The sequence below is a fragment of the Brucella lupini genome, from assembly GCF_002252535.1.
GTDB classification, from domain to species: domain Bacteria; phylum Pseudomonadota; class Alphaproteobacteria; order Rhizobiales; family Rhizobiaceae; genus Brucella; species Brucella anthropi.
Genome location: NZ_NNRN01000059.1, coordinates 57,099 through 99,941, shown reverse-complemented (window position 1 = coordinate 99,941; position 42,843 = coordinate 57,099). Strand labels below are relative to the sequence as shown.

Sequence of the window (42,843 nt, the reverse complement as noted above, 5' to 3'; positions counted from 1 at the left end):
CATATTACTGAAAAAGGTGTCCGTGAATTAGTGAAACCCGCACCGTCCACATCGGGCTGCCGACATCCAGTGTCCACCTGAAGGGCAGCATTGGCAAAGATCGCTCCTGGTTACTCCAACGTGCTGCTGAAATCATCAAATACTGCAAGGATCGCGATGTTTTCGTCTCGATCAGCGCAGAAGATATCGGCAGGACCGAAATCTCGTTCCTGCAGGAATATGCTGGCGCTGTGGCGGAATCCGGGGCAGATCGGCTTCGTCTTTCCGATACCATTGGCATCTTGTCGCCGGAGGAATATGGAAGGCGTGTGGAAGCCGTCGGCCGCGTTTCCTCGATCGACACGCAATGCCACTGCCACAATGACTTCGGCTTGGCTGTAGCCAATACCCTGGCTGGACTGAACGCCGGCGCACGCTATTTCCATGTTTGCGTGAATGCAATGGGCGAGCGTGCCGGCATGCCCGATTTGGCGCAAATGGCTTTGGCGCTCAAGCACCTGTACGGCCGCGACCTGGGAATCCGGACCAAGCACCTCAAGGAACTGGCCGAGATCGTCGCCGAAGCAAGCCATCAGCCTCTGCCCGCTTGGCAGCCAGTGGTCGGCGACAACGTGTTCGCTCATGAATCTGGAATTCACGTTAATGGCATGTTGAAAGATACCAGCACGTTTGAACCTTTTACTCCGGAAGAGGTCGGCAATGTGCGGCGGTACGTAATCGGCAAGCACTCGGGCCGGGCCACGCTTCGCAGTGTGCTCGAGAACCATGGGATCGCCGTCGACGAGGACAAGTTGGCGGAGTGCCTCACCCAGGTGCGCGCCGTCGCGATCCGTCAAGGCGCGGCACTTACTCCGGACCAGTTCTGCGATCTCTATAAGGAGCATAGCTATTCCGTGGAGGCGGCCCAATGAACAGCCCCACGCTCGTCGAGCAAATCATTGCCGGTCACGCCAAGCGCGACTTCGTCAGCCCCGGGGAGCTAGTGACGGCGAGCGTGGACCGGGTTTACCTTCAGGACGGCAATTCCCCGACCATCGCCGGGCTCTTTGCAGAGCACGGCTTTTCGGAAGTCTTCGATCGCGAGCGCATCGGGATCTTCTTTGATCATTCGGTTATCGCCCCTGACAAACATATCGCGGCACGTTTGCGCGAAGCCGAACGTCTGGCCGAGCGCTTGGGCGTTCGGGTGTTCCGCGCTGGTGAAGGCATCAGTCATGTCGTCGCGCTAGAAGAGGGCTGGTACGAGCCTGGCACCATCGTCGTCGGTTCGGATTCTCACACCTGTACAGGTGGCGCAACGCAGTGCTTAGCATTGGGGATGGGGGCATCAGACTGCACAGCGGCGATGGTGACCGGAGAGACTTGGCTACGTGTCCCGGAAACCGTCTGGATAAACGTCCTCGGTCGTCCGGGCTCGGCTGCCCGCGCGCGTGACGTTGCACTTTTTGCCTTGGCGGAAAACACCCAGCTTCCATTTCTGTACAAGGCGGTTGAATGGACCGGGGAGTGGTTCAGCGAGCTAGGTCTCGACTCATGCGCCAGCGTTGCGAACCTCGGTGTGGAAATGGGCGCCAAATGCACGTTCCTTCCGCCGGGTGTTGGACGCCCGAGCAACATGCAGCCCATCAACCTGCCGGCCGCCGATGATCCCCGTGTCATCAGTTTGAACATCGACGGTTTGCCCCCGATGATATCGAAGCCGCATTCACCAGGTAACGCTGTGCCGATCAGCGAATGCGAGGGCCTGCAAATCAACTATGTCTTTATAGGCACCTGTACGAACGGGAGACTTGAAGACATTGCAGAAGCGGCTGAGGTGCTTGGTGGCGCCAAGGTTCGGGCGGGCGTTCAATGTCTTGTCACTCCAGGCTCACAGCGCGTTTATCTCGAAGCGATGGAGCTCGGATATATCACCAAACTCGTGCGAGCAGGCGCAATCATTTCGCCTCCGGGATGCAGTGCGTGTCTCGGGACCCAAGGCAGCATCCCCGCGTCTGGCGACCGCGTCCTTTCCACCATGAACCGGAATTTCCTAGGGCGGATGGGGAATCCGGAGGCGGAAATCTATCTGGCCTCCCCTCTCGTCGCGGCTCACACCGCTATCCGCGGCGAGCTGCCCAAGCTTTCGGAGTTGACCTCATGACTGTACTTACCCTTTTGCGCGTCCGGAAGATCGACCGCGTCATTTCGACGGACGACATCATTCCCGGCCGATACAAACATATGTTCACCGACACAAACGAGCTTGCCAAGCATGTGTTCGAGAACATTTTTCCTGGGCTGGCCGCAACTTTCCGGCCAAGGGATGTCATTTGCAGCAGCACAACCTTTGGGATCGGTAGCTCTCGAGAGCAGGCGGTCAGTTCCCTTTTCGCCGCCGGCATCAACGCGGTGATTGCACCCAGCTTTGGCCGCATCTTCTTTCGGAACGCCTGGAATCTCGGACTGATAGCGATCGAAGTTGCTGACCTGCAGGTTTCGGAGGGCGACGTTATCTCTGTCGACCTCCATTCCGGCCAGGTCGCGGGCGCCGTCCGTCCCGCAAACTTCTCACCGCCGCCAGCCCGCATGCTTGAAATGATCAACGCTGGCGGCCTCTTGCCATTGATTGCAACGCGTTTTGCTGCGCAAGGAAGAATTCAGCTCGGAGGTTAACAGAAATGACGATAGGAAATCGAATCCTGCCAGAGAAGCGGCGGGCCAAGCTTCAACAGCTCCTGTCTGCGGGCGCATTGGTGCGGGCAATCGAGGCGCACAGTGGAATCTCCGCCCTCATATCTAGCGAAACGTCGGGGGTCGGAAATGGCCACGAAGGCCGCCGCTTCGACGCGCTCTGGCTCTCCAGTCTGACCAGTTCTGCGGCCCGCGCGCTGCCGGACATGGAGCTCTATGCGCTGGAGCGCCGGCTGGAGCTGGTGGACGAAATTTTGAGTGCGACCTCCAAGCCGTTGATTGTCGACGGCGATACAGGCGGGGATCCCACTGCGTTCGAGTATCTCTGCGCTCGCCTTGAATCCGCGGGTGTCAGTGCCGTCGTCATTGAAGACAAGCAGCACCCCAAACGCAACAGCCTCTCTTTGAGTTCAACCCACGTTCTCGAGGATCCCGTCACGTTCGGCCAAAAGATCTATCGCGGGCGCGAGGTGTTGGTTTTCACGCGGAACTGAGCCGGTTTTTCCACCGAGAAGTGAGCCACCTCTGAGTATGGTTTTCTGATCAGGGTTTGGTCAAGGGCTTGGGCTTTTCTCCTCTTTTTTGTGCTGCTGCGGCCGAGCTTGCTTTGAATCGGAAGCTGTCGTTACCGGTTTCCAGGATGTGGCAACGGTGGGTCAGGCGGTCGAGAAGAGCCGTGGTCATCTTGGCATCGCCAAAGACGGTGGCCCATTCGCTGAAGCTGAGATTGGTGGTGATGATGACACTGGTGCGTTCATAAAGCTTGCTGAGTAGATGGAATAGCAGCGCTCCGCCGGAAGCACTGAATGGAAGATATCCGAGCTCATCAAGGATCAGCAGATCGAGACGAACTAGCGTCTCGGCGATCTGGCCTGCTTTTCCTTTGGCCTTCTCCTGCTCGAGCGCATTGACCAATTCGATGGTCGAGAAGAAGCGGACCTTTCGGCGATGATGCTCGATCGCCTGGACACCGAGGGCGGTCGCGACATGTGTTTTGCCTGTACCAGGTCCGCCGACAAGCACGATATTCTGCGCTCCGTCGATGAACTCGCATCGGTTTAGTTGGCGCACCGTCGCTTCGTTGATCTCGCTGGCGGCGAAGTCGTATCCGGAGATGTCTTTGTAGGCCGGGAAGCGCGCAGCCTTCATGTGATAGGCGATGGACCGGACCTCACGCTCGGCCATCTCGGCTTTCAGCAATTGGGACAGGATCGGCACGGCCGCATCGAACGCTGGGGCTCCTTGCTCGATCAGGTCCGTGACCGCTTGAGACATGCCATACATCTTCAGGCTACGCAGCATGATGACGACGGCGGCGCTGGCAGGATCATGACGCATGACGACCTCCTGCGATCCGGACCCGCAAGCCATCGTAGCGTTCTACATTGGCTTTGGGTTCGTGCAGCAGGGTCAGCGCATGTGGCGTGTCGATATCGGGACCGTCGGTCGTCTTGCCGTCGATCAACCGATGCAGCAGGTTCAGCACATGCGTCTTGGTCGCCACGCCTTGATCCAGAGCCAGTTCCACAGCCCTGACGACAACCTGTTCGTCGTGATGAAGCACCAGAGCGAGGATGTCGGCCATCTCGCGATCACCGCCGGGGCGGCGGAGCATCTGGTCCTGCAGTTGCCGAAAGGCCAGCGGCAATTCCAGGAAGGGTGCGCCATTGCGCAGTGCTCCAGGCTTGCGCTGGATGACCGCAAGGTAATGCCGCCAGTCGTAAATCGTCCTCGGCGGCTTGTCGTGGCTGCGTTCTATGATGCGCGGATGTTCGCAAAGGATATTGCCCTCGGCCGCAACGACCAGTCGCTCGGGATAAATCCTCAGGCTGACGGGCCGGTTCGCAAAAGACGCAGGCACGCTGTAACGATTGCGCTCGAAGGTAATCAGGCATGTCGGCGAGACGCGCTTGCTCTGCTCGACAAAGCCGTCAAATGCGGTAGGCAATGCCATCAATGCTGCCCGCTCATCAGCCCAGACATCTGCGATCGTGCCGAACAAGGTGCCATGCGCCGTCTCTCGCCACAGGTCCTGGCAATGCTGTTCCAGCCAGTCATTCAACGCCGCCAGATCTGGAAAGTCCGGCATCTGTTGCCACAAACGTGGTCGGGCATCCTGAACGTTCTTCTCGACCTGTCCCTTCTCCCAGCCTGCGGCAGGATTGCAGAACTCTGGCGCAAAAACGTAGTGGTTCGTCATCGCCTGGAAGCGGACGTTAACCTGCCGCTCCTTGCCGCGACCGACGCGGTCGACCGCCGTCTTCATGTTGTCGTAGATGCCGCGACCAGGTACACCGCCGAACACCCGGAACCCGTGCCAGTGGGCATCGAACAGCATCTCGTGCGTCTGCAGCAGGTAAGCTCTGACCAGAAACGCCCGACTGTGCGATAGCTTGATGTGTGCGACCTGAAGCTTGGTGCGCTCACCGCCGATCACGGCATAATCTTCACTCCAATCGAATTGGAATGCTTCGCCTGCACGGAAAGACAGCGGAACGAATATGCCGCGGCCAGTCGTCTGCTGCTCAACCCGCCACTCACGGGCAAAGGCGGCGACCCGACCATAAGAGCCGGTAAAGCCGAGAACCACCAGATCGGCATGAAGCTGCTTCAGCGTTCGGCGCTGCTTGCGCGACCTCCCGCCCTCGGTCTTCAGCCAGGCCGCCAGTTTGTCGGCAAAAGGATCAAGCTTGCTCGGTCGCTCCGGTACCGTGAACGTCGGCTTGATCGTGCCAGCCTTCAAATACTTCGCGATCGTGTTACGCGACAAACCGGTATGCCGACTGATCTCGCGGATCGACTGCTTCTCGCGCAGCTTCATCCGACGGATGATGTTTAAAAGTCCCATGTGGATCACTCCGTTGCCCCCGTCGCTCACCGCGTTGGGGGGAAGGTTCACATGGCTCAATTCTCAATGGAAATTATGCGTCTAACCGGCTCAGTTCTGCATGGAAACCAACAGCGAGGCTCTTCTGTCCGAAGATTTCCGGATATTTGCCCGTTTGGAGAGCTTGATCGCCGGCGAAACGGTCGAGGACGCTCTGCGGCGCGCACGAGTCTACCTGGAACACGGCGCCCACGGTGTCATGATTCATTCGAAGGAACGCGGGCCTACCAGCGTCTTTGAGTTCCTGGATCGCTTCCGCGGTGAGGGTTTTACCCAGCCGGTGATCTGCGTACCCACGACCTACAACAATGTGCGGGCGCAGGATCTTCATGCACGAGGCGCGAGTATCGTTATTCACGCAAACCATCTTTTGCGCGCCTCCCACTTCGCCATGCGTCAGATCTGCATGTCTTTGCTCGAAAACGACAGATCAATGGAAGCCGACAATATCATCACCCCCGTCGCGGAAATCTTCCGAGAAGTTGGTTACGACGCCGCGCTGGCCAGAGACGCCGCCAGGGACAGCGCAAGCTGACGAACGCGCATGGATATCTTGATCCTGGACGGGGACGGTATAGGCCCTGAGATAGCCGCCTCTTGCGCTGACATCCTCGTTTATTTGAACAAGGAACGCGACCTTGGGCTCACACTGGAGCGCCGCGCGCTGGGACTGGCGACGCTTGCTAAAGAGGGCTCAACTCTTCCCTCGTCCGTCCGCAGTGCGGCAGAAGCCGCGGACGGAATTGTGCTCGCGCCCCTTTCAACCTTCAGCTACCCCACTGCTGAACTCGGTGGGGTCAACGCATCTGCTGAATTCCGCACGGGGCTTGATCTCTTCGCCAATTTTCGACCTTGTCGGAGCCGTAAAAAATTCGACCGATCGGTTGACGTCGACCTAGTTGTCGTCCGTGAGAACACGGAAGGATTCTATGCCTGTCGCACGATGCACGCCGGATCGGGAGAATTCATGCCCGATCCAGACACCGCGTTTGCATTGCGTAAGATTACATCCGCCGCCAGCGCCGCCATCGCGCATGAGGCCCTGCAACTCGCATCGGCGCGCCGCAAGAAGTTGGCGGTAATTCACAAGGCCAATGTTCTGAAACTCTCGGACGCATTGTTTCTGCAGGCGGTGCGCTCGGCGGCGATGGACTTTGAGGACGTCATTATTGAGGAATTACTGGTCGATACAGCGGCCGCGCTTTTAGTCCGCGATCCCGGGCAATTCGATGTTCTGCTCACGACCAACATGTTCGGCGATATCCTTTCCAATGAAGCAGCCGAGATCGCTGGAGGGTTGGGCATGGCACCCTCACTCAATGCCGGTAACGAACGTGCCATGGCGCAAGCCGCACACGGATCGGCCCCTGACATCGCGGGACAAAACAGGGCCAACCCGACAGGACTTATCCTCTCGAGTGCAATGCTGCTCGATTGGCTCGGCCGGCGGGCAAAACGAGACGATCTTATCGATGCGGCGAAAGCGATCGAGATAGCGATCGATTTGACGCTGGCAGAGACAGGCATGTGTACCCCTGACCAGGGCGGAAGCGCCACAACCTCTCAATTCACCCATTCCGTCATTCAGAAATTGTAAGCGAGGCGCGTCATGAACAAAAAGGCCATCCGTCAAATGTTCATGGCCTTTGCGGTCTTTGCTGGAGCTCCAGGACCCACAATGAGCCAAGAACAAACGGATGCGCTCGACCGCGCCTCAAAGCAGCTAGTGGAACCATTCCTACAGGCCACACGAAAGATGGTGGAGATTGAATCTCCTTCGCTGGACGCAACTGGCATCCATGCAATGGAGGTTGAATTGGAGTCCCAGGCACGTGAGATCGGTGCGGAGATTGAGCTCATCCCTGCCAGCACCGGGCCGGGAAATAACGTGGTTGCAAGATGGCGAGGTCAGGGCAAGACGAACATTCTGTTGGTTTCCCATATGGACACGGTATATCCGGCAGGAATTCTGCAAACCTTTCCATGGCGAGAGGAGGTAAGTCGGATCTACGGGCCTGGCGTCCTCGATGACAAAGGTGGCATTGCAATGGCGCTGATGGCCGTCCGCCTGCTTCGGGAGGCGGGACGGGATGCGTACGGGACAGTGACCCTGTTAAGCACAACGGACGAGGAGAAGCAGTCGGCGGGATCAAAGGAGCTCATCAGGTCGCTTGCGCAAGAACATGATGTCGCCTTCGTCCTTGAATTCGGCACTCCGGATGATCGCATCGTGCTCTCACGCAAGGGCATCGGCTACTTCCGGTTGGACGTCCTTGGCAAAGCTGCGCATGCAGGCGCGGAGCCGGAAAAGGGATGCAATGCCGTGACTGAGATTGCCTTCCAGATTCTGCAGATGAGGCAATTGGAGCGGCCGGAGCTGAGCACATCATTCAATTTCACGATTCTGAACGGCGGCGAGCGGAGCAATATCATTCCCGCTCAGGCGAAGGCCCAGGCAGACGTGCGTGTTCTGGATCCCAGCGAATTCGACCGTCTCGAAAGCGACGCGGCTCAACTGGCCGCTACGAAACAGCTCTTTGCCTGCTCACAGGTGCGGACATCGCTGGAACGCGGGCGCCCTCCATTCCCTTCGACCGATAAAACCGCGAGATTGGTGGAAATGGCGCAGGGCATCTATCGTGAAATCGACATGGACCTAAGAACGGAGGCCAGCGGGGCTGGGACAGACGGAAATTACACCGCTGCAGCCGGAACAACGACACTCGACGGACTTGGACCTGTAGGTGGCGGCGCTCACACAGCTGGCGAGGAGTATATTGAACGGGCGCTTATCGCACCACGCATCTACCTGCTGGCGCGATTGATCGAAGAAGTTTCCCGCGAAAGTTTTTCAAAGTGATCGCCTTTCTGGTTCGATGATTGAGCGAATTCGTGAGCCGCGTCCGTTAGCCAAGTGCAAAATGTGACGGACTTCTTGTTGCGCTGTCTACGCCGCAAGGCGACATACGTTTGGCCGCTGTCTGTAAAGCCAAATGGAGCGACCAGCCTGCCAGCCGCAATATCGTCAGCGACAAGCGGCCACGGCGCGATACAGATGCCCAAACCCGCCACAGCAGCTTCGAGCATGAAGTAGAAATGTTCGAATTCCGTTCCGTGCTCGGCATCAACCTTCACGCTTGATCGAGCGATCCAATTTTCCCAAGCTGATTGGCGGGTTTGCGTACGCAGAAGAGGCAATGTGAAAATGTTCTCCCGCTGCAAATTCAGGTTTGCCGCGTGAACGGGTCCAAACTTCTCTGCGAATAAGGGAAACACCTCGCAGTCCTCGGGCCACGGCTCCTGGCCCACACGAATTGCGACGTCAAAACGTTCGCGCGAGAAATCAACCGGTGAGTCCGCCGTGCTTAAACGGACGTCGATCGATCCGTGATCGGCCCGGAAGCGATGAAGTCGTGGGATTAACCATTTCATCAAGAAAGTACCAAGGCAGGAGACGTCTAACGATCCGGATTCGGCATCTGTCACGAGGCGAACCGTCGAATCAATTTGATCAAAGGCGGCACTCAGGCCCGGAATTAAAGTCTTGCCTGCGTCAGTGAGTTTAGGGGCATGCTTCGGTCCCTCGAACAATGGCGTGCCTAGAAGCTCTTCCAAATGTTGGATTTGGCGGCTGACTGCACTGTGGGTCACATTTAGTTCTTCCGCCGCAAGCTTCATCAGACCCAAGCGACCTGCCGCCTCGAAAGCACGAAGGGCATTAAGTGAAGGCAATCGGCGCATATGTTCGTATTCCTCACATAGTTATTTCGAAGAAATCGATTATCTGCAGGGGTTTAGGGCGCTACAGACATACATGTATTGGAGAAAATTGCGAGTCCTGGATATGAATGGTCTCCTCACTTGGTCGATAAAAGTTCTCGCGCGGTGGGCCGATCGGTCTCGTCAGCGCAGATATCTAGCGGACCTTGAGCATTACCAACTCACCGACATAGGGATCTCGTCCGAACAACGACGCTGCGAATGCGCGAAATGGTTTTGGCGATAGTTCCGTGAAATTAAGCACCTTACGGATTACGCGATAAACGGCTCAAACTATCAAATGAAAAAATAGTAACAATGACTTTTGCAGCCATTTTCCTTGTTGTTCTAGCAGCTCTTGTTCACGCAACGTGGAACTTGCTGTCTAAACGTGCGTCATCTGTCGGCCCGACCTTTGTGTTCGCTTATAATTTCGTTGCGTGCGTTGCGTATGCACCTTGGGTCATTTACTTGATCGCGCGACAAACTATTCAATGGGACTGGTCAGTGGTTGGTTTTATTGTATGCAGCGGTTTGATCCATCTCGCCTATAGTTTGTCTCTTCAGCGTGGATATCAAAAGGCGGACTTCTCAGTCGTCTATCCCGTTGCTCGGGGAACTGGGCCAATGCTGTCAACTTTCGGTGCCATACTACTTCTTGGCGAGCGCCCTCCTATCCAGGTCATTGCCGGTCTCATGGCTGTTGTTGGCGGGATTGCGTTGATTGCAACGCAGGGCAGGCTCGAAGCTTTTCGTAAACCTGGAGGTCTGACCGGTATAAAGTGGGGAACGACAACTGGCGGACTAATTGCATCTTATACTGTGGTTGATGCCTATGCGGTGAAAGCCCTTGGAATAGCTCCCGTAGTATTGGACTGGTTTTCCAATCTTCTGCGTTTTTTTCTCCTCGCTCCACTGGTGATTGCTGATCCTGGCCGGGCTAGAGCCGCGATGCGCGGATACTGGCTGCTGGCAGTTGGCGTAGGACTGCTATCTCCGCTCTCCTATATTCTGATCCTAACCGCGCTAAATATGGGTGCCCCGCTCAGCATAGTGGCACCGATGCGCGAAATGTCCATGATGATCGGAGCTGTAATGGGGATGGTCATCCTACGCGAATCCGTTGGGCTGTGGCGTATTGTTGGATGTGCGGTTCTTGTCCTAGGTGTTGTTTTGCTGACGTCGTGAACCACAGTCGCCACGCAAGCTCTAGAGTGCTAACTCCACCGACATCCCTCGTTGTCGGGCCCCACTCTTTACAAGTACGTCATTCGTGCAAAAGCAGCGGAGTACGAACTTTCAAGAATCGGCTCCTCGCAGAGATCGCGAGTAGGGCTAGCTTGTAGCACGATGCTCGCGGTTGGTTTGGCCGACGCGGCTTGCCCGAGCTACCCCGTGTTCGACCAGGCAATCGATTATTTCGGCATAGTCAGCCGTTGCCTTCGCGTACATGCTGATGTTGGTGAAGCCCGGAATGGTGTTCACCTCGTTGACGACGAATGTCATATCCGGCGTCAGGTTGACACGCGCATGCTATCGCAGCCGAGAGCCCTGAACGCCAGGGCGGCCATGTCGCGCGTTCGCGCTTCCACCTGTGGCGGCGGCGCCGTCGGCACTTTGAGCGCAGCCCCGTCCTCATCGAGGTATTTTGCGTAATAGCTGTTGAACCCATGGGTTTCTGCCGAAGCGATCTCGCCGGGGATTTCAGCATTTGCTGAACATAACTCGTGGAGTGAAATAAGTTGACAAATTTCACCGGTTTGGCCATTTTCAGCAGATGCTGAAAACTATTAACGAAGTGAACGAGCTAGAGGACCAGGCGACTGAAGCGATCACCGCACTGTTGCACGCTGTCCCTTTCGTTCAGATGATGAAAGTCGAACAGGCGCCATCAAATTCTGGTTTCGACATTCTTGTTGAACTCAGTTGGGAAGGGCATAGCCGCTTTCTCGCCTGCGAAGTCAAAGCTCAAGGGCAGCCGCGGCATGTGCGCGCGGCGCTCCTTCAACTTCGCAAGACTGCGAAAATGTTTGATCCGCGGGCGATGCCGATCTTCATCGCACCATATATATCTCCCGAAGCGCAAGCGCTCTGCAATGAGTTTGAAGTAGGATATCTCGACCTGGTCGGAAATGCGCGGATCGTCTTCGATACCGTCTTTATCGAGCGTCGGGTCGACACGAAGCCGCCTGCCATTCAGCGAAGCCTGAAATCCATCTTCAAGCCAAAATCCGCGCAGGTTTTGAGAGTGCTCCTCCGCGATCCGGATCGCGCATGGCGCGTGGCGGATCTCGCCCACACCGCAGAGGTAAGTCTCGGACATGTCAGCAACGTTCGCAGCGAGCTGGTGGATCGGGAATGGGCAGAGGTCGCAGATGACGGCCTGCGGTTGTCGCGCCCCGACGCGCTGCTGGATGCCTGGCGCGACGCTTATGAACCACCGCCCGGCGAACGCATGGGCTTCTATACAACACTCCATGGCCAATCTCTGGAGGACGCGGCGCGGGGTGTTCTCAGCGTAAGGAGTGATGGGCGGAACGCGATTTTCGCATCCTTTTCGGCGGCGCATTGGCTGGCGCCTTACGGGCGGGTAGCGACCCAATATTTTTACGCGGATCCCGCCGGACTGACGGCCTTGCGCACTGCTCTCAAACTGTCACCCGCGACATCGGGGGCAAATATCGTGGTCACTGTTCTGAAGGACCATGGCCTATTCAATGACGCCACCGAGCCTGCTCCGGGAGTTGTCTGTACAAGCCCAGTACAAACTTATCTCGATCTTGCCGTATCAGGAGAGCGCGGCGCCGAGGCGGCTGAACACCTCAGACAGGACCTTCTTACATGGCAAAGATAGTCACGCCCGACCCGCAGTCCGCCGCAGACTACGAGGACCGCACGACAAAAGCTGTCAAAGGTGTCCTGGTTGAGATCGGGCAGATACTCGGCAGCTTCAAAGGAAAGTTCGCCGTGATCGGCGGTGCCGTTCCCTGGCTGCTTCTCGACAATGAGGACATGCCTCACGTTGGTACTCTTGATGTCGATCTTGGCCTGGATGCGGAAGCTCTCGGAGACGGCGAGTACGTGTCTCTGGTCGAGGCCTTGATGGGCCAGGGCTATAAGCAGCGTGAGGAGCTGCGGCGCTTCCAGCTCGTTCGCGAAGTACCGGTTGATGATGGTGGCGCGCCGATCGATATCGTCGTCGATTTCCTCATGCCCCGTGATGCGGAGATCGTCAAAAACCGTCCGCCGATCCTGAGCGATTTCGCTGTCCAGCGTGCCGACGGCGCGGATCTTGCCCTGCGTTTTTATCAGCTGGTCGCAATCACCGGCGATATGCCTGGCGGCGGCACCAATCGTGTCGAGGTCGCCGTCTGCTCTATTCCCGCATTGCTCGCCATGAAAGGCTACGCCCTCAACGGCCGCCACAAGCAGAAAGATGCCTACGATATCTATTACAGCATCAGAAACTATCCCGATGGGATCGAGGCCCTGGCTGAAGCCTGCAAACCTTTGCTCGAAGAAAAGAGCGGCGCACAAGGCTATCAATATATCGCCGACAAGTTCGACGCGCTGGATGGTTACGGCGCAACGAGTGTTCGAAAATTCGTCGCGGAGACGGATATCCTTGACGGCCGCACGCCTGAGCAATGGCAGCAGGACGCGTTCGGTCAAATCGACGCGTGGCTGCGCGCCCTTGGTTTGCGAGAATGACGTCGTTGAGGCGTTTGTGGGGCGAAATATAAAAAGACGATTGGGGGCAATGTGGGAAATTCAGGATCGCGGTGGCTTCGATGGGAGCCACATATTCATGCACCGGGGACTGTGCTCAATGATCAGTTCAATGGCTCCGACAGCTGGGAGCAATACCTCGCCAAGATAGAGGCGGCGACGCCTGCAATTCGCGCGCTTGGCGTGACCGACTACTATCTGCTCGACACATATGAACGCGTCCGTGAGGCGAAAGCTGGCGGCCGGCTCCCCGGTGTCGACCTGGTGTTCCCAAATGTGGAGCTGCGTCTCGCTTTCGGAACCGTCAAGGGCAATTGGGTCAACTGTCATCTTCTCGTCAACCCGAAGGATCCGGATCACGTAGGAGCGACACAGCGTTTTCTCGCGCAGCTGACGTTCGAATATTCTGGCGATCGATTCACATGCACGCCCGACGAACTCATGCGCCTGGGATCGAAAATCGATCCCACTCTTTCGGGACGGGCCGCGCTCGCGCGCGGTGCGACCCAGTTCAAAGTCAGCTTCGAACAGTTAAGCGAGCTCTACCGCGCCATCGACTGGGCCAGGAACAACATCCTCATCGCGGTCGCGGGCAGCGAACATGACGGTACCTCCGGCATGCGAGGCGAATCCGAAGGCGCGCAGCGGCAGGAAGTGGAAAGGTTCGCTCACATCATCTTCGCGAGCAGCGCCAGCCAACGCGATTTCTGGCTCGGTCGCAAAAGCAGCGCAACTCCCGATGAAATTCGCGCCCGCTATGGTGCGCTCAAACCGTGTCTTCACGGCAGCGACGCCCATGAAACAGCAAAGATCGGCGCGCCTGACGGCGACCGCTATTCCTGGGTGAAAGGGGGGGCGCATTTCGACTCGCTCCGTCAGGCGGTCATCGATCCGGCCGGGCGGGCGTTCGTCGGAGCAGCACCCCCGATCCGCGCCACGCCCTCGCAGGTCATCTCCCGCGTTTCGATCCTTAACGCCCCCTGGGCTGCAACACCCATCATCGAGCTTAATCCCGGGCTTGTGGCAATCATCGGCGCGCGTGGATCCGGAAAGACGGCGCTTGCCGACGCAATCGCCGCCGGCTGCGACGCAGCCTCCGAACATCTCAGTCCGGCCTCGTTTCTCGTGCGCGCGGGCAATTTGCTGGAGGGAGCCAGTGTCCGGCTGGATTGGGGCAGCGGCGATCCATCCGAGCGCAAACTGCTCGATTACGAATACGATGCCGATCTGGATGGCCGGTTCCCGCGAGCACGCTATCTTTCACAGAAGTTTGTCGAGGAACTTTGCTCGGCCGACGGTATGACAGACGCCCTGCTCGGTGAAATCGAACGGGTCATTTTCGAGGCTCACCCTGAAAAGGACGGAACTTTCCGTTTCGATCAGTTACTGGAACTCCGTGCCACCCGCTTTCGTCTTGCGCGCCAGCGCGAAGAGGAGGCGATTGCCACACTTTCAAACCAGATTGGACTGGAACGGGAAAAGCGGCGCCAAATTCCGGGCCTCACCCAGCAGATCGCCCAGAAGGAGCAGATCGTCAAAGGGCTGGAGACGGATCGAGACAAGCTGATTGTCAAAGGGAGCGAAGTTCGGGCCGAGCGGCTCACTGTCATTGCCAACGCGGCTGAGAAGGTGCGTTCTTTCGTGCGGTTCTTTACGAACCAGGAAACTACGCTTCTCGCGTTGCAAGACGAGGTGAAGGCCTTTCGCCAGAACAAGGCGCCGGAGGCTCTGCGTCAAACCAAGTCAAGCTTCGTCGCTGCGCGGCTCGAAGATTCCGACTGGCAGGACTTCCTGCTGGAATATCACGGTAATGTCGATGCCGCTCTTGCGGCAAAGCTCAAAACCGCACGCGCGAATGCAGCAGGCTGGCGGGGTTCGGCTCCTGCGCCTCTCTCTGACCCCAACCTGTCCTACCTCGCGGACGATGCCGATCCGGAAAAGACCACACTTGCTGTGCTCGAGGCAGAATCGGCGCGTCTGCAAGGATTGATCAATATTGATACCGAGACCGCGAACAAGTTTGGCGCTTTGGTCAGGCGCATCGCAGAAGAGAACACCCAGATCGAGACCACACGCACGACGCTTGCCGATTGCCAAGGGGCATCCGAGCGGATGGCAAGCCTCAGCAAGCAACGGCGCGAAACCTATCTTCGTGTGTTCGAGTCGATTATCGCCGAGGAACAGGTTCTGCGCGATCTCTACAGACCTTTGGTGGATAGATTGCAGGCAGCCAAGGGCACGTTGCAGAAGCTGTCATTCTCAGCTTCCCGGCACGCCGATGTGAAACAATGGGCTTTACTTGGCGAGAAACTTTTCGATCTGCGGCGCGCGGGCGACTTCAAGGGCAAGGGCTCGCTAGAGCAATGGGCCAACACTCACCTGCGAAAGGCTTGGGAAACAGGCGATGTCCCTGCCATAGACACGGCCATTCAGCATTTCACCGACGCCTGGCAGGAAGAGCTCCTCGCTGTCGCCAATGTGGCGAGCAATGATCAGGCGGCTTATCGAAGCTGGTTGGTGCGCTTTGCCAAATGGCTGTTTGGTACCGAGCATATCCAGATCGAGTACAGCATCGACTACGAGGGTACGGACATTACCAAACTCTCGCCCGGTACCCGTGGGATCGTCCTGCTCTTGCTCTACCTTGCGCTCGATGAGAGCGATCACCGGCCCTTGATCATTGATCAGCCGGAGGAGAACCTCGATCCGAAATCGATTTTTGACGAGCTTGTCAGCCTGTTTGTGACTGCCAAGGCCAAACGGCAGGTCATAATGGTGACCCACAACGCTAATCTTGTGATCAACACCGACGCAGATCAGATCATCGTTGCGAACGCTGGACCGCACGGGCCTGGCGAGTTGCCCCCGATCACTTATTTTTCCGGCGGCATGGAGGACGCCGATATGCGCCAGCAGGTGTGCGACATCCTTGAGGGAGGGGAGGAGGCGTTCAAGGAACGAGCTCGACGCCTGAGGGTGAGGCTGGAGCGTTAGTTTATTCATCCGTCTGCACGGGTGGTGGCATCCTGAGCCATGCTCAGTCTCTCCGAGCGGCAATGACGCACTCCGAGGCGCGGGAGTTCGGCCCGGGAAATCGAGGATTAGATCCCATCAAACCTGCGCCAAGCCTCTAATCCGGACCGGCATTTTGATAGGGATAGACCGGCTCCGCCGACTAACTCGACAACAAGAAGCCAGCGAGTACCTCGTTGAAACGGTCTGGCGCCTCGATAAAGGAAAAGTGCGCCCCACCTTCATTCTCGTCGAAGATGATCAGCTTTGATCCCGCGATCTGACTGTGAATCCACTTCTGCGAGCGAGCGTCGACATGACTGACACGGCCTCCCACGATGAGCGTTGGCCGGTCGATCCGGGTAAGAATATCACTCCAGTCGATTGAGCAGTGATTGACGAAAAGGCTAGCGGCAAGCCGGGGATCCACCCTGAGGTTCTCCGCCAGCAGCCAATCCTTTAGCTCTGTCGGGATTTGTTTGGTCACCATTGAGTCGAGAAAGGCGCTTCGTGTTGCATGGCCATCGGCGCCCATGATTTGCTCAGCAATTGAAAGCATGGTGGCGCTGTCAAAAAGGGCACCCGCATTGACCACATCCTCTTCGCTCATTCCGGGCTGGCGCATCACAGACGCCGGTTCATCAACGAAGACCAGGCGGTCAATCTGCCTGGTGCCGCACAGGTCGATCATTGCCCAGGCCACAGAGGCTCCCATCGACCACCCGACAATGTCAGCGCGTTCGATTTGCTCATGCTGCATCAGTTCCTGTACGTCGCGGGCGAACCGATAGATCCGATAACCATGCGTCGCATCGGGGGATTGACCATGCCCACGAAAGTCGAGTGCGATGACGCGCCGACTTTTTGATAGATGGACGATCTGATGCCGGAACATTGCCGCCGACTGCGACCAGCCGGGCAACAGGATCAGTGCTTTGCCTGATCCCTCATCGGTATAGGCGAGTGTTGCCCCGTCCGAGGTCTCGAATGTCTTCTTCATATGGTGTTCTCCTCCTTACATTCTTCATCAATTCGCCATTGCTTTTCTGCCGCCTCCCGCGGTTCAGACAATGACGCATCAGTATCGCATGAAGCCTCCGTCGACATTGAGCGTCACGCCCGTGATGAAGCCGGCGGCCGGCGAGACAAGGAAAGCAGTCGCTTCGGCTATGTCGTCAGGTCGCCCTGTCCGGCCAACAGGAATTGCGGCAACGATGTCTTCTCGCTGCTTGTCCGTTAGTGACGAAGTCAGATCTGTGTCGGTGAGGCCGGGGCAGATTGTGTTGCACGTCACATTAAAAGGACCGGCTTCTCGAGCGATACCCTTGCTGAATGCGATCACGGCACCCTTCGCTGCGGCATAGCAGCTGTTGCCCAGCAGACCTCCCCCTTGCTGGCCGGCCACGGAGGCGATGTTAACGATGCGGCCCCAATGCGAGGCGGCCATATGAGGAAGGAAGGACTTCGTCAGGAGAAAGACCGCGGTCAGATCAATAGCGATCAACCGCTGGAATTCAGCAAGTTCTATATCTTCAACTGGACCCGTCGAGACGATACCGGCATTGTTTACCAGTATATCTATCCCCGAAAACCGAGTCACCGTTTCACATGCCATTTGAAGGACGTGCGTGGGATCGGCAAGATCAACATTCATGAAGGTGGCGGCATCATCGCGCTTGGCAAGATCGCGGACCGTACGTTCGCCGGCGTCACGGTCGATGTCCCAGATGACGACGTGAGCACCGCGCCCCGCTAGTCGGTCAGCAATTGCAAGACCTATGCCGTGTGCAGCCCCCGTGACCAAGGCCACACGGCCTGTCATGTCCCGTTGCATAGTCCCCCCGTTGCCGATAGCATTTCGGCAGTGTCTCCCTGATGAGGAGACTAGATTTCCTATCGGGAAGGTGCAAACGACTTGTCCTTGCCCTTTCGTTAAGCGGAGCTTCACCGATGTCGCGGCTGGGCGTACCCTTGAGCAGCCTGGAGATTTTCGCCGAAGCTGGACAGGCATGTTCATTCAAGCGTGCGGCGGAGCGGCTTGCGCTATCGACAAGCGCTGTCAGTCAGGCCGTCAGAAAGCTGGAGGAGCGCCTGGATCGCCGTCTGTTCGATCGTGTTGGCAATCAGTTGAAACTGACGCCAGAGGGGGTAAAACTGCTCAAACATGTGGCGGCGGGGTTCGATGAAATGCGTGCGGGGCTCAGTACCATTGCCAACAGCCGAGACGATCCGATTTCGATCTGCAGCCCGCCGGGAATTGCAAGTCAGCTCCTACCCGTCGTCGTCCAATCGCTTCTGGCTTCCCATGAGCGTGACATTCGCCTGCTTGCGGATGAGGCGCCTAACTTTCGCTCCTATCGTGACTTTGATGTCGCGGTCCTCTACGGCGAGGCGGCAGCAAGTCTACACGATCTGGAATCGCTTGGACCAGACGTGTTCGCGCCGGTGTGTGCCCCGCAGGTGAAGCACGGTCTTAAGACCGCGGGAGACCTTGCAAACTTGCCCCTGATCGTCAATGAGACCAACGCGGTCACCTGGGTCGAATGGCTTGATCTGAACAATGTCTCCCTACCGCAGGCGAACTGGTTGCGCTTCAATCGCGCCTCACAGATCATACCGGCTGTACTTTCCGGACTCGGAGTGGCGCTTGAGTCACTTCGGGTATTCGCGCCTCAGCTTGAGCGTGGCGAACTTGTGCTTTGCGATCTTCCCGGCAGCAAGGCAATCTCCCGCGAACTCACCTTCCTGCATGTCACGACCAAACCCGCTCGAGTTGAACGGGCAACAAGGGTCGCGGATCTCGTGCGTTGTGAGTGCAAGACGGCCCCTGACGGGCGTCGGATCGCTTGGGATAAGCTTTAACTAAGCGGCCATCCGCGCAATTGCTCTGGAGTCATTAACTGCGCGTCAGATCGTCATGACCGAATAAGAGGTCGCCGATTTGAATCTTCTCAAGGCGACAGGGGGATCGTCCTGCTCTCGCTCTACCTTGCGCTCGATGAAAGCTATCACCGGCCCTTAATCATCGATCAAGGCCGACGCGCAAATGTCGCTCATAGGGGACGACTACAGCAAGACGCGGGTGGGAGTAGGTGAGTGCGCCAACAGTCCGAATGGTCTCGGGGGCATTTGCATGGCTGGCGTCAAAGTCACACCAGAGGCGATACCTGCATACTATGTGAAGTTAGGTCTCTCCAAATCAGATCCCAGAAGAGTTGGCCATTAGATGATATAAACAATGCCATCTCCGGCGTTACCAGCGGAGATGGTGGTTTCACCAGCTATCTTGTAGAAATTTGATTCTAGAGAGCCGGGTTAACGCGTTAGGTTCACCCGCTCTCGGCCGTCAAACGGCAGCGAGCGGGTACAGCGCTCCTGACAACGGTGCTTTCCGCCTCCGTTAGTCAACGTGTGGGAACATCAAAACCAGATCAACACCAAATCAACACAGGCCAACTTTCAGAGCTGAATCCATTTGGCTTTCAAGTTTTCGTATTTGTCGAATGCGTGCAGGGAGCGGTCCGAGCCGTTGCCAGATTGCCGGACACCGCCCAGCGGAGCGGTGATATCTGCGCCGGAGTAACAGTTGATTTGAACAACGCCGGACTTGATTCTGCTTGACACCAGGTGTGCCCTCGACAGATCACGGGTCCAGAGTACCGAAGAGAGACCGAAGACAGTCTCATTCGCAATGGCTATCGCGTCATCTTCCGTATCGAACGAACGCGCAGCAAGCACGGGCCCGAAAATCTCTTCCTGCACGACATCCATGTTGGCGGTGACGTCGGTCAGGATCGTGGGTTCGTGATAGAAGCCGCCGCTTTCGGCATGAAGTTGGTGGCCTCCATGGTAGACGACGGCACCCTGTTGCGTGGCCTGGGCAATCGCAGTCTTCGTTTTTGCAAGCTGGGCAGCATTGGCCAGCGCGCCCGTTGTGAAGGCCAACGAAAGTGGGTCGCCGATACGCATCGCCTCAGCTTCGGCCCGTACGGCGTTCATGAAGTCCTTGTAGATGGATCGTTCGATCGCAAGACGCGACGCAGCCACGCAGACCTGACCATTGTTGCGAAAGATGGAAGCTGCCGTCTCTTTAGCCGCGCGTGCGAGGTCCGGCGCATCGGCGAAGACGAGATTGGGAGATTTACCACCTAGCTCGAGATAGACCCGTTTCAGGTTGGAGCGCGCCGAATACTCAAGAAGGAGACGTCCGACAGCACCGGAGCCTGTGAATGCGAGCACATCTACATCCATGTGCAGTCCGAGAGCCTGGCCAACGACGGCGCCGCGTCCGTTGATTGCGTTTAAAACGCCAGGCGGCATGCCCGCCTCAGTCGCAAGTTGGATGACCCGCAAGATGGATAGGCTCGCCTCCTCGGAAGGCTTGACGACGACACTGTTACCGGCGGCCAGGGCCGGGGCCAGTTTCCAGCTACCGATCATCAAGGGGAAGTTCCAAGGGATGATCACGCCAACCACCCCAACCGGCTCTCGACTGATCAGCGACAACACGTCGTCACGCGTTGGCGTTATCTCCCCATTCCGCTTGTCGATCGCTTCCGCGTAGAACCGGATCGTGTCCGCGGCCGACTGTGGATCTCCCTTCAAGGCCATACGAATTTCGGTGCCGTTGTCTCGAGCCCCGAGGACCGCTATTTCGAGCGCATGCCGGTCGATCAGATCCGCCCACCTGAGCAGGATCTTCTTGCGGTCCTTCGGCGCCATGCGCGACCAATGGCCCGCCTCGAAGCTGCGCCGGGCGGCAGCCACCGCCCGGTTTACGTCTTCGCTCCCCGACGCCGCGAGAACTGTCAATTGTTTCCCATCGATCGGGCTGATTATTGGCATTTCCTCACCGTTTGCAGCGGCGACTGCCTGGTTGTCGATGAAGTTCAGGCCCATGGGTGCTGGCAAGTACCGCAACGCATCAATGGTTGACTGGTTAAGGCTCATCAGCGCCACTCCTCACCGACGGGCTGAAGGACGCCCGGTCCGCTAAAGGCACTCGCAATACCCAACTCTTTCAGGGCGGCATTAAAGGCATCTCTTGGACGCATGACATCGAGATGCAATGCCCGCAAGCCGACATCGAGCCCTCCGCGGACATTACGCATCTGGTCATCGATAAAAACACACTCGTCCGCCCGCAATTCCAGATCGTCAAGACACGACTGATACGCTTTCGGGTCGGGCTTGAGAACGTGGGTGTAGGTTGCGTCGCTGATGATATCGAAATGCTCCAGAAACTTGAGCGACTTGCGCAACTCAACGCCGAAGAAAAGATCAAGCTCGTTGGACAGGATCGCGAGCTTTTTCCCAGCAGCCTTCAGAACGCCGATCAGCGGCTCAATTTCCGGACGAATGATTTCATGGATGTCTCTGCCTCGCGCGCGCATGACAAACTGAGCCATCTGCGTCCAGTTTTCTCCCAGGAGCGCGCCGGTCTCGCGCGTCCGGGCCAGCCAGTAGTCGCGCTCCGTGATTTCGTCGCGCTGCATGGATTGCCAGAGCGGATCGCCGTCCGGATCGAAAGGCCCCATCCAAGTGAGGCTACCTTCGGCCAGGCCCAAATTGCGCTCGGAAGAACGGTGTGTCTCGAACATCGTCAGCGTTACAACGCTGCCAAAATCCAGGATAAGAGCTTTTGCGTCCTCCGGCATTTCAATACTCCGCCCATGAATCGATTGCCTGTTCCTTGGCCAGACCGGGATACAATCTTTCCAGCATGTCATAGGAAGCCTTCACCTCATCTGCACCTGCGATCAACTCTGTGACTTCGACCGGGCGATCATAAGCTGAGCCCTTGCTTTGGAACTTTCGGTCGACACTGAGGATTTCGCAGTTGCGGAAGCGTAGGAGCCGGTCGAAGACCGTTCTGTAGATCTCAGGATCGTATTCCCGGTCGCGCTCGATCAGATCCGGCACGCCCTGCCACCGGTTATGCAACTGTCGCGCGGCAAGCCATTCACCCTCGACAATATGGATGGGCGCATCCTTCGTCTCCTGTTCGTTGCGCGGATTGGCAAAGGTTATCGCGCGCTGGCTCGTGATCACATTACGCATTTCGCGCGTGGGAACTGGTACGAAAAAAAGTGCGGTTTGCGAGGTCAGTATCTGTTCCGCCTGGTCATCGTTTTTTTGCAGCAACTCGACAAATCGGCCTCCGACGACTGGCAATTCCCCTATCAAAATGTCGCGCTGCTCCGGATGATCCTTCACCCATCGCTCGATTCCCCGTCGGACCCAGATGCCGACGGCCTTGCGGACTCCGGGGTGGGTGATGTGGTCTTTTTCGGGATACTTGTCGAGCCAGGCGCCCGTTTCAAATGCACGACGAGCGGCATCCCACTGCATCGAGTGAACCTTGCGTCCGGCTTCATGGGCAAGGATCGTAAGCTGCTGGAACAACAGGCTCTTACCAGAGCTCGGCAGACCAGCCATGAATATGATCTTGCGGGAAGAGACAGCCTTGCGGAAACGCGCGCCGATCGGATCGTCGGCTGGAATAACACATGTTTCGCTCACGAAACCCACCTCAACGGAACTGATCGACACTGGGCATGTCGCCGACAGTGACTTCTATGACGGTCGGCACGTCCGTCGTTGCAATGGCGCGGCGCAGTGCAAGTCGAACCCCTTCTGGCGATTCAGTTCGGATCGCTTGCGCGCCAAAGCTTTCAGACATTCGGCAGAAATCCGGGTTGTGGAGATCAGTGGCTATGACCCGTCCACCGTAGTCGTTAATCTGCATCTGCTGAACATTGCCAAAACGGTTGTTGTTGAAAAGCAGAATGATTAGCGGAATCTTGTGCTGGACGGCGGTGGCCAGTTCCTGCACGGCAAACATGAACCCTCCGTCACCAGTGACCGAAACGACGGGAACGTCTGGTTTTGCCACCTTGACACCGAGCGCGGTCGGGAAGCCGTAGCCAAGTGTTCCCTGATAGCCGGTCGAAATATAGCTACGGGGTTTATAGACTGGATAAACGATCCGGCTGGCGAAGCCGACCTGGGTCAATTCGTCGACGAAAATGCCATCCTCGCCAATCTCCTCGCGGACGATTTTCAGATAGCTGAGCTGCGGTTCCAGGACCGCGGAACGCTTCACCCAGGCGCCCTTAACCTCCAGCAATTCAGCCTCGCGCGAGGCGCGCACCGTGTTGTGGCGTTCGAGCTTCTCCAGAAGATGCGGCAATGCCACTTCCGCGCGCGCTGTGATCTCGCATTTTGGTGTGAAGAACTTCCGATGACTCGTCGGGTCGACGTCGATACGGATAATGTCAGGCTTGTGTGTCTTGAGCCATTTGCGCGCGGGGACACGCATGTTGCTGCCGATCGCCAAGACCACGTCCGCTTTTTTCCAGAGCTCCCTGGCAGCCGGCTGGTGTAGCGAGAGATAGCTGCGTGCATCCACCACACCCATGCCCGTACGATAACCGACGACAGGCGCCTGCAAAGCCTCAGCCAGTTGACGGACCAGGTCACTCGCCCCTTGCGCGGCACCCCCAACGAAGATCAACGGGGATGCAGAGCCTCCAAGCAGCTTGGCCGCCTCTTCGACAGCATCTTCATCGAGTGGGGGATCATAGGACGGCAGCACATCGAATTGCGGGTTTGCAGGGCCCTTGCCCGCCAGCACATCCATCGGAATTTCAAGGCCAACGGGCCTCGGCCTTCCCGACAGCATCTGCCGGAACGCCTCGCCGATCAGGGCGGGAACCTCCGATGGGCTGTTCGCCCGATCTGCCCATTTGGTCAGCGAACGCAGGATCATGAGCTGATCGTTGATCTCGTGCAGCTCGCCCCAGTCCTTGCCGATGGAGTGCGAGTTGATTTGTCCAGTCAGGCACATCAATTTCGCATTCAGCGCGTAAGCAGTCGACATCGCCGCTGTCGCATTGAGGAGGCCTGGGCCCGGCACGACGTTGAAGACTGTCGGACTGTCGCTGGCCAGCGCGTGGCCGAGCCCCATATACGCCGCTCCCTGCTCGTGCCGTGTATGGATAATGCGGAACTTCTCTCGGTGGTCATAAAACGCATTATAGAGCCAGTCGTTCTGCACTCCGGGCAAACCAAAGACAGTTTTCACTCCGAGATTGTGCAGCGAGAGAACAGCTGCTTCACCGCCCGTCATGGTTTTCATCATCTCTCAGCTCTCCAGGATCGCGGTGATTGCGGCCAACAGGCGTGTATTGTCGTCCGGTGTTCCGATTGTGATGCGGATGTGATGCGGCAGGTAGAAGGCGGGACGCACCATGACGCCATGTTTGACCAGGGCTGCCGTCAGTTCTTCAGCGTCATAGCCTTGCGGACAGCGGACCATCACAAAGTTCGCCTGGCTCGGAGTTATCTCCAGTCCCATTTTTGCAAGTTTTTCGAGAAGACGCCCGCGTTCCGCATGGTTGTTGTCGACGGTACGCTGCAGATGGTCGACATCGTTCAGCGCGGCCTTGGCCGCCTCCGTGCCGGCAGTACCAAGATGAAAACTGCGCTTCAACTTCTGTACCTTTTCCGCAATCCGCGCCGGCGCTATGCCATAGCCAAGGCGCATGCCCGCCAGGCCATAGGCCTTTGAGAAGCTGTGGACGATCACGATATTCCGATCCTCCAGAACATGCCGGATGGCATCGGGAAGCCCCGCTTCTGTCGCGAACTGATAGTAGACCTCGTCGTAGATCAAGGTGACATGGGATGGCAGCCGATCGAGAACTGCCGTCAGCACATCTTCGCCAAACCATGTTCCGGTAGGATTGTTCGGATTGCACAGATAGACCAACCGGGTCTCTTGCGTGACCGCTGCAATGATCCCATCGACATCCGGACTGAAATCAGGTGTGATGAGCGGTACCTTGTCGATCGCACACTGCTTGTTGGAAAGTGATTGCGAATAGGCGCCGAAGCACGGCGGACAAATGATCGCGCGTTCTCCGGCACGAATGAGGGCATCTTCGACAAACGAAAGGACTTCGACACCGCTGTTGGCCGAGAAAAACCGGTTCTTCCCGAGACCCCGGCCATGAAAGGCTGCAAGGGCTTCGCATAGCTTGCCATCCGTGCGTTCAGGGTAGTGGTTCGCCGATGCCATGGCCGCTTGTGCTGCGGACACAGCTTTGGGCGAAGGGCCGAAAGGATTTTCGTTTGACGAAAGCTTGGTAATCGCAAGTCCTTCTGCGAGTCCCTTTACTTCGTTAATTGACAAACCAGCCTTGTATTCCATGGGGACCTCTCAGCGCTCAGATCGTTTCCGGCATTGGGTGGCAAAGTGACGCCTTGCAAACCACCGCACTGGAAATCGTGTTAGCACTTTTCTGAGTGGCCTACTGTCACCCGTTTCGGACGACAATGGCGCCGAGCGCCTGTACGCCGCGCGGGTTAACCGCGGCTGTGGCAACCGGATTGGCCCTCCCATTGATAACCCACGGAGGCCGTGCGAGGATCGAAACATGTCACTGGAAGAATGTTTCTCGGGCAGAGACGCCCCCCGTTTTCTGCAACTGCTGTCGGACTGCTTGCAATCGCTGGGTACCGAGGAGTTCAATGCGGGTTTTCTTGACCTGATCGAGAGTGTCGTCAAGGCAGACCAGTGCATGATATTTTCATACCGGGGAGACAGACCTGAATGCTACCTGTCGTTCAACCGCCGCCAGAGCGATACAGCGGCCAATCTCGCGCAAAAATATCTACGATCGTCCTATCGGGAAGATCCGGTCATAAAATATCTGGGCAGACTACAACCGCGCGAAATGCTGCTTCTTAGCCTCTCTGACCTGCGGGCGGAGATGCCAGAGGAATACTTTCATAGCTTTTTTGCAACGAGCCAAATCGTAGACAAAATTGTTGTTATCGTGAGAACTGAACAGGAATCCCTGGCGCTCAACTTCTATCGATTTAAGGAGAGCGGCCCGTTCAACCGAAGCGAGGACACACTCCGAATACCCTTCTGGCGCGTCATCTCCCAGCTTGCGCTGATGCACTATACTGGCGGAAATGCTGCCCGGCTCCGCAGTCCTCTGAATTCGCTATCCAAGCGTGAGAAGGACATTTGCGAGGCGATGCTTATGGGACTGGCGTCGGATGCAATTGCCTGGAAGCTCAATATTTCCGTCAATTCAGTAAAGACCTATCGGCAACGCGCTTACGAAAAATTGGGGATCAATTCGAAAGCTGCACTCTTCTCCCTCTGCAACCAGCAGAGCGCCTATAGCGACTGAAGCCGTCGTTTTCGCTTCATTCCCCAGACGTACCAGTCTTGGGCCTTGGGTTCGCTCAAGACATCGGGAGCGCTGAAAGGGGAACCTCCACGGGTTTCGTCACCTACTCCAGGGGACAGACCTGGCGCGCATCATCAGCCTATCATCTGATAATTCGAGCGGCGCCAAGGAGGAGGTAATTGTGAGACCCGCAGGACGCAGCGAGACCGAGTCTCTCTATTTTCACTATCCATATTTCGATGCACCGGGGAAAGAAGCCCGTGACGCAAAGCGTGTTATCAAAGTGGCGATCGTCGGCGCCGGACCGGTTGGTATGACCGCTGCGCTCACCTTGGCAAGCCAGGGCGTCTCCTCTGTCGTCTTCGACAACAAATCCACGTTCAATGACGGCAGCCGTGCGATTTGCGTTGCCCGCCCGAGCTATTACATTCTCGGCAGGCTCGGTATCGCCGCACCGTTCGTCGAAAAGGCACTCCCCTGGACGACTGGGCGATCATTCTATCGAGGAACACAAATCCTCGAATTCAAGATGCCGGACAGCGAAAATGAAAAGTTCCGGCCGATGTACAATATCCAGCAACAGTATATCGAACAATTCCTATGGGAGGCTATCAAGGCTAACCCACTGATCGAAACCCGCTGGCAAAGTTCTGTGGATGAGATCGAGAATGCCGAGGATGGCCTTCGTCTCACGATCAAGGATCCAGATGGCATATATTCAGTCGATGCGGAATGGGTGCTTGCTTGCGACGGGGCGCGAAGTAGTATCCGCGCAAAGCGAGGGCTCCGGCTCCGAGGCCAGAACTTTGAGGGACGCTATGTCATCGCCGATGTTCAGATGGACCACGACTTTCCCACAATAAGAAGAGCGCTTTTCGATCCACGCTGCCGACCCGGGGGAACGGTGCTTATCCACCGGCAACCAGAGAATATCTGGCGGATTGACTATCAGCTTGAGGGACATGAGGAGACAGAAGAGGCGATCAAAGAAGAAGCCATCCGGGCAGGCGTTCAGGCCGTCCTTGATGAAATCGGCCATTCCGGACCATGGGAGCTCGAGTGGTGGAGCATCTATTCGGCCAACACGCTTGCGCTCGATGACTACCGCGACGGACGGGTATTTTTTGTCGGCGACAGCGCTCACATTGTGCCGATTTTTGGCGTTCGCGGCCTGAACAACGGCCTTGCAGACGCTGCCAATATTGGCTGGAAACTCGGCTGGGTTATCAATCAAAAAGCCGGCGCAGCACTGCTTGACACCTACTCGCCAGAACGCCGTGGCGCGACGCTTGACGTCTTTGCCAACGCTTCCAAGACCGCTCGATTCATGACTCCCGGCACCTATGGTTGGCGCCTCATGCGTGATGCCGCGCTTTCACTCGCTCTCACCCATTCGTTTGCGGGCGCCTTGGCCAATCCCCGCCAGATGACTGCCTACACCTACAATGGAAGCAAGGTAATCATCTCAGATGACGGGGACTTCACTGCGGGACCGGTGGCCGGATCCGCGTTCCAGGACGTCCGTCTCGATGACGGATATCTGTCCGAAAGACTGGGGAACGGTTTCACCGTGCTATGTTTTGACGAGAAGCTTGCTGCGCAGCTCGATGCCGCAATCGCTCCTGATGCAGACATCACAATCCTTTCGTTCTCCTGCTGCTCTCCGGTTTTAGATTACAAAGTACAAAAATCCGCCAGACCGCAGCTGGACATACGAAACCCCACGCTAGCACAGGCAAATCGTCTTTGCACTTGTTTAGGATACTCTGGTGCCGCACAGACTTTGCTCATGTGTGTTTTTCTGCTTTCGGGTCACTGCCGGTTGACTTGAAATCAACCTGGCTAACGTATTTGAAATTAGCCGATCCGTTATCGATTGACTTCCGGAGATGCCTCCTGGAATGCCGCCAGATCCGTCGTCGCCTTGGAGACGGCAGTGATCCGGGAAAGATGCGTGTAACCTACGCCCCACCGGGTGGCGTTATATAGCTGTGGTATCAGAACGCAGTCCGCGACTCCTGGAGTAGAGCCGTAGCAGAAGCGGCCGAGAAAGTTCGGGTGATTGAGAAGTTCCTCGAATGCTTCGAGACCGGCGGAAATATTTTCGCGGTTCCAGGTCGCTCGAGCTTCAGCGCCAGCGATATTTTCGACGCGTTGGAGCACCTTCAGGTTGGAGGTTGGATGCGTCTCGCAAGCGATCGCAAGGGCAAGAGCACGAACATGGGCTCGTCCGCGAGGACAATCGGGCAGCAACGGCGGGTTAGGGTGCATCTCGTCAAGATACTCGATTATCGCCAGTGATTGACTGAGTACGACGCCGTCGATGCTCAAGACAGGAACCAGACCCTGGGGATTGAGCTCTTTGAAGCTTCCGCTGTTCTGTTCACCTTTCACGAGGTCCACGGAAACACGGGTATAGGAGATTCCTTTGAGTGCGAGCGCTATTCGAACTCGATAGGAAGCTGAAGAGCGCCAATAGTCATATAGGACGGTTGTCATGGTTGCGCCGGCAGGATGCGGCCCGCGCAGGGGCCAAAGCCAATCCGATAGCCATCGGCTTGTCCATACGCGTACAGATCGATCACATCGCCATCCAGGATGAAGGTCCGAGCCTCACCGTTTACAATGACCGGCTCATTTCCGCCCCTTGTCATCTCAAGGAGCGCCCCCGTTTGATCCTGTGCCGGACCTGAGATCGTACCAGAGCCCAGGAGATCACCGATACGCATGGGGCAGCCTGAAGCAGTGTGATGTGCAAGCTGTTGAGCGCTTGAATAATACATTTGATTGTAGTTGGTCTGTCCCATTCGCTGACCATTCATCATCCAGCCAATCGTGAGATCATACAATCCAGGTCGCTCTTCCTGAAGGTAAGGAAGCAGCGCATTGGTGCGTTCAGCCCCCATGCTTCGAAATGGCTCGAGCGCTGCCTGTGTCACGATCCACGCTCCGATAGTCGTACCAAGTGCTTTGGATTGGAAGGGCCCGAGCGGTTGATACTCCCAGGCTTGAATATCTCGTGCAGACCAGTCATTCAGCAGAACGTAGCCGAAGATCATGTCATCGGCCTGATCAACGCTGACACGGTCACCCAGGGCGGAAGTGGCTCCGACGATGGCGCCGAGCTCCAGCTCAAGATCGAGGCGGCGACATGCGACCCATTCGGGGCCGTCCTCCCCCTTGACCTGTCCCATAGGACGTCGAATTGGCGTGCCGGACACGACAACTGATGAGGCACGCCCATTGTAGCCGATTGGCATATGCGTCCATTGGGGAGGCAGGGCATTTTCCGGTCCACGGAATAGGACGCCGACATTGAACGCATGGTTTTTTGAGGCATAGAAATCGGTGAATTCAGTGACTCTGATGGGCAGATGCAAAGTTGCGTCGTTCATCGATATCAGGGGAAGCTCCTCCGTTGCTTCTTCTCGAAGCAAGTCAGTCAGTCTTGAGCGAACTTCCCGCCATTTTGCTCGACCCAGCTCGATAAAGTCGTTGAGGTATGGCTTGATGAACGTCCCGTTGGCATTCAACAATCCCCGTTCTTCGCATGCCGCCAGGTCCAGAATTGCATTCCCGATAGCCACACCGCATCGTGGCTTTTGCGCGCCGACGGAAAACACACCGTAGGGGAGGTTTTGTATCGGAAACTCGCAATCCGCTTCATTGGCCGATGCGATCCTGCTTCTCAGCAGCTTTGTCATGCTCTGTGTCCCATCGAAGTCACTGGATATGTCTGTCTGGCAGCAAGGCCCCGCCGATCTGAGAGATCATTTCAGCCCAGGCGTACCATCAAATTTTTTCTCGAGCTTGTTCCACACCTCAATGTACTCCTCCTGCATCGGAGCCTCCTTGGCGGCGAACTCGGTCAGATGTTGAGGGAAACGGGTCTCGAACATGAAGGACATGGTATTTTCGAGCTTTTCCGGCTTGAGTTCCATGTTTGAGGCACCTTCGAAAGCGTTCTTGTCCGGTCCATGCGGAAGCATGCAGTTATGCAGACTGATGCCGCCAGGAGCAAAGCCGTCGGGTTTGGCATCGTAGACGCCATAAATATTTCCCATCAGCTCAGACATTATGTTCTTGTGGTACCATGGGGGCCGGAAGCTATGCTCGGCTACCATCCATCGTTCGCGGAAAAGTACGAAATCGATGTTGGCTGTTCCTTCTTGCCCAGACGGCGCGGTTAGAACGGTAAAAATGGACGGGTCAGGATGATCGAACAAGATCGCTCCTACGGGTGAATAGGTGCGCAGATCATACTTGTATGCGCAGTAGTTACCATGCCATGCCACAACATCCAGAGGGGAGTGTCCGATCCAGGTTTCATGGAATTGGCCGCACCATTTCACGACAACGCGACTTTGCACTTCCCGGTCTTCAAAAGCGGCGACCGGGCATTTGAAATCGCGCGGATTGGCCAGGCAGTTCGCCCCGATCGGCCCCCGGTTCGGTAGGTCAAATTTCTGGCCGTAGTTCTCGCAGACAAACCCTCGGCATGGGCCATCAACAACTTCAACACGATAAACGAGACCTCGCGGAATGATCGCGATTTCCTTCGGCTCTAACTCGATCACACCAAGCTCCGTGCAGAAACGAAGCCGTCCTTCTTGCGGAACAATCAGCATTTCGCTGTCGGCAGAGTAAAAATACTCCTCTTTCATCGAGCGAGTTACGAGATAAACATGACTGGCCATGCCTACCTGAATGTTTACGTCCCCAGCGGTCGTTATGGTCCGCATGCCTGTGACCCAGTTCAGATCCTGATCTGCCGTTGGTAACGGAATTGGATCCCAGCGATATTGGCCCAAACTCATAATGTTCTGCCGGTTCGGATCATGCGGCAGGATGTTTGGCGCTGTTTTCCAATACGGTACGTCGATGGGCTTGAAGCGGCCGGTGTGATGGACCGAAGGTCGTATGCGGTAGCACCAAGTGCGTTCGTTCTGCCCGCGGGGAGCGGTGAATGCGGTGCCCGACAGTTGCTCGGCGTAAAGCCCGTAATTGCATTTCTGTGGCGAATTCTGGCCCTGAGGCAATGCGCCGGGCAGCGCCTCCGTCTCGAAGTCGTTACCGAACCCCGGCATATAGCCCTCGGCAGTGCCTGTTTTGGAGCCGGACCGGATTGTAGTCTCACTCAAATCGCGCATATCCACGGGCACACCCCTAAAACTCGTTGCTCATGCAACGAATAAACGTTGCGCCAGCAACGATGTCAATGCAAAAATACCAGATCGAGCAAGATTGTTGTCTTCGCAACGATTATGTATGCTTCGCACATCACGGGGACGCCAATGACCTTTCAGCTGAACGATTTCCTACCCTACCGTCTTAATGTTGCGGCTGCGCAAGTGAGCCGACGTTTCGCCGCGCTCTATAAAGCCGAAGCCGGCTTGTCGGTACCTGAGTGGCGCGTTCTGGCGCACCTGAATGGATCAGGACCCGTCAGTGTCCGCGATATTGTCGGGAAGGTGAATCTGGAAAAGTCTGTTGTTAGCCGCGCCGCTGATAGCTTGGCGCGGTCGGGTTATCTGATGAAAACCGTTTCGGTCCAGGACCAGAGGCTCGTTGCACTTGAACTCACGCCATCGGGAAAACAACTGATGCAACGCCTTGGGCGCATAGCGGCCGACTTTCAGGCTACGCTCCTGAACGAATTGGGTGCCGATGCAGATTCTTTCAAGCGAGCGCTGACGCTGCTTGGCGAAAGTCCCCAAACGTGAAGGCAAACGACATCCGTTAGAAATCACCGGCCCGAGAACAAGGTCGGCCAACGGACACAGGCCATGTGATCTCTGCCCTTATTGTCGACCCCAACCTGCATCGCCGAACCCATTGCGCAAATAGCCAAGGTCGCAGGATCTGCTCGATGCAGGAGAGCTGAGCCAGTTTTATAATCAACCAAGTGCACCAATCGACTTGCCTAGCTTTCCGCAGAGCCCATTGATCGCTATCCTGAGCGAACAAGGTGGTAGACAGGTTGACCTCAAGCCTGTCTGCTTACGGAAAAGCCAAGGCATACAGCGACGTGAAAATCGATCAACAAACCACTCGGGCGATGAACCGTCGTCTAATCCTCAATCTCATCAGGCGTGAAGAGCAGCTTAGCCGGGCGGATATTGCGGCCGCGACAGGTTTGAGCCCGGCGGCGGTGACCTTCGTCGTCAGTGATCTGATCTCGGAAGGTTATCTCATCGAAGGCAAGACGATACCAGGCGGTGGAGGGCGTAGGCCCATTCCGCTCGAGATCAACTATGCCGGCCATCTCGCCATCGGCATCAAAATGAATGTTGGCAGTCTGGAATGCGTACTTACCGATCTATCCACTGCAACGCTCTCGTCCCTTACTATCGAGTTCAAGGATCCTTCCCCGCAATCGGTTCTGGATGCGGCGGAAAAAGCGGTGACACGATTGCAGCGGCTGGCGCCGGAAGGGGCCGGGCTGCTGACCGGAGTAGGCTTTTCCATGCCGGGCACAATCGATGCGGAGAGGGGAATCTGCATCAAAAGCCATCGCTTTTTCTGGGAAAATGTGCCGTTTGCCAGCATGTTACAGGAGCGTGTGAATGTACCCGTCTGGATGGAGGATGACACGTTGGCCTTCGCGCTGGCGCAGCATCTTTTCGGTCTTGGGCGGCAGCACCGGGTCTTTACGGCGGTGGCCATCGGGGTCGGGATTGGTTGCGCGACGGTGGTGGACGGTAAGGTGCAGCGTGGCGCGCACGGGGATGCGGGCAAGATCGGGCATTCGATGCATATGATTGACGGACCCCTGTGCGAATGCGGGCGCCATGGCTGTCTTCAGGCCTTTTACTCCGAGCCCGCGATCGTCGAACGCTGGCGTAAGGCAATGGGTCTGGACAAGGACCTGGCCGTGAACCGTTACGCGATGAAGGAAGCCGCGTTGCAAGGCGATTCAATTGCCAGGGACATTCTGCAGGAGGCTGGCGAAGGCATTGGCCTTCATCTCGCGCGCATGGTCGCTGTCGTCGATCCGGAAATCATCATTGTCGGCGGTGAAGCGGTGAGTTTCGGCGATCTGCTGTTCAACCCGATGCGAAAGGCGCTTGAGCTCAACTGCTTCACGCCACCGCCTGCACTCGTGCCGGATGAGAGAGATAATTTCTGGAGCAGCGGTGCGGCGGCTCTGGCGACGCAAGGCCTGTTCAATTTCGAGATGACGACGCCTGCCTTTCCCGCATAACAAAGCGGCGAAGGTGCTTGTGACACCTTCGCCGCTCGTTTCGGGGGATTTACACCCCTCTGGGAGAACATTACGGGCTTGAGTTAGCCAATTTCGATGACAAGGCAACCATAGCCTTCGAGTGTATATTCACCGGAAACATCACTTCCTGTCAGCAAGTCCTTACCGGATGCGAGGTTTGTCAGCTTCCGGTCGGTTTCCAACGTGTTGAGAACAAACAGCAGCTTGCGATCCTCTGCCGTGCGCATCACCACTTCCACGCCTTCCGGCAAATCCGCGATAAGCGGTTCGATACCAGCTTTTGCGAGGACGACGTCATCCAATACATCCACCAGATCATCGGTGAGATAGGTTGCGAGATAGATCACCTGTCCCTTGCCGACCTTGCGCCGCGTCGCTGCTGCCCGACCCTTGGCAAAGCGGTTAGACCAAGTGGCGATGGTCTCCACGTCATCATCGAGCGTCAGCAACTCATAGAGATGCTCGGCCTCGATGGTGCGTCCACCGATGTCGATCGTGTATTTGCGGAAGGCCGAGGAGGAGGGGAGGATATGTGGGGGCACGTAATGGCCATCCTCCACGCCCTTCTTCTGGAAGAGACCATCACCATCCCTCGCCGTGATACGACCGAATTCTTCGACGCGAACACCGCAGAGTTTTGCAAGCGCCCCGCCAGGGGCCAGTTCCCGGATGATATGGTTGTTGATGTCGCGCGTACCAGTCATGGCGCCGACGATCAGCGTGCCGCCGGCCTCAACGAAGGCTTCTACATTGGCCGTCCACTCCTGATTCCACATGACCCAATGGGGGATGTAGAGCGCCTTGAGCCGGGAAAGATCGTCTTCAGGATGAATGAAGCCGCATGAAATCCCGCGCTCATAGCAATGGCGATGCAGCAGGGTCGCATCGTCCTGCGGAGAGGGCAGGCCGATCGGATAGGTCTTGTGGGCTTCCTGATTGTCGAAATCCGCACCGGCGATGCCAATATCCATATGGACCGAGGTTCCGAGCAGCTTGTCCTTGATCTTCGCTATATCGCGCGCAAACTGCTTTGCTTCGTCGAAACGGCGGCGGCCGACATCATCATGATCGATCAGGCCCATCCAGTAGATTTCCGCACCGAAATGCGCAGGACGCCAGCGGAAGAACATCAGGCCATCGGCCCCACGCGAAACGGATGACAGTGCCATGCGCCGCATTTCGCCCGGTTCCGGCGTCATGGTGGTAAAGGCCGGCTGGCTGCCCAGGCCCGAGGCCTGTTCCGGCACGATGAAGTTGCCGGTATAGCTGCGGCAGAGATCGAGCTTCAGTGCCTGAGTGGCACCATGTCCGCCGTTGCGTCGGAACTCGTCATAGAGCATCGGATAGATGTCGAAGCCGATGAAGTCGAGGTCTTTTCCGAAGTCACCGCGAAAATCGATATCGGTCAGATTGCCGAGATTGTGGAAGATGAACCAATCCGGGTTCGTCGCCCGCAGGATTTCCACCTGATCGCGCTGGAACGCGGCAGTCGCCGTGGCCAGGAAACGGTGATAATCCTGCACATGGCCGGGGCTCAGATAGGACGGTGCCATCGGGTAGGGCAGCACGACTTGATCGAAATTGTCATAGGAGGTCGCCCAGAAATGGCCACCCCATGCAAAATTCAGCGCGTCTATGCTGTCGTATTTGTGGCGCAGGAAGTTGCGGAAGGCGAGCGTTGCGGAATCTGAGAAGGACTCGGATACGGTGGTGTTCAGTTCATTGTCCGTTTGCCAGCCGATGACATATGGGTTGTCCTTATAATGCTCCGCCATCGCCTTGGTGATGCGGCGGCTGTGATGGCGCAGCACGGGGCTCGTGGTGTCGCCATGCTGGCGCGAGCCGTGACTTGCACGACGGCCCTTGCGGTCGACACGGAGGATTTCGGGATAATTCATACTCAACCAGCGCGGTGGCGTTGCCGTAGGCGTGCAGAGAATGGTGTTGATGCCGGTTTTACCAAGGCCTTCGATGGCGCGGTCGAACAGATCGAAATCGAATTTTCCTTCAAAGGGCTCCCAGATGTGCCAGGCAAATTCGCCCACGCGCACGGCATTGAAGCCCGCTTCCTTCATCCGGTCAGCATCGCGCTGCCAGTAGCTTTCGTCCACATGTTCAGGATAGTGCGGCACACCAAGCAAAAAATCGTCAAGGTTAAGGGTGCGCCAGGCCGATAGCGGCGCAGGTTTCGTCCGTTTCATTGCGGAAACTCCAGTTTACTTTTGGGTCACAGGCTTGGGAGGTGTGAGCGTTTTGCCATCGGGGCCAAACAGGTAGCAGTCATCAAGGGCGAAGCCGACGCGGATGGATGAGCCGACATCGAAGGGCACAACCTTTCCAAGCTGGATCGTGACATTGTGCGTGCCGGTGTCGGAGCCGACAGCCATCAGTGGTGAGGCATCCGCATGGACAATAGTTTCCCGACCCAGATGCTCGACAAGGCGTACCTTCGCGTCGAACGTCATCAGCGAAGGGTCGGCATCCTGTGTTTGCAAACGCTCTGGCCGGACACCCAGCGTTACCGTGTCGCCCGTCTTCACCGAGGCGTCGGCAGTCAGCGGAACGCGGAGTTCTTCAAGTCCAGCAAAGGAAACGGCAGCAGTGCCTTGTTCTGTTCTGATGACCTTGCCTTCGAAGAAGTTCACTCGCGGCGCGCCGAGGAAGCCCGCGACGAAATGGTTTTTCGGGTTGGCGTAGAGCTCCAGCGGTGAGCCGACCTGCTCGATCTCGCCCTTGTTGAGAACGACGATGCGGCTTGCCATGGTCATGGCTTCAACCTGATCGTGAGTCACGTAGATCATCGTTGAGCCGAGCTCGGCATGCAGCGTCGAAAGCTCGACGCGCATCTGGGTGCGAAGGGCAGCGTCGAGGTTCGACAACGGTTCATCGAATAGGAAAACCTCCGGCGAACGGGTAATCGCCCGGCCGATGGCCACACGCTGGCGCTGGCCGCCGGACAATTGCTTTGGCAGCTTGTCCAGTTGCTCATCAATCCGCAGGATTGCGGCGGCGCGTTTGACCGCAGCATCGATCTCTGCTTTCGGGCGCTTTGCCATGCGCAGCCCAAAGCCCATGTTTTCGGCAACGGTCATGTGCGGGTAGAGGGCATAGGACTGGAACACCATGGCGATGCCACGGTCGCCCGGTTCTTCCTTCGTCACATCCCGGCCATTGATTATCAGTTTACCGGAGGAGATCGTCTCCAGACCGGCAATGGTCTTCAGCAGGGTAGATTTGCCACAGCCCGACGGGCCTACCATGACGATGAACTCGCCCTTTTCGATCGTCAGATTGATGTTCTTCAAGGCGTGGAAGCTGGTGTAATGCTTCTGGACGTTGAGGATTTCGACGCTGCTCATGTCAGTCGTATCCTTGCTGATCGGTGAGAGTTGGGTTGTGCGGCTGGCGGAAGCGGTCATCCTTTGACGGCTCCCATGGTCAGGCCGGAAACGAAGTGCTTCTGCATCAGGAAGAACATCACGACAGGGGGCACGGCGACGAAGATCGTTGCCGCCGACACGATGTTCCAGGCAGAGACCCATTCGCCCTTGAGGTTGGAGAGGCCAGCGGTCACGGGCTTGATCGCGTCGCTTTGCGTCAGCACCAGCGCCCAGAAATAATCGTTCCCGATGAAGGTGAAGGTCAGGATGGCGAGCGCCGCCAGTGCAGGCCGCACCAAGGGCACGACGATGTGGACCAGCGTTTGCCAGGGCGACGCACCTTCTGCACGGGCCGCCTGAAACAGCTCATCGGGAAGGGCCGCGATGAAGTTGCGCATGAAGAGTGTCGCAAAGCCGGTCTGGAAGGCGATGTGGAATATCATCAGGGCCCAATAGGTGTCGTAAAGCCCGGCCCACACCATCAGATCCCGGATCGGGATCATCATCACCTGTTGCGGTAGAAAGTTGCCGCCGACGAACAGCGTGAACAGCACCATCGAGCCGCGGAAACGGTAGCGTGACAGCACGTATCCGGTCAGCGTCGAGAAGATCAGGACCATGATCACCGAGGGAATGGTGATAATCATGCTGTTGGCGAAGTAGCGCAGCATCTTGGTCTGCTGGAACACGGCCACATAATTGTCTGTCAGGCTGAACTTGGTTGGCCAACCCCAGTAATTGCCTGCCATCACATCGTCGAATGACCGGAAGGACGTCATGATGACGGCAAAGAGTGGTAGAAGCCACAGCGCAAGAATGACGCATACCATCGTCATATAGGCAATGCGGGCCACGGTTTTGTTTTCGGGGATAGGACGTGGATACATCAGATCACGCTCCCTTCTCGGCCTTGACGAGGCCGCGCAGATACCAGGCGATGAAGATGGACATGATGAGGAACAGAACGGTCGCAATCGCCGCGCCATAGCCAAAGCGGTAGGAGAAGATCGACTGTTCGTACATCTGGTAGGCAAGCACGGTGGAGGAGCCGAATGGACCACCGGCAGTCATGACCGAAATCGCATCGAAGGAGCGTAGCGCGCCGACCACGGTAATGGCGACGGCGATGAAAGCCACCTGCGTCAGCTGCGGCAATACGATGTGTCGCAACATGGGCCAGCCCCGCGCGCCATCGACCCGCCCAGCCCCGATCATCTCCTCGTCGAGATTGTTGAGGCCAGCCAGGAACAGCACCATGCAGAAGGCCACCTGGGGCCAAAGTGCTGCGATGACGACGGCGAAGGTCACGAGGTTTTCGTCCGAAAGCAGCGCCGGTGCCGTGGCCCCAAAGGCCTGATAGATGATGGCCAGCAAGCCGAAGGTCGGGTCGTAGAACCAGCCGAAGATGACGCCCACCGTAACCGCCGCCAGCACCAGTGGCATGAAGAAGAGCGATTTGACGATGCGCATTCCGGCGATCTTCTGGTTGACCAGAAGCGCAATCGCGAGCCCCAGGGGTGGCGCCAGCAGGAACATCACCAGCCAGATCGCATTGTTTTTCAGGGAGATATAAAACTGCGGATCATCGATCAGTTCGGCATAGTTCGCCAGGCCCACCCATGTTTTGGCGCCCATGCCATCCCATTCGTGAAAGGAAATCCAGAACGTCTCGATCGATGATGCGATGATGACGACCAGAAAAAGGATAAGACCCGGCGCGAGAAGAAGCGCAGGCGTCAGCCAGTTGCGATGGCGGCGCCACCAGATAGACATGAGACCATCCTGTCGGTGAGGAGGGGAGGCAACAACGCCTCCCATTTGGTGTTCAGGCAGAGCTTAGCCGTGGATGCGTTGGCGCGTGCGCTCGATCTGCGTGAGGATTTGCTCACGGCGATCCGGCTTGACCATGAATTCCTGGAAGCCCTTGAGGCCTGCAAGTGCAAGGTCCGGGTCGCTGTCACGGTCGTAATATTGCGCCGTGCCCTTGACCTTCTTCATCTCCTCGACCGCCATTTTCAGGATCGGGTCGTCGCCGATTGCGCAGTCGCTGCGAGCAGGCACGTTGCCTTCCGGGGACAAATAGGCGCTCAGATTTTCCGGCTTGTAGAAGAAGGCGAGGAATTCGCGGGCCAGTTCCCTGTTCTTGGAACCGGAAGGCAGATGGATCGAATCCACCGAGAAATCCTCGAACTGCTCGACGCCCGCCTTGATGGTCGGGAAGGGCGCGAAGCGCACATGCTGAAGGTCTTCCGGCGGGAAGGCATATTTGATGAAGTTGCCGAGATCCATCATCGCCGCCTTCTTCTGGACCAGAGAAGCAGCTGCCGGATCCCAGGCAAATGAAGTGCCGTTTGGCGTGAAGAAATCGGCCTTGATCAGCTGTTCCCACTTGTCGAACACGTCTTTCAGGGATGGGTCGGTGTATTTCACCTTGCCTGCCATCAGGTCCATGTGGTGCTGAAGACCATTGATGCGCAGGTTCATATGGTCGAACCATCCGCCGCAAGGCCACTGGTCCTTCGTGCCCATGCTCATGGGAATGATGCCAGCCTTCCTGGACTGTTCGGCCAGCGTGAAGAAGTCATCGAATGTCTTTGGAACGCTCAGGCCGAACTGGTCGAACGTATCCTGACGATAGAACAAACCCCAGAGAATGCCGCCGGTCGGCAGGCCATATTGCTTGCCATCAACGGTGACGGAGCCGAGCGTCGCGCCGAGAACATCGGCATATTTTTCGCGCTGAACCAGATCGGAGATGTCCTCGAACAGACCCTTGTCCACGAAGCTGCGCATGCGGCTGCCCGAAAACCAGAAGCAGACATCCGGCGGGCTCGCCACGAGATAGTTGCGAATGGCCGTCTTGTGCGCCTCGTGATCCATATTGTTGACGGTCACGGTGACACCATTGGAATCACCAAACGCCTTGGCAATGCTCTCCAACGCCTTGCGCTGATCCGCGTTGCCACGGTTTGAAATGATGGTTAGTTGTTTGCTCTGCGCAATGGCAGGTGCAGAGAGCGCGGCGGAAGCAATGGCTGCGCCTGTGCCCTGAAGAAAGCGACGACGAGACGTCGGCAGAAATTGTAGTTTTGATCTCATATCGGATTTCCTCCCGTCAATGACAGCCGGTAAAAAATCAAAGAACGCCTCGTCGGTCAATAATTAATTTAATAAATAAAATAATTGGTGACGGATCGAAGAAATGCTGGCGGGAGGCATCATCGAGCTAAGTTTATAACCATCTTCAGAAACTCAGTATCTCTACAGCCAACCCGATCTGGCACGTTAATCGAGAGACAGATATGGGTCTAAGCAGCGACGGAGCAGAAATGTTCATCGACATGGACAACGCCGATAGCGATCTATTGAGGTTAAGAGGCCCAGGACCCGACCGGGCCGGGCCGAAAATATTTCAACCGCTCTGCGGGGGAAACACACGGGTTCCGGCGTATAAGCTGCAAGAGCCGAGAAAAGCGAGCAGTGCACATGCGGGCACGAGAATTGGCGCCATGGCAGGAGATGGAGTTTAGATGGGTCGCGCTCGTATTCTTGATCAAGCGGAGTCTGGGGAGGGGCATGGTCAAACCCCGGGCCTATAATGAGACTTCTGATGGGGAGCTTCTGTACTGGTCTGCGCAGGGAGACCGGAGAGCTTTCGACGAAATTGTCATGCGTCACGGTTCGTTTGCCCTGAGTGTGGCAAGCCGTTTGACCCTAAATATTCGTGATGCTGAGGACGTCGCCCAGGATGCGATGGTCAAGCTATGGCATCAGGCCAGTCGTTTTGATCCAGAACGCGCCCGCTTGAGAACATGGCTCTACCAGATCGTCGTCAATCTCTCTATCGACCGGCGCCGTCGCAGAGAAGCGGTATCACTTCCTGATAACTTCGACGCTGTCGATCCTGGTGCATTGGCGGATGAGATATTGGCAAAAGCCGAGCGCGATGCTGCCGTTGCTGCGGCTCTCCGTGCGCTGCCTCCTCGTCAGCAGGCCGCGATGATGCTCGTCTACGAAAAAGGGGTTTCCGGCGCGGAGGCGGGGCGCATTCTTGGATTGTCAGCCAAGGCGATAGAGCGTCTGCTTGCACGCGCGAGAACCACTTTGCGTGAATGGTTGCTGGCAGAGCATGATAAATAGGGAGAATAGACATGTTGTCGATCGAACGTTTTACGTCACTCGCGCGAAGTTACGGTGCGAATTTTGATCTGTGGCCCATCGAGGTACGGGGCGATGCTCTGGCTCTGCTGGAAGTCTCGAAAGAGGCTCGAGCTGTTCTTGCAGAGGAATGCAAACTTGATGATGCGATCAGTGCTGCGCCCTGGCATCGGGAAACCTCCTTGTGGCCAGCTGACGAGCGCAACGCTGCCTTGTTGCGCTTGAGAACGAACGTCGCTGCGCGCATAGCGGTTAAGCGACCTGGACTTTACCTTCTGCCCGGACGTTTTTTTGCGTATGTTCGCGGACTGTGGCCGGATCTGAATTGGGTCGGGTTTGCCTCTAGCGGTGGAATCGCGGTGGTTGCAGGTCTTTTCATTGGAATGCATTTTCCGGGTGTACCCGCCTCCAACGATCTGGTCTCAACCCTTCAGGTCGCGTCAATCCCTATTTTCATGGAATGAGCAGGAACATGGTTCACGAACAGGCAGGCAGACAAAAATGGATGCGAATTATCCTCGGCGTATCGCTCGCGTTGAATTTGTTCCTTGTCGCTTTTTGGGGAGGGCAGATGCTGCGTTCACAACCACCTGTTCCGAGTGGTGATGATCCTCTGGCCCGCATACTGGCTGTTGCGGAAGCAAACCTCCCTCCTTCAGACGCCAAAATTTTCCGAGAGACTCTCCTCAAGGAAAAACCGCGATACGCGCAAACAGTCGAGAAACTTATCCAGGCTCGGCAAGAAATGTTGAAGCAGGTCTCGGCGGATCCATTTGATCCAGCCGCAACCGTCACGGCACTTAACGCAACGCAGACTGCGTGGACGGAATTCATGGATGCAATTGGGCGTCCATTGGTTGATGCGGTGGGTGTAGTTTCCCCCGAAGGCAGGCGCAGGGTGGTTGCCGATCAAAAGGCAAAGGGGATAATGCGCGTGCCGTAACGGGTAGTGGTCGAGCGCGAGACCAAGCCGATATCCGGTCTTTTCCTTCGGAAGTGCGCTCCGCGAACGTGTCGAGGAATCCTGGTTCGAGGCATTCCACGTTCCCCGCTATCTGGCTCGCTGTGAACTCTATCAGGTGAAACAACGCGACTGGACCATGAAGAAGTGGCACGCGCTAGCCCGAAGCGGCGGTGCCATCTCCTGAGCGTATCCCACGTCACTCTCCAAGCCTAATGCATGGGGGCGGGGCGCTCAATGAACGCAATTGCAAAGCGGCCGTCGACGCCGGGTCCGATAGAGGTAAAATACCTTGGCAAACAAGGTAATTTCATCGCTATCAGCATAATTTGACGTCTTGATTCTCAATGAGTTTCGGTAGCTCCAAAGGCAAAATTGGTCGGCAATCGATACTGTTTCGGAGCCAGCCCATCTTCCCCTGTTTTGTCGAGCGGTACATTGCTGTTCGTCGCAGAATCCCAGGCCTTTAGCTCCCCCCATTGACGGCGTTGCGTGCAAAAAAATCCAACCATCCATGTCGCATCGGGCATCGGGCACCGTATCAGTAGCACTTCATCGATTTCGGAGGACTGCTGATGTTTTCAAAATTTGCCCTGGGGTTACTTCTGAGCATGTCTGGCCCTGTTGCTGGAATGGCTCACGAGCAAGCTTCCAAAGTTCCATGGGAGACAACCCCATGGGTGCAGGAGCCCTCGGAGGAGTTTTGTCTCTCGACCGAAGACGGAAAGCGGGATGCTTTCTGCGTAACGCTCCAGGCTGACGAGGACGGATATGAGTTGTGCATGTCCGACGAGGTGGCTTCGACAACGAAATGTGTCAGCAGCTACCGCTTTGACGACTCCGACGCTTCC

Annotated in this window: 39 protein-coding genes and 2 pseudogenes (1 of these 41 cut by a window edge); 22 read left to right on the top strand and 19 right to left on the bottom strand. The window is 56.9% G+C overall.

Translation table 11 applies throughout. The features are described 5' to 3' along the window. The first annotated feature begins 26 nt into the window (after positions 1–26). From CES86_RS23245 to CES86_RS23230, 4 genes are read left to right on the top strand one after another with little or no spacing between them, the layout of a single operon-like run. Positions 27–911 carry a homocitrate synthase/isopropylmalate synthase family protein gene (locus CES86_RS23245; RefSeq protein WP_094515522.1) on the top strand — a complete coding sequence of 295 codons (885 nt, stop codon included), beginning with the start codon at positions 27–29 and terminating at the stop codon, positions 909–911. Further along, positions 908–2,143, top strand: a complete 1,236-nt coding sequence (locus CES86_RS23240; RefSeq protein WP_080823914.1) for a 3-isopropylmalate dehydratase large subunit — start codon at positions 908–910, stop codon at positions 2,141–2,143. The genes CES86_RS23245 and CES86_RS23240 overlap by 4 nt, the downstream gene beginning before the upstream one ends. Further along, the gene (locus CES86_RS23235) at positions 2,140–2,655 is read left to right on the top strand and encodes a LeuD/DmdB family oxidoreductase small subunit (protein ID WP_080823915.1); all 516 of its coding nucleotides are present in this window, start codon (positions 2,140–2,142) and stop codon (positions 2,653–2,655) included. Before CES86_RS23240 ends, CES86_RS23235 begins: the two co-directional genes overlap by 4 nt. Positions 2,656–2,660: 5 nt before the next feature. Beyond that, on the top strand, positions 2,661–3,167 hold the full coding sequence (locus tag CES86_RS23230; protein WP_094515521.1) for an isocitrate lyase/phosphoenolpyruvate mutase family protein: 507 nt from the start codon (positions 2,661–2,663) through the stop codon (positions 3,165–3,167). Between the two features lie 49 nt (positions 3,168–3,216). Here the strand turns inward: CES86_RS23230 and istB are convergent, their stop codons facing one another. Then, complete coding sequence (gene istB / locus CES86_RS23225; protein WP_094515520.1) at positions 3,217–4,011, bottom strand: IS21-like element helper ATPase IstB; 795 nt, start codon at positions 4,009–4,011, stop codon at positions 3,217–3,219. Further along, a complete protein-coding gene (gene istA / locus CES86_RS23220) occupies positions 4,001–5,521 on the bottom strand; it encodes an IS21 family transposase (protein WP_143851106.1) in 1,521 nt (506 codons plus the stop codon). The genes istB and istA overlap by 11 nt, the downstream gene beginning before the upstream one ends. A gap of 100 nt (positions 5,522–5,621) precedes the next feature. On the opposite strand from istA, the gene CES86_RS23215 reads away from it, so the two are divergent. Genes CES86_RS23215 through CES86_RS23205 form a run of 3 tightly spaced genes read left to right on the top strand, consistent with a single transcriptional unit; the run spans position 5,622 to position 8,420 of the window. After that, complete coding sequence (locus CES86_RS23215) at positions 5,622–6,095, top strand: isocitrate lyase/phosphoenolpyruvate mutase family protein (RefSeq protein ID WP_094515519.1); 474 nt, start codon at positions 5,622–5,624, stop codon at positions 6,093–6,095. A gap of 9 nt (positions 6,096–6,104) precedes the next feature. Then, a complete protein-coding gene (locus CES86_RS23210) occupies positions 6,105–7,157 on the top strand; it encodes an isocitrate/isopropylmalate dehydrogenase family protein (protein WP_080823917.1) in 1,053 nt (350 codons plus the stop codon). A 12-nt stretch (positions 7,158–7,169) separates the two neighbouring features. Continuing rightward, positions 7,170–8,420, top strand: a complete 1,251-nt coding sequence (locus tag CES86_RS23205) for a glutamate carboxypeptidase (protein WP_080823918.1) — start codon at positions 7,170–7,172, stop codon at positions 8,418–8,420. Here CES86_RS23205 and CES86_RS23200 read toward each other — a convergent pair. Next, on the bottom strand, positions 8,366–9,301 hold the full coding sequence (locus CES86_RS23200) for a LysR substrate-binding domain-containing protein (RefSeq protein WP_080823919.1): 936 nt from the start codon (positions 9,299–9,301) through the stop codon (positions 8,366–8,368). The two genes, CES86_RS23205 and CES86_RS23200, sit on opposite strands and share 55 nt — an antisense overlap. 73 nt (positions 9,302–9,374) lie before the next feature. Here CES86_RS23200 and CES86_RS28325 point away from each other — a divergent pair, with 73 nt between their 5' ends. Continuing rightward, positions 9,375–9,566 (top strand): DUF1127 domain-containing protein, encoded by a 192-nt coding sequence (locus tag CES86_RS28325; RefSeq protein WP_080823920.1) that lies wholly within the window; start codon positions 9,375–9,377, stop codon positions 9,564–9,566. A gap of 71 nt (positions 9,567–9,637) precedes the next feature. Further along, positions 9,638–10,507: a DMT family transporter gene (locus CES86_RS23190; RefSeq protein WP_052820700.1), complete on the top strand. Its 870-nt coding sequence runs from the start codon at positions 9,638–9,640 to the stop codon at positions 10,505–10,507. Between the two features lie 147 nt (positions 10,508–10,654). On the opposite strand, the pseudogene CES86_RS23185 reads toward CES86_RS23190, so the two are convergent. After that, a pseudogene (locus tag CES86_RS23185) lies at positions 10,655–11,019 on the bottom strand (D-alanine--D-alanine ligase A); the annotation flags it as partial. Between the two features lie 77 nt (positions 11,020–11,096). Here CES86_RS23185 and CES86_RS23180 point away from each other — a divergent pair. Genes CES86_RS23180 through CES86_RS23170 form a run of 3 tightly spaced genes read left to right on the top strand, consistent with a single transcriptional unit; the run spans position 11,097 to position 16,042 of the window. Then, complete coding sequence (locus tag CES86_RS23180; RefSeq protein WP_052820701.1) at positions 11,097–12,173, top strand: type IV toxin-antitoxin system AbiEi family antitoxin; 1,077 nt, start codon at positions 11,097–11,099, stop codon at positions 12,171–12,173. Next, complete coding sequence (locus CES86_RS23175) at positions 12,161–13,030, top strand: nucleotidyl transferase AbiEii/AbiGii toxin family protein (RefSeq protein ID WP_052820702.1); 870 nt, start codon at positions 12,161–12,163, stop codon at positions 13,028–13,030. The genes CES86_RS23180 and CES86_RS23175 overlap by 13 nt, the downstream gene beginning before the upstream one ends. Before the next feature lie 51 nt (positions 13,031–13,081). After that, complete coding sequence (locus CES86_RS23170) at positions 13,082–16,042, top strand: TrlF family AAA-like ATPase (protein ID WP_052820703.1); 2,961 nt, start codon at positions 13,082–13,084, stop codon at positions 16,040–16,042. Positions 16,043–16,223: 181 nt separating this feature from the next. On the opposite strand, the gene CES86_RS23165 is transcribed toward CES86_RS23170, so the two are convergent. Next, positions 16,224–17,060 (bottom strand): alpha/beta fold hydrolase, encoded by an 837-nt coding sequence (locus CES86_RS23165; RefSeq protein ID WP_052820704.1) that lies wholly within the window; start codon positions 17,058–17,060, stop codon positions 16,224–16,226. Between the two features lie 78 nt (positions 17,061–17,138). Further along, a complete protein-coding gene (locus CES86_RS23160; RefSeq protein ID WP_157952878.1) occupies positions 17,139–17,882 on the bottom strand; it encodes an SDR family NAD(P)-dependent oxidoreductase in 744 nt (247 codons plus the stop codon). A 128-nt stretch (positions 17,883–18,010) separates the two neighbouring features. On the opposite strand from CES86_RS23160, the gene CES86_RS23155 reads away from it, so the two are divergent. Both CES86_RS23155 and CES86_RS28355 read left to right on the top strand, forming a co-directional pair. Beyond that, entirely contained in the window at positions 18,011–18,922 is a 912-nt protein-coding gene (locus CES86_RS23155; protein ID WP_052820707.1) for a LysR family transcriptional regulator, read from the top strand. 87 nt (positions 18,923–19,009) lie between these two features. Then, positions 19,010–19,093 (top strand): annotated as a pseudogene (locus CES86_RS28355) (AAA family ATPase); the annotation flags it as partial. Between the two features lie 426 nt (positions 19,094–19,519). Here CES86_RS28355 and CES86_RS23150 read toward each other — a convergent pair. The 5 genes from CES86_RS23150 to CES86_RS23130 are packed head-to-tail and all read right to left on the bottom strand — an operon-like array spanning position 19,520 to position 25,274. Beyond that, complete coding sequence (locus CES86_RS23150; protein ID WP_052820708.1) at positions 19,520–21,010, bottom strand: aldehyde dehydrogenase family protein; 1,491 nt, start codon at positions 21,008–21,010, stop codon at positions 19,520–19,522. Next, complete coding sequence (locus CES86_RS23145; RefSeq protein WP_052820709.1) at positions 21,010–21,717, bottom strand: HAD-IA family hydrolase; 708 nt, start codon at positions 21,715–21,717, stop codon at positions 21,010–21,012. The genes CES86_RS23150 and CES86_RS23145 overlap by 1 nt, the downstream gene beginning before the upstream one ends. Position 21,718: 1 nt before the next feature. Beyond that, a complete protein-coding gene (locus CES86_RS23140) occupies positions 21,719–22,582 on the bottom strand; it encodes a hypothetical protein (RefSeq protein ID WP_137039921.1) in 864 nt (287 codons plus the stop codon). 10 nt (positions 22,583–22,592) lie between these two features. Further along, the gene (locus CES86_RS23135) at positions 22,593–24,203 is read right to left on the bottom strand and encodes a thiamine pyrophosphate-dependent enzyme (protein WP_235820009.1); all 1,611 of its coding nucleotides are present in this window, start codon (positions 24,201–24,203) and stop codon (positions 22,593–22,595) included. 3 nt (positions 24,204–24,206) lie between these two features. Continuing rightward, positions 24,207–25,274, bottom strand: a complete 1,068-nt coding sequence (locus tag CES86_RS23130; protein ID WP_052820711.1) for a pyridoxal phosphate-dependent aminotransferase — start codon at positions 25,272–25,274, stop codon at positions 24,207–24,209. Positions 25,275–25,500: 226 nt separating this feature from the next. Here CES86_RS23130 and CES86_RS23125 point away from each other — a divergent pair, with 226 nt between their 5' ends. Both CES86_RS23125 and CES86_RS23120 read left to right on the top strand, forming a co-directional pair. Then, complete coding sequence (locus CES86_RS23125; protein ID WP_052820712.1) at positions 25,501–26,268, top strand: helix-turn-helix transcriptional regulator; 768 nt, start codon at positions 25,501–25,503, stop codon at positions 26,266–26,268. Positions 26,269–26,449: 181 nt separating this feature from the next. Further along, positions 26,450–28,099 carry an FAD-dependent monooxygenase gene (locus CES86_RS23120; protein ID WP_094515518.1) on the top strand — a complete coding sequence of 550 codons (1,650 nt, stop codon included), beginning with the start codon at positions 26,450–26,452 and terminating at the stop codon, positions 28,097–28,099. A gap of 38 nt (positions 28,100–28,137) precedes the next feature. Here the strand turns inward: CES86_RS23120 and maiA are convergent, their stop codons facing one another. From maiA to hmgA, 3 genes are all read right to left on the bottom strand, one after another. After that, a complete protein-coding gene (gene maiA / locus CES86_RS23115) occupies positions 28,138–28,767 on the bottom strand; it encodes a maleylacetoacetate isomerase (protein ID WP_080823930.1) in 630 nt (209 codons plus the stop codon). Then, entirely contained in the window at positions 28,764–29,972 is a 1,209-nt protein-coding gene (gene fahA / locus CES86_RS23110; RefSeq protein WP_052820739.1) for a fumarylacetoacetase, read from the bottom strand. The genes maiA and fahA overlap by 4 nt, the downstream gene beginning before the upstream one ends. A 66-nt stretch (positions 29,973–30,038) precedes the next feature. Then, a complete protein-coding gene (gene hmgA, locus CES86_RS23105; RefSeq protein WP_052820740.1) occupies positions 30,039–31,418 on the bottom strand; it encodes a homogentisate 1,2-dioxygenase in 1,380 nt (459 codons plus the stop codon). Between the two features lie 144 nt (positions 31,419–31,562). Between hmgA and CES86_RS23100 the strand changes: the two genes are divergently transcribed. Together CES86_RS23100 and CES86_RS23095 are read left to right on the top strand one after the other, a co-directional pair. Continuing rightward, positions 31,563–31,991, top strand: coding sequence for a MarR family winged helix-turn-helix transcriptional regulator (locus CES86_RS23100; protein ID WP_052820781.1), 429 nt, complete (start codon positions 31,563–31,565; stop codon positions 31,989–31,991). 335 nt (positions 31,992–32,326) lie between these two features. Beyond that, on the top strand, positions 32,327–33,472 hold the full coding sequence (locus CES86_RS23095; protein WP_052820741.1) for an ROK family transcriptional regulator: 1,146 nt from the start codon (positions 32,327–32,329) through the stop codon (positions 33,470–33,472). A gap of 83 nt (positions 33,473–33,555) precedes the next feature. Here the strand turns inward: CES86_RS23095 and CES86_RS23090 are convergent, their stop codons facing one another. The 5 genes from CES86_RS23090 to CES86_RS23070 form a co-directional block, all read right to left on the bottom strand. After that, the gene (locus tag CES86_RS23090) at positions 33,556–35,694 is read right to left on the bottom strand and encodes a beta-galactosidase (protein WP_052820742.1); all 2,139 of its coding nucleotides are present in this window, start codon (positions 35,692–35,694) and stop codon (positions 33,556–33,558) included. A gap of 15 nt (positions 35,695–35,709) precedes the next feature. Then, positions 35,710–36,852, bottom strand: coding sequence for an ABC transporter ATP-binding protein (locus CES86_RS23085; protein ID WP_052820782.1), 1,143 nt, complete (start codon positions 36,850–36,852; stop codon positions 35,710–35,712). 56 nt (positions 36,853–36,908) lie between these two features. After that, positions 36,909–37,760 (bottom strand): carbohydrate ABC transporter permease, encoded by an 852-nt coding sequence (locus CES86_RS23080; protein ID WP_052820743.1) that lies wholly within the window; start codon positions 37,758–37,760, stop codon positions 36,909–36,911. A 4-nt stretch (positions 37,761–37,764) separates the two neighbouring features. Then, a complete protein-coding gene (locus tag CES86_RS23075; protein ID WP_052820744.1) occupies positions 37,765–38,646 on the bottom strand; it encodes a carbohydrate ABC transporter permease in 882 nt (293 codons plus the stop codon). Positions 38,647–38,709: 63 nt separating this feature from the next. After that, complete coding sequence (locus tag CES86_RS23070) at positions 38,710–39,972, bottom strand: ABC transporter substrate-binding protein (RefSeq protein WP_052820745.1); 1,263 nt, start codon at positions 39,970–39,972, stop codon at positions 38,710–38,712. A 477-nt stretch (positions 39,973–40,449) separates the two neighbouring features. Between CES86_RS23070 and CES86_RS23065 the strand changes: the two genes are divergently transcribed. From CES86_RS23065 to CES86_RS23045, 4 genes are all read left to right on the top strand, one after another. After that, the gene (locus tag CES86_RS23065) at positions 40,450–41,013 is read left to right on the top strand and encodes a sigma-70 family RNA polymerase sigma factor (protein ID WP_234823805.1); all 564 of its coding nucleotides are present in this window, start codon (positions 40,450–40,452) and stop codon (positions 41,011–41,013) included. A gap of 11 nt (positions 41,014–41,024) precedes the next feature. Continuing rightward, the gene (locus CES86_RS23060; RefSeq protein WP_052820746.1) at positions 41,025–41,495 is read left to right on the top strand and encodes a hypothetical protein; all 471 of its coding nucleotides are present in this window, start codon (positions 41,025–41,027) and stop codon (positions 41,493–41,495) included. A gap of 8 nt (positions 41,496–41,503) precedes the next feature. Next, entirely contained in the window at positions 41,504–41,974 is a 471-nt protein-coding gene (locus tag CES86_RS23055; RefSeq protein WP_094515517.1) for a periplasmic heavy metal sensor, read from the top strand. A 593-nt stretch (positions 41,975–42,567) separates the two neighbouring features. Beyond that, on the top strand, positions 42,568–42,843 hold the 5' portion of the coding sequence (locus CES86_RS23045) for a hypothetical protein (protein ID WP_052820747.1). Its footprint extends 48 nt past the window's final position; only the first 276 of its 324 coding nucleotides appear in the window; the start codon lies at positions 42,568–42,570; the stop codon falls past the right edge of the window.

Bases quoted from the DNA above. Each gene is read 5' to 3' on its own strand.
- CES86_RS23240 (WP_080823914.1), top strand. From the start codon at position 908: ATGAACAGCCCCACGCTCGTCGAGCAAATCATTGCCGGTCACGCCAAG.
- CES86_RS23235 (WP_080823915.1), top strand. From the start codon at position 2,140: ATGACTGTACTTACCCTTTTGCGCGTCCGGAAGATCGACCGCGTCATT.
- CES86_RS23230 (WP_094515521.1), top strand. From the start codon at position 2,661: ATGACGATAGGAAATCGAATCCTGCCAGAGAAGCGGCGGGCCAAGCTT.
- istB (WP_094515520.1), bottom strand. From the start codon at position 4,011: ATGCGTCATGATCCTGCCAGCGCCGCCGTCGTCATCATGCTGCGTAGC.
- istA (WP_143851106.1), bottom strand. From the start codon at position 5,521: ATGGGACTTTTAAACATCATCCGTCGGATGAAGCTGCGCGAGAAGCAG.
- CES86_RS23215 (WP_094515519.1), top strand. From the start codon at position 5,622: ATGGAAACCAACAGCGAGGCTCTTCTGTCCGAAGATTTCCGGATATTT.
- CES86_RS23210 (WP_080823917.1), top strand. From the start codon at position 6,105: ATGGATATCTTGATCCTGGACGGGGACGGTATAGGCCCTGAGATAGCC.
- CES86_RS23205 (WP_080823918.1), top strand. From the start codon at position 7,170: ATGAACAAAAAGGCCATCCGTCAAATGTTCATGGCCTTTGCGGTCTTT.
- CES86_RS23200 (WP_080823919.1), bottom strand. From the start codon at position 9,301: ATGCGCCGATTGCCTTCACTTAATGCCCTTCGTGCTTTCGAGGCGGCA.
- CES86_RS28325 (WP_080823920.1), top strand. From the start codon at position 9,375: ATGTATTGGAGAAAATTGCGAGTCCTGGATATGAATGGTCTCCTCACT.
- CES86_RS23190 (WP_052820700.1), top strand. From the start codon at position 9,638: ATGACTTTTGCAGCCATTTTCCTTGTTGTTCTAGCAGCTCTTGTTCAC.
- CES86_RS23180 (WP_052820701.1), top strand. From the start codon at position 11,097: ATGCTGAAAACTATTAACGAAGTGAACGAGCTAGAGGACCAGGCGACT.
- CES86_RS23175 (WP_052820702.1), top strand. From the start codon at position 12,161: ATGGCAAAGATAGTCACGCCCGACCCGCAGTCCGCCGCAGACTACGAG.
- CES86_RS23165 (WP_052820704.1), bottom strand. From the start codon at position 17,060: ATGAAGAAGACATTCGAGACCTCGGACGGGGCAACACTCGCCTATACC.
- CES86_RS23160 (WP_157952878.1), bottom strand. From the start codon at position 17,882: ATGACAGGCCGTGTGGCCTTGGTCACGGGGGCTGCACACGGCATAGGT.
- CES86_RS23155 (WP_052820707.1), top strand. From the start codon at position 18,011: ATGTCGCGGCTGGGCGTACCCTTGAGCAGCCTGGAGATTTTCGCCGAA.
- CES86_RS23150 (WP_052820708.1), bottom strand. From the start codon at position 21,010: ATGAGCCTTAACCAGTCAACCATTGATGCGTTGCGGTACTTGCCAGCA.
- CES86_RS23145 (WP_052820709.1), bottom strand. From the start codon at position 21,717: ATGCCGGAGGACGCAAAAGCTCTTATCCTGGATTTTGGCAGCGTTGTA.
- CES86_RS23135 (WP_235820009.1), bottom strand. From the start codon at position 24,203: ATGATGAAAACCATGACGGGCGGTGAAGCAGCTGTTCTCTCGCTGCAC.
- CES86_RS23130 (WP_052820711.1), bottom strand. From the start codon at position 25,274: ATGGAATACAAGGCTGGTTTGTCAATTAACGAAGTAAAGGGACTCGCA.
- CES86_RS23125 (WP_052820712.1), top strand. From the start codon at position 25,501: ATGTCACTGGAAGAATGTTTCTCGGGCAGAGACGCCCCCCGTTTTCTG.
- maiA (WP_080823930.1), bottom strand. From the start codon at position 28,767: ATGACAACCGTCCTATATGACTATTGGCGCTCTTCAGCTTCCTATCGA.
- fahA (WP_052820739.1), bottom strand. From the start codon at position 29,972: ATGACAAAGCTGCTGAGAAGCAGGATCGCATCGGCCAATGAAGCGGAT.
- hmgA (WP_052820740.1), bottom strand. From the start codon at position 31,418: ATGCGCGATTTGAGTGAGACTACAATCCGGTCCGGCTCCAAAACAGGC.
- CES86_RS23100 (WP_052820781.1), top strand. From the start codon at position 31,563: ATGACCTTTCAGCTGAACGATTTCCTACCCTACCGTCTTAATGTTGCG.
- CES86_RS23095 (WP_052820741.1), top strand. From the start codon at position 32,327: ATGAACCGTCGTCTAATCCTCAATCTCATCAGGCGTGAAGAGCAGCTT.
- CES86_RS23090 (WP_052820742.1), bottom strand. From the start codon at position 35,694: ATGAAACGGACGAAACCTGCGCCGCTATCGGCCTGGCGCACCCTTAAC.
- CES86_RS23085 (WP_052820782.1), bottom strand. From the start codon at position 36,852: ATGAGCAGCGTCGAAATCCTCAACGTCCAGAAGCATTACACCAGCTTC.
- CES86_RS23080 (WP_052820743.1), bottom strand. From the start codon at position 37,760: ATGTATCCACGTCCTATCCCCGAAAACAAAACCGTGGCCCGCATTGCC.
- CES86_RS23075 (WP_052820744.1), bottom strand. From the start codon at position 38,646: ATGTCTATCTGGTGGCGCCGCCATCGCAACTGGCTGACGCCTGCGCTT.
- CES86_RS23070 (WP_052820745.1), bottom strand. From the start codon at position 39,972: ATGAGATCAAAACTACAATTTCTGCCGACGTCTCGTCGTCGCTTTCTT.
- CES86_RS23065 (WP_234823805.1), top strand. From the start codon at position 40,450: ATGGTCAAACCCCGGGCCTATAATGAGACTTCTGATGGGGAGCTTCTG.
- CES86_RS23060 (WP_052820746.1), top strand. From the start codon at position 41,025: ATGTTGTCGATCGAACGTTTTACGTCACTCGCGCGAAGTTACGGTGCG.
- CES86_RS23055 (WP_094515517.1), top strand. From the start codon at position 41,504: ATGGTTCACGAACAGGCAGGCAGACAAAAATGGATGCGAATTATCCTC.